Source organism: Flavobacterium panacagri (assembly GCF_030378165.1).
GTDB classification, from domain to species: Bacteria; Bacteroidota; Bacteroidia; order Flavobacteriales; family Flavobacteriaceae; genus Flavobacterium; species Flavobacterium panacagri.
The window spans coordinates 749,728-807,398 of sequence record NZ_CP119766.1; the positions used below are offsets into that span (position 1 = coordinate 749,728).

At 33.9% G+C, this 57,671-nt stretch carries 51 protein-coding genes and 1 pseudogene (2 of these 52 only partly in view); 30 read left to right on the top strand and 22 right to left on the bottom strand.

Going from position 1 to position 57,671, the window contains the following annotated elements; all coding sequences use genetic code 11:
* From ileS to gdhA, 4 genes are all read right to left on the bottom strand, one after another.
* On the bottom strand, nucleotides 1-3,335 hold the 5' portion of the coding sequence (ileS, locus tag P2W65_RS03575) for an isoleucine--tRNA ligase (protein WP_289663591.1). Its footprint begins 67 nt before the window's first position; 3,335 of the gene's 3,402 nt are visible here — the first part of the coding sequence; it begins with the start codon at nucleotides 3,333-3,335; the stop codon falls past the left edge of the window.
* A 130-nt stretch (nucleotides 3,336-3,465) separates the two neighbouring features.
* Complete coding sequence (gene recO, locus P2W65_RS03580) at nucleotides 3,466-4,179, bottom strand: DNA repair protein RecO (protein ID WP_289663592.1); 714 nt, start codon at nucleotides 4,177-4,179, stop codon at nucleotides 3,466-3,468.
* Nucleotides 4,180-4,241: 62 nt separating this feature from the next.
* Nucleotides 4,242-6,524 carry a type IX secretion system anionic LPS delivery protein PorZ gene (gene porZ / locus P2W65_RS03585; protein WP_289663593.1) on the bottom strand — a complete coding sequence of 761 codons (2,283 nt, stop codon included), beginning with the start codon at nucleotides 6,522-6,524 and terminating at the stop codon, nucleotides 4,242-4,244.
* 120 nt (nucleotides 6,525-6,644) lie between these two features.
* Nucleotides 6,645-7,988: an NADP-specific glutamate dehydrogenase gene (gene gdhA, locus P2W65_RS03590; protein WP_289663594.1), complete on the bottom strand. Its 1,344-nt coding sequence runs from the start codon at nucleotides 7,986-7,988 to the stop codon at nucleotides 6,645-6,647.
* A 323-nt stretch (nucleotides 7,989-8,311) separates the two neighbouring features.
* Between gdhA and P2W65_RS03595 the strand changes: the two genes are divergently transcribed.
* Nucleotides 8,312-9,103: a THC0290_0291 family protein gene (locus P2W65_RS03595; RefSeq protein WP_289663595.1), complete on the top strand. Its 792-nt coding sequence runs from the start codon at nucleotides 8,312-8,314 to the stop codon at nucleotides 9,101-9,103.
* Nucleotides 9,104-9,184: 81 nt separating this feature from the next.
* Here P2W65_RS03595 and P2W65_RS03600 read toward each other — a convergent pair.
* Nucleotides 9,185-10,330: pseudogene (locus tag P2W65_RS03600) on the bottom strand (cystathionine gamma-synthase); the annotation flags it as partial.
* Between the two features lie 192 nt (nucleotides 10,331-10,522).
* Between P2W65_RS03600 and P2W65_RS03605 the strand changes: the two are divergent.
* On the top strand, nucleotides 10,523-11,266 hold the full coding sequence (locus tag P2W65_RS03605; RefSeq protein ID WP_289663597.1) for a DUF3298 and DUF4163 domain-containing protein: 744 nt from the start codon (nucleotides 10,523-10,525) through the stop codon (nucleotides 11,264-11,266).
* A 92-nt stretch (nucleotides 11,267-11,358) separates the two neighbouring features.
* Here P2W65_RS03605 and P2W65_RS03610 read toward each other — a convergent pair whose 3' ends face one another.
* The 3 genes from P2W65_RS03610 to P2W65_RS03620 form a co-directional block, all read right to left on the bottom strand.
* Entirely contained in the window at nucleotides 11,359-12,504 is a 1,146-nt protein-coding gene (locus tag P2W65_RS03610; protein WP_289663598.1) for an ATP-binding protein, read from the bottom strand.
* Nucleotides 12,505-12,625: 121 nt separating this feature from the next.
* Nucleotides 12,626-13,381, bottom strand: a complete 756-nt coding sequence (locus P2W65_RS03615) for an SDR family NAD(P)-dependent oxidoreductase (protein ID WP_289663599.1) — start codon at nucleotides 13,379-13,381, stop codon at nucleotides 12,626-12,628.
* Nucleotides 13,382-13,579: 198 nt separating this feature from the next.
* Nucleotides 13,580-14,455 (bottom strand): aldo/keto reductase, encoded by an 876-nt coding sequence (locus P2W65_RS03620; protein WP_289663600.1) that lies wholly within the window; start codon nucleotides 14,453-14,455, stop codon nucleotides 13,580-13,582.
* A gap of 212 nt (nucleotides 14,456-14,667) precedes the next feature.
* On the opposite strand from P2W65_RS03620, the gene P2W65_RS03625 reads away from it, so the two are divergent.
* The 8 genes from P2W65_RS03625 (at nucleotide 14,668) to P2W65_RS03660 (ending at nucleotide 23,946) form a co-directional block, all read left to right on the top strand.
* Nucleotides 14,668-15,672: an AAA family ATPase gene (locus tag P2W65_RS03625; protein ID WP_177211766.1), complete on the top strand. Its 1,005-nt coding sequence runs from the start codon at nucleotides 14,668-14,670 to the stop codon at nucleotides 15,670-15,672.
* A gap of 138 nt (nucleotides 15,673-15,810) precedes the next feature.
* Nucleotides 15,811-16,674 carry a DUF58 domain-containing protein gene (locus tag P2W65_RS03630; RefSeq protein ID WP_289663601.1) on the top strand — a complete coding sequence of 288 codons (864 nt, stop codon included), beginning with the start codon at nucleotides 15,811-15,813 and terminating at the stop codon, nucleotides 16,672-16,674.
* 64 nt (nucleotides 16,675-16,738) lie between these two features.
* On the top strand, nucleotides 16,739-18,373 hold the full coding sequence (locus tag P2W65_RS03635) for a hypothetical protein (RefSeq protein ID WP_289663602.1): 1,635 nt from the start codon (nucleotides 16,739-16,741) through the stop codon (nucleotides 18,371-18,373).
* Nucleotides 18,373-19,374 (top strand): vWA domain-containing protein, encoded by a 1,002-nt coding sequence (locus P2W65_RS03640; protein ID WP_179004213.1) that lies wholly within the window; start codon nucleotides 18,373-18,375, stop codon nucleotides 19,372-19,374. The genes P2W65_RS03635 and P2W65_RS03640 overlap by 1 nt, the downstream gene beginning before the upstream one ends.
* 50 nt (nucleotides 19,375-19,424) lie before the next feature.
* Nucleotides 19,425-20,459, top strand: a complete 1,035-nt coding sequence (locus P2W65_RS03645) for a vWA domain-containing protein (protein ID WP_289663604.1) — start codon at nucleotides 19,425-19,427, stop codon at nucleotides 20,457-20,459.
* Nucleotides 20,460-20,498: 39 nt separating this feature from the next.
* Nucleotides 20,499-21,272 carry a tetratricopeptide repeat protein gene (locus P2W65_RS03650; RefSeq protein ID WP_289663605.1) on the top strand — a complete coding sequence of 258 codons (774 nt, stop codon included), beginning with the start codon at nucleotides 20,499-20,501 and terminating at the stop codon, nucleotides 21,270-21,272.
* Between the two features lie 87 nt (nucleotides 21,273-21,359).
* Nucleotides 21,360-23,105 carry a BatD family protein gene (locus P2W65_RS03655; RefSeq protein ID WP_289663606.1) on the top strand — a complete coding sequence of 582 codons (1,746 nt, stop codon included), beginning with the start codon at nucleotides 21,360-21,362 and terminating at the stop codon, nucleotides 23,103-23,105.
* A gap of 94 nt (nucleotides 23,106-23,199) precedes the next feature.
* On the top strand, nucleotides 23,200-23,946 hold the full coding sequence (locus P2W65_RS03660; protein WP_289663607.1) for a tetratricopeptide repeat protein: 747 nt from the start codon (nucleotides 23,200-23,202) through the stop codon (nucleotides 23,944-23,946).
* Between the two features lie 84 nt (nucleotides 23,947-24,030).
* Here P2W65_RS03660 and P2W65_RS03665 read toward each other — a convergent pair whose 3' ends face one another.
* The 3 genes from P2W65_RS03665 to P2W65_RS03675 form a co-directional block, all read right to left on the bottom strand.
* On the bottom strand, nucleotides 24,031-25,581 hold the full coding sequence (locus tag P2W65_RS03665; protein ID WP_289663608.1) for a vWA domain-containing protein: 1,551 nt from the start codon (nucleotides 25,579-25,581) through the stop codon (nucleotides 24,031-24,033).
* A gap of 496 nt (nucleotides 25,582-26,077) precedes the next feature.
* Nucleotides 26,078-26,647: a 5-formyltetrahydrofolate cyclo-ligase gene (locus P2W65_RS03670; protein WP_289663609.1), complete on the bottom strand. Its 570-nt coding sequence runs from the start codon at nucleotides 26,645-26,647 to the stop codon at nucleotides 26,078-26,080.
* A complete protein-coding gene (locus P2W65_RS03675; protein ID WP_289663610.1) occupies nucleotides 26,634-27,611 on the bottom strand; it encodes a succinylglutamate desuccinylase/aspartoacylase family protein in 978 nt (325 codons plus the stop codon). Before P2W65_RS03675 ends, P2W65_RS03670 begins: the two co-directional genes overlap by 14 nt.
* A gap of 137 nt (nucleotides 27,612-27,748) precedes the next feature.
* Between P2W65_RS03675 and uvrC the strand changes: the two genes are divergently transcribed.
* From uvrC to P2W65_RS03750, 15 genes are all read left to right on the top strand, one after another.
* Complete coding sequence (gene uvrC / locus P2W65_RS03680; protein WP_179004199.1) at nucleotides 27,749-29,548, top strand: excinuclease ABC subunit UvrC; 1,800 nt, start codon at nucleotides 27,749-27,751, stop codon at nucleotides 29,546-29,548.
* Nucleotides 29,549-29,554: 6 nt separating this feature from the next.
* A complete protein-coding gene (locus P2W65_RS03685; protein WP_289663612.1) occupies nucleotides 29,555-30,091 on the top strand; it encodes an XAC2610-related protein in 537 nt (178 codons plus the stop codon).
* A 52-nt stretch (nucleotides 30,092-30,143) separates the two neighbouring features.
* Nucleotides 30,144-32,426, top strand: a complete 2,283-nt coding sequence (locus tag P2W65_RS03690; RefSeq protein WP_289663613.1) for a patatin-like phospholipase family protein — start codon at nucleotides 30,144-30,146, stop codon at nucleotides 32,424-32,426.
* A gap of 320 nt (nucleotides 32,427-32,746) precedes the next feature.
* A complete protein-coding gene (locus tag P2W65_RS03695; RefSeq protein ID WP_289663615.1) occupies nucleotides 32,747-33,904 on the top strand; it encodes a homogentisate 1,2-dioxygenase in 1,158 nt (385 codons plus the stop codon).
* Between the two features lie 216 nt (nucleotides 33,905-34,120).
* Nucleotides 34,121-35,281 (top strand): 4-hydroxyphenylpyruvate dioxygenase, encoded by a 1,161-nt coding sequence (gene hppD / locus P2W65_RS03700; RefSeq protein WP_289663616.1) that lies wholly within the window; start codon nucleotides 34,121-34,123, stop codon nucleotides 35,279-35,281.
* A gap of 298 nt (nucleotides 35,282-35,579) precedes the next feature.
* Entirely contained in the window at nucleotides 35,580-36,353 is a 774-nt protein-coding gene (locus tag P2W65_RS03705; RefSeq protein ID WP_289663618.1) for a DUF3108 domain-containing protein, read from the top strand.
* Nucleotides 36,350-37,291 (top strand): tryptophan 2,3-dioxygenase family protein, encoded by a 942-nt coding sequence (locus tag P2W65_RS03710; RefSeq protein WP_289663620.1) that lies wholly within the window; start codon nucleotides 36,350-36,352, stop codon nucleotides 37,289-37,291. The genes P2W65_RS03705 and P2W65_RS03710 overlap by 4 nt, the downstream gene beginning before the upstream one ends.
* 24 nt (nucleotides 37,292-37,315) lie before the next feature.
* Nucleotides 37,316-38,536, top strand: a complete 1,221-nt coding sequence (locus P2W65_RS03715) for a M23 family metallopeptidase (RefSeq protein WP_289663621.1) — start codon at nucleotides 37,316-37,318, stop codon at nucleotides 38,534-38,536.
* A gap of 39 nt (nucleotides 38,537-38,575) precedes the next feature.
* Complete coding sequence (locus P2W65_RS03720; protein ID WP_289663622.1) at nucleotides 38,576-39,247, top strand: hypothetical protein; 672 nt, start codon at nucleotides 38,576-38,578, stop codon at nucleotides 39,245-39,247.
* 26 nt (nucleotides 39,248-39,273) lie between these two features.
* Complete coding sequence (locus P2W65_RS03725; RefSeq protein WP_289663624.1) at nucleotides 39,274-39,894, top strand: hypothetical protein; 621 nt, start codon at nucleotides 39,274-39,276, stop codon at nucleotides 39,892-39,894.
* A gap of 19 nt (nucleotides 39,895-39,913) precedes the next feature.
* Nucleotides 39,914-40,273 (top strand): hypothetical protein, encoded by a 360-nt coding sequence (locus P2W65_RS03730; RefSeq protein ID WP_289663626.1) that lies wholly within the window; start codon nucleotides 39,914-39,916, stop codon nucleotides 40,271-40,273.
* Between the two features lie 86 nt (nucleotides 40,274-40,359).
* Nucleotides 40,360-42,003 (top strand): glucose-6-phosphate isomerase, encoded by a 1,644-nt coding sequence (gene pgi, locus P2W65_RS03735; RefSeq protein ID WP_289663627.1) that lies wholly within the window; start codon nucleotides 40,360-40,362, stop codon nucleotides 42,001-42,003.
* 319 nt (nucleotides 42,004-42,322) lie between these two features.
* Nucleotides 42,323-45,613: a TonB-dependent receptor gene (locus tag P2W65_RS03740; RefSeq protein ID WP_289663628.1), complete on the top strand. Its 3,291-nt coding sequence runs from the start codon at nucleotides 42,323-42,325 to the stop codon at nucleotides 45,611-45,613.
* Between the two features lie 104 nt (nucleotides 45,614-45,717).
* Nucleotides 45,718-46,140 (top strand): hypothetical protein, encoded by a 423-nt coding sequence (locus P2W65_RS03745; RefSeq protein WP_095953867.1) that lies wholly within the window; start codon nucleotides 45,718-45,720, stop codon nucleotides 46,138-46,140.
* A 91-nt stretch (nucleotides 46,141-46,231) separates the two neighbouring features.
* Complete coding sequence (locus tag P2W65_RS03750) at nucleotides 46,232-46,723, top strand: septal ring lytic transglycosylase RlpA family protein (RefSeq protein WP_289663629.1); 492 nt, start codon at nucleotides 46,232-46,234, stop codon at nucleotides 46,721-46,723.
* A gap of 29 nt (nucleotides 46,724-46,752) precedes the next feature.
* Here P2W65_RS03750 and P2W65_RS03755 read toward each other — a convergent pair whose 3' ends face one another.
* Nucleotides 46,753-47,208 carry a DinB family protein gene (locus tag P2W65_RS03755; protein WP_289663631.1) on the bottom strand — a complete coding sequence of 152 codons (456 nt, stop codon included), beginning with the start codon at nucleotides 47,206-47,208 and terminating at the stop codon, nucleotides 46,753-46,755.
* Between the two features lie 80 nt (nucleotides 47,209-47,288).
* On the opposite strand from P2W65_RS03755, the gene P2W65_RS03760 reads away from it, so the two are divergent.
* The 5 genes from P2W65_RS03760 to nadD all read left to right on the top strand — a co-directional run bounded on the left by P2W65_RS03760 (nucleotide 47,289) and on the right by nadD (nucleotide 50,541).
* The gene (locus P2W65_RS03760; protein ID WP_289663633.1) at nucleotides 47,289-47,636 is read left to right on the top strand and encodes an arsenate reductase family protein; all 348 of its coding nucleotides are present in this window, start codon (nucleotides 47,289-47,291) and stop codon (nucleotides 47,634-47,636) included.
* Nucleotides 47,637-47,909: 273 nt separating this feature from the next.
* Entirely contained in the window at nucleotides 47,910-48,770 is an 861-nt protein-coding gene (locus tag P2W65_RS03765; protein WP_289663634.1) for a YicC/YloC family endoribonuclease, read from the top strand.
* A 54-nt stretch (nucleotides 48,771-48,824) separates the two neighbouring features.
* A complete protein-coding gene (locus tag P2W65_RS03770) occupies nucleotides 48,825-49,208 on the top strand; it encodes a hypothetical protein (protein ID WP_179004165.1) in 384 nt (127 codons plus the stop codon).
* A gap of 69 nt (nucleotides 49,209-49,277) precedes the next feature.
* On the top strand, nucleotides 49,278-49,850 hold the full coding sequence (gene gmk, locus P2W65_RS03775) for a guanylate kinase (RefSeq protein WP_179004163.1): 573 nt from the start codon (nucleotides 49,278-49,280) through the stop codon (nucleotides 49,848-49,850).
* 109 nt (nucleotides 49,851-49,959) lie between these two features.
* Nucleotides 49,960-50,541, top strand: a complete 582-nt coding sequence (nadD, locus tag P2W65_RS03780) for a nicotinate (nicotinamide) nucleotide adenylyltransferase (RefSeq protein ID WP_091494376.1) — start codon at nucleotides 49,960-49,962, stop codon at nucleotides 50,539-50,541.
* A gap of 249 nt (nucleotides 50,542-50,790) precedes the next feature.
* On the opposite strand, the gene P2W65_RS03785 is transcribed toward nadD, so the two are convergent.
* The 10 genes from P2W65_RS03785 to P2W65_RS03830 all read right to left on the bottom strand — a co-directional run.
* The gene (locus P2W65_RS03785; RefSeq protein ID WP_289663635.1) at nucleotides 50,791-52,260 is read right to left on the bottom strand and encodes a nicotinate phosphoribosyltransferase; all 1,470 of its coding nucleotides are present in this window, start codon (nucleotides 52,258-52,260) and stop codon (nucleotides 50,791-50,793) included.
* Nucleotides 52,261-52,273: 13 nt separating this feature from the next.
* A complete protein-coding gene (locus P2W65_RS03790; protein ID WP_289663636.1) occupies nucleotides 52,274-53,209 on the bottom strand; it encodes an ADP-ribosylglycohydrolase family protein in 936 nt (311 codons plus the stop codon).
* Between the two features lie 17 nt (nucleotides 53,210-53,226).
* Entirely contained in the window at nucleotides 53,227-53,679 is a 453-nt protein-coding gene (locus P2W65_RS03795) for a nucleoside 2-deoxyribosyltransferase domain-containing protein (protein WP_289663637.1), read from the bottom strand.
* Nucleotides 53,680-53,681: 2 nt separating this feature from the next.
* Nucleotides 53,682-54,413: a metallophosphoesterase family protein gene (locus P2W65_RS03800; RefSeq protein ID WP_289663638.1), complete on the bottom strand. Its 732-nt coding sequence runs from the start codon at nucleotides 54,411-54,413 to the stop codon at nucleotides 53,682-53,684.
* A gap of 2 nt (nucleotides 54,414-54,415) precedes the next feature.
* Nucleotides 54,416-55,255 carry an ADP-ribosylglycohydrolase family protein gene (locus tag P2W65_RS03805; protein WP_289663639.1) on the bottom strand — a complete coding sequence of 280 codons (840 nt, stop codon included), beginning with the start codon at nucleotides 55,253-55,255 and terminating at the stop codon, nucleotides 54,416-54,418.
* A gap of 15 nt (nucleotides 55,256-55,270) precedes the next feature.
* Nucleotides 55,271-55,813 (bottom strand): RNA 2'-phosphotransferase, encoded by a 543-nt coding sequence (locus tag P2W65_RS03810; protein ID WP_289663640.1) that lies wholly within the window; start codon nucleotides 55,811-55,813, stop codon nucleotides 55,271-55,273.
* Nucleotides 55,814-55,825: 12 nt separating this feature from the next.
* Complete coding sequence (locus P2W65_RS03815; protein ID WP_289663641.1) at nucleotides 55,826-56,296, bottom strand: macro domain-containing protein; 471 nt, start codon at nucleotides 56,294-56,296, stop codon at nucleotides 55,826-55,828.
* 91 nt (nucleotides 56,297-56,387) lie between these two features.
* Nucleotides 56,388-56,894: an O-acetyl-ADP-ribose deacetylase gene (locus tag P2W65_RS03820; protein WP_289663643.1), complete on the bottom strand. Its 507-nt coding sequence runs from the start codon at nucleotides 56,892-56,894 to the stop codon at nucleotides 56,388-56,390.
* Nucleotides 56,895-56,905: 11 nt separating this feature from the next.
* The gene (ybiA, locus tag P2W65_RS03825) at nucleotides 56,906-57,433 is read right to left on the bottom strand and encodes a riboflavin biosynthesis intermediates N-glycosidase (RefSeq protein WP_289663645.1); all 528 of its coding nucleotides are present in this window, start codon (nucleotides 57,431-57,433) and stop codon (nucleotides 56,906-56,908) included.
* 9 nt (nucleotides 57,434-57,442) lie between these two features.
* Nucleotides 57,443-57,671 carry the 3' end of an adenylosuccinate synthetase gene (locus tag P2W65_RS03830; protein ID WP_289663646.1) on the bottom strand. The gene runs 854 nt beyond the window's last position, so the window shows 229 of its 1,083 coding nt (coding positions 855-1,083); its start codon lies beyond the right edge, outside the window; it ends in the stop codon at nucleotides 57,443-57,445.

A 57,671-nucleotide genomic window follows, 5' to 3' on the forward strand; every position in this document is an offset into this window, starting at 1 on the left:
TCAACAAAAACTAAGTCGTCTGTTAATGTTTCAGACTTAATATACTCTTCGTTTTTCAAAATGGCATCTTCCAAAATACCATCTCTTTTTATTTGTACCTTAATTTTATCAGTAACCTCAAATCCTGAATCTTTACGGATATTCTGAATTCTGTTTACTAACTCTCTTGCGATACCTTCATTTTTTAATTCTTCAGATATTGTGATGTCTAACGCAACTGTTATTCCGTTTGAATTTGCAACCAGCCATCCTTCGATATCTTGTGATGTTATCTCGACGTCTTCTAGTGATAAAGTTACATTATTTCCAGAAATAACAATATCCAGCGTTCCCTGCTTATCCAGCTGATTGATTTGTTCTGCAGAAAAACCTTGTATTTCTTTGGAAATCAACCCCATATCTTTTCCAAAACGTGGGCCAAGAGCTTTAAAATTAGGCTTAATCTGCTTTACTAAAATACCTGAAGCATCGTCTAAAAGTTCGATTTCTTTCACGTTTACTTCAGCTTTTACAAGGTCAGAAATAGCTTCGATTTCAGTGCGCTGATTCTCGTCAAGTACTGGAATCATTACCTTTTGCAGAGGTTGACGAACTTTTATCATCTCTTTTTTACGTAGTGACAAAACCAAAGATGAGATTGTTTGCGCCTTCTGCATTTTGCTTTCCAACGTTTTATTAACAAAGTTTTCGACAAATTTCGGGAACTCAGCCAAGTGAACACTAGCAAAATCCTCGGTTCCCGTAGAAGCTGTCAAATCTCTGTATAATTTATCCATAAAAAATGGAGCTACTGGAGCGCTTAATTTACTGATTGTTAGCAAACAAGTATAAAGCGTTTGGTAAGCTGCAATTTTATCTTTTGCATATTCACCCTTCCAGAAACGACGACGGCATAAACGAACGTACCAGTTACTTAAGTTTTCCTGAACGAAATCAGAAATGGCTCTTGTCGCTTTCGTTGGCTCATAATCTTCGTAGCATTCGTCAACAAATTTGATTAACGTGTGCAATTCAGAAATAATCCATTGATCGATTTCTGGTCTTTCATTTAACGGGATTTCTGCTTCAGCATATTTAAATCCATCGATGTTTGCATATAACGAGAAGAATGAATAGGTATTGTAAAGCGTTCCGAAGAATTTACGTTTCACCTCAGCAATTCCTTCAAGATCAAACTTCAAGTTATCCCACGGATTTGCGTTCATGATCATATACCAGCGTGTAGCATCCGGACCGTTTTCTGCAATGGTTTTAAATGGGTCTATGGTATTTCCTTTACTCTTAGACATTTTAATTCCGTTTTTATCCAGAACCAAACCGTTTGAAACTACATTTTTATACGCCACTTTATCAAAAACCAAAGTTCCGATAGCGTGTAAAGTATAAAACCATCCACGTGTCTGATCTACTCCTTCGGCAATGAAATTCGCTGGAAAATCTTTGTTCCCATCAATTTTATCTTTATTCTCAAAAGGATAGTGCCATTGCGCATAAGGCATTGCTCCAGAATCGAACCAAACGTCGATTAAATCACTTTCGCGCTTCATTGGTTTTCCAGAAGCAGAAACTAAAGTGATGGCATCAACAACATTTTTGTGTAAGTCAATTAAATCATAATTTGACTCAGCCATGTTTCCTATTTCAAAACCTTTAAACGGATTCTCTTTCTGAAAACCTGCTTCAATAGATTTTTCGATTGCAGTGTACAATTCTTCAACAGAACCAATAATAACTTCTTCAGTTTTATCTTCTGTTCTCCAAATTGGCAACGGAATTCCCCAATATCTAGAACGAGATAAGTTCCAATCGTTGGCATTTTTAAGCCAATTTCCAAAACGTCCTTCACCAGTAGATTTAGGTTTCCAATTGATAGTTTCGTTCAGGTCGAACATTCTATCTTTTACATCGGTTACTTTGATAAACCATGAATCTAGAGGATAGTATAATAACGGCTCATCTGTTCTCCAACTATGTGGATAACTGTGCACGTATTTTTCAACTTTAAATGCTTTGTTTTCTTCTTTCAAACGAATTGCAATTTCAACATCTACAGATTTCTCCGGAGCTTGTCCTGCATCGTAATATTCGTTTTTAACGTATTTACCCGCTAAATCACCTAAATGCGAAGTAAATTTTCCTTGTAAATCAACTAAAGGAACAGCTGTTCCGTTTTCGTCCAAAACCAACATTGGTGGCACTTCTGGTTTTGCTTCTTTTGCTACTTTAGCATCATCAGCACCAAAAGTCGGCGCTGTATGCACGATTCCAGTTCCATCTTCTGTAGTAACGAAATCTCCGGAAATTACTCTAAATGCATTTTCAGCATTTTGATATGGCAATACATAAGGCAGTAATTGCTCGTAACGGATATCAACTAAATCTGCTCCTTTTGCTTCAGTCAAAATTTTATATGGCAATTTTTTATCGCCATTTTTCACATTATCAAAATCAGCATCATCTTCGCTTAAGAAATATCCTTTTCCGAATTGTTTTCCAACTAAGTTTTTAGCCAAAATTACATTGATTGGCTCAAAAGTATATTGATTGAAAGTTTTAACCAAAACGTAATCGATTTTTGGACCAACTGTCAAAGCGGTGTTTGATGGAAGCGTCCAAGGTGTCGTCGTCCAAGCTAAGATGTGAATATCTCCAAATCCTTGTAAAAAGCTAGGAATTGTTTCTGGCAATGTTTTAAACTGGGCTACAATTGTAGTATCGGTAACATCGCGGTAAGCTCCTGGTTGGTTTACTTCGTGAGAAGACAATCCTGTTCCTGCTTTTGGAGAATACGGCTGAATCGTGTATCCTTTGTACAACAAACCTTTATCATAAATTTGCTTCAAAAGCCACCAAACCGATTCCATGTATTTTGGTTTGTAAGTCACATACGGATCTTCCATATCAACCCAGTAACCCATTTTTTCGGTCAAGTCATTCCATACGTCCGTATAACGCATAACGGTTTTTTTACACGCTTCGTTATATTCTTCGATCGAAATTGTTTTGCCAATATCTTCTTTTGTAATTCCTAATTCTTTTTCAGTACCCAATTCTACAGGCAGACCGTGAGTATCCCATCCGGCTTTTCTTTTAACCTGAAAACCTTTTTGAGTTTTATATCTGCAAAAAATATCTTTAATCGCACGCGCCATCACGTGGTGAATTCCTGGTAATCCGTTTGCTGAAGGCGGCCCTTCAAAAAATACGAAAGGCTCAGCACCTTCGCGAGTGGTCACACTCTTTTCAAATATATTTTCTTTCTTCCAAAAATCAAGAACTTCAGACGCTACAGTTGGTAAGTCAAGTCCTTTGTATTCAGTAAATTTTGTACTCATTTTATCCTTTTCTTAAACGAGGTGCGAAAGTAAGGAATTTTGAGTAAAATAGAGAAAATATGATGTAAAAAAGACCGATTTCAGGAAATTTCAAGTAGATTCCGCAATAAAAAATGGCCTTTTGGCTGATTTAAGAGAAAACTTCTTTTAAAATCTCTAAAGATTTAGGTTTTTTGAATCCTTCAAGATGTAAACTATAATAATCAATTATAATTTTTAGAAGTATTTGTCTTTCTAAAACATGAAAGATTTTCTGGTCGTTGTCAAATTTCAATTCCAATAGTTTTTTAAACAAGCTCGTTTCATGTTCAGAAAGCACATTTCCATTTTGAAAAAGTGTAAACACTCCTTCATTCATTTCAAAAAAAGGAAGATTATTTTCTGATAGATCAGGGTAAAAACCAAGATATTTGGTGGTTTCCAAAAGTAGAATTAAGTGAAAATTAGAAATTTCATCATGATGATCCAGCCAAGTCAGTGCGGTTTCTAAAAACAAAAAAAGCTGTTCATTTTTTTCTTCTTCCTGAATAGAATAATGCAGCATTTCTGAAAGAAACATCACCATCGTACTTTTCACAATATCAGTATGAATGCTCTGAAAAGGCACAGCACTTTTTATTTCTTTAAAATTTTCAAGAGTACCTTTATTCTTATGAACAGCTTCAATTTCTAAAATTGAAAAAGGCTGAAAATAGGCGATTTTCTGACTTGCTTTTCTGCTCGAAAACGCATCGCGAACGAAATAAGATTTTAGCCCGCTTGAAAGCGTAAAACATTTTACTATCAGACTTTTTTCCTGAAATTTTAAAGAGGAGATTACTATGGCTTTTGTTTTGACTTGCACGAAATAATTTTAGATTGAAGATTTTAGATTGATAAAATCTAACTGAAAACTGTGACTGTAAACTATCGAATAATCATCACTTTTTTAACCTTAGTTTCTCCACCGTCTTGTGCTGAAATAAAAACCATATAGACACCAGACGCTACTTTGTATCTACCAAAAGCTGTTGTGTCCCATTCGATTGTTCCGCCCGAAGAGGTTGTTTCAAAAACCAGATTCCCTTCAATATCCGTAATTTTAATATTGGCTTTATCAATTAATCCAGCAACTTTTACCGTTCCGGAATAAGTAGGACGAACTGGATTTGGATAAACATATACATTATTAAGATTCTCATTTGCTCCCGTTGCAATTCCGTTGAACGAAACCATTCCTTTATTGGTGACAATAAAAACTTCACCTGTCTTATTATTTATTTTAATATCATTTATATTATTACTTGGCAAGGGAGAATTGTTTATTGTAAAATGATATTTTGTTTCCTGACCATTTGATGAAACCATAAATACGCCAGAATCTGCCGTTCCGATCCATTTGTTATTTGCTCCATCTACGGCAATTGAAGTAATAAACTGCTCATACAACAACTCTTGAGCTAAATTATCTTCCATGATAATGATTGGATTCGCTTTTAACTGACTATCCGATTGGAAACTTCCAACATTAGACAAAACTCTCAATCCTTTTGTTGTTCCAATCCAAAGCTGATTTTTAGTATCTAAAGCTATTGTCCTAACATCTGCAATAGGGAGATTTCCAGCATCGGTGCCAAAAGTCATTTTTTTGAATGTATTCGTAGTTTCATTAAAACCAACAACACCATCTCTATTAGTTCCAATCCATTTTACATTATTATGATCGACAACTATACCAGAATAACTAACATCTTCAGCAACATCCAAAATTGAGGTCATAGAATAGCTTCCCCATTGCCCATTTGTTTTTAAAACCTTTAATCCATTTTTAATACGGCTATTGGTAATCCAAAGATTTCCGGCTTTATCATAAGCATTAGCATTTATACGAACATCAATATAATCTGCACCGGCATTTGTAATAGATTCCAGACCGCTGTTTTTTTCGTTATATAAAAAATTAGGCTCATCATTTTCGATTTTTAGCAACCCCGAAAAGAAAGAACTCGCGTAAACTTGTTTTTCATTATTCGGATTTATAAGCACCCTTGTAATGGATTTTGCGTCATAAACTTCCGAATAAGGAATAGTAAGCCAACCCGAAACATTGTATCGACTTACTCCATAACTATCTAATGGATAAGGATTATAAAAACCATCATAATCTCCATAAACTGCCCAAATTGTATTTGGACTTACATCTATAGAAAAAATGTTATTCTTAAGAGGGCCGGTCGGTGTATTATTTTCAAAAGCGGCTACATTACCAAGCGTAGAAAAAAACATTCCTTTTTCTTTAGTTCCTATAAAAATTTTATCACCAACTGCTGTTGCACAGCTAAAATTTAGAGTATTATCCAGAACCTGAGAATTAGCAATCTGACGATTTAAAATCATTTGGTTATTGTACACATAAACCGTATTTGCTGTTGTAACAAACAGGTTATGATTTTTTGCTCTCATATCTACAGAAGCTTGTGGCAATTGAAAAAAACTCACAAATACATTGGAATCGTACCTATGAATATTCCCAGAATCATTTATTGCAATAAGTTCTGTGTCCAAAGCTTCTACACTAGACCAATTTCCCACATTCAAAAGTGCCCACTGATTATAATCAATAAGATTGGCATTTGTAATAGCTGCTCTTCTTAAGCCGCTTGATGTTGCAGCAAAAATAAATCCGTTAAACAAAGTTGTCTGCTTGACACTGATTTCGGCACCATTATCACCAATAAAATAAGTATCGCCAAATTGAGAAGTATTCAAATTAAACTGAACAATGCCGAAATCACAAGAGACATAAACCAATCCATTATATTCCATAAAATGATTAATCTTTTTCGTATTTGCTGGAAGCTGTTTGTTAATTATATCCACAATTTTCAGCATGCTTCCGTCACTTTCGTTAATTAAAATCATTAAACCGTTTTCATAACCGACTAAAGTTTTTTTGAATGTCTCACTATAATAAACAGCAGAAATAGTCTGACCCGATAATCCGTCAATTGTAGTAATTGTCTTCAGCACATTGGTTGTGATATTTTTTGAAAACAAAGCATTTTCTGAGGCTGCTAGAACAGTAGTTGAAGATTCTGAAACATCCTTGATTTCATTAAACGAAAAATACCCATGCCAAGAAGATTTACTTTGTGCTTGACAAAACTGAATTAGTACTAAAAATAAAATGCTGAAAAGTATTTTTTTCATTATTAAATGTATTCGGATAGACAAATATACTACAAACGGAACTATTTCATTTTGGCACCCATAAAAAATGCCTTCGGTCTTAATTGTCCGAAGGCATTCTTATTCTATTTCAATTTACTTCTAAACTACACCTTGAGCTAGCATCGCATCGGCAACTTTTACAAATCCTGCAATGTTTGCACCTTTTACATAGTTAACATATCCGTCTTCTTCCGCACCGTATTTTTTACATTGATTATGAATTCCAATCATAATTTCTTTCAATCTCAAATCCACTTCTTCACTTGTCCAGTTCAAACGAATTGAGTTTTGAGTCATTTCTAATCCAGAAGCCGCTACACCACCCGCATTTGCTGCTTTTCCAGGAGCAAATAATACTTTGTTATCTAAGAAAAGCTTAATAGCATCTAACGTAGAAGGCATGTTGGCTGCTTCAGTTACACATAGAACACCGTTATCAATTAACTTTTGAGCGTCTTCTCCATTCAATTCGTTTTGAGTAGCACAAGGAATTGCGATATCTACTTTTACTTCCCAAGGACTTTTTCCTTTATGGAAAACGGCATTTGGATATTTTTCTAAATATCTTTCAGCTCTGTTATCACCAGTTGCTCTCATTTCAAGCATATGATCAATTTTTTCTCCAGATATACCTTCTTCATCATAAATATATCCGTCAGGTCCAGAGATTGTAACTACTTTTCCTCCAAGTTCATTTACTTTTAAAGCTACTCCCCAAGCCACATTTCCAAATCCAGAAATTGCAACTCTCTTACCTTTAATTTCATGCCCGATTGTACGAAGCATTTGATCTGTAAAGTAGACTACTCCATATCCTGTAGCTTCTGGTCTAATTAATGAACCTCCATAAGCCAATCCTTTTCCAGTTAAAACTCCTGTAAATTCATTTCTGATCCTCTTATACTGTCCAAATAAATATCCAATTTCTCTTGCACCAACACCAATATCTCCAGCAGGAACATCAAGGTCTGGCCCAATATGACGGCATAATTCTGTCATAAACGATTGACAGAAACGCATAATTTCCGCATCCGATTTTCCTTCTGGATCAAAATCAGAACCACCTTTTCCTCCACCCATTGGAAGTGTAGTCAGGCTGTTTTTAAATACTTGCTCGAAAGCTAAAAACTTCAAAACAGATAAATTTACAGAATGATGGAATCTAATTCCTCCTTTATAAGGTCCAATTGCAGAATTCATCTGAATTCTAAAACCTCTGTTTACAATAATTTCTCCTTTATCATCTACCCAAGGAACTCTGAAAATAATTGATCTCTCGGGTTCAGCGATTCTTAAGAGTATATTCTTACCATCATATTTTTTGCGTTCAGATATAAAAGGAATAACTGTTTCTGCAAATTCTCTAACCGCTTGAAGAAATTCTGGTTCGTTTGGATTTTTTGACTCAATAAGAGCCATAAATTCATTTATTTTTTGTTCCATATTTGAAATAAATTTTCAGATAATTTGATTTAATTTTTTATTATTTAAACCCGAAAACGAGTTCAAGAAAACGTTTTCGTTTTAACACACAAAGATATATCAAATAATGATTCCATGTTATATTTTTCACTTTTTTGAAACGATTTGTGTTTTTTTCAAACATTCCAAAAAAAACACATTTTTCATGTAGGTCTTTACATGCAAATCATCAATTAAAAGTTAGTAAATTAAGTATTTTGATAGTTATTATTCAATAGAATGATTTAATATTTTGAATCGAATATGTTTTTTATATATTTGCCGAGATTTGTAAGCCCTGAAAAATGCCTAAACACCTATTTATCACATTACTTGCCGTTTTTAGTTTATCGACATCGGCATCAGCACAAGGACTAGCTCAAGAGATTGGAATTTATGCTGGACCAGTTACTTTACAGTCTGATTTTGGTGAAAGACACAACTTCGAAACTAATGCTGGAAACTCCGGTTTTGGTATCGGAGTCATGCACTTTATCAACTTTTCTGCCAATAACAACAGAGAAAGTTACTTTACGGAGCACTTCAAAGTTCGATCTGATTTAAATTTTAGCAGAACTACTTTAAAACACTTCGGTCAATGGGTTGAAAGAAAACCTGATGGTATATTTGCTCAACAATTGAAAAACATGCACGCAAGTTCTACGATTGTTGGACTGGGTGCTCAAATAGAATTTACACCTTTCATGAAAATTCATGACTTTGAAAACACAATTGGTAGCTTCAGTCCGTATGGAAGTTTAGGTTTTCAAGTAAGTTATTATTCAGCAAAAATAGGCTCTCATTTAGGAGATATTACACTTCCAACTGTAACTCCAGGGAAATATTTAACTCCTTCTGATGGGCGTGCACATGGATTTTCTTCAGAAAGCGGTGTTGTTTTGTCAGCAACTGCTGGAGTGGGCGTTCATTACAAATTAACAACAATGAGTGATTTAATGTTTGAAACTCGTTTTCAAATGTACAACTCAGACTGGATAGACGGTTTAAACCCTAATAAAGATATTTACAAAGAAAACAAATCTAACGACTGGCAGGTTTGGTTTAACTTTGGATACATTTACTATTTAGAATTCTAAAAACATTCTAAATTTCAAAACATAAAAAATCCCAAATTCCAATTTTACTTTGGAATTTGGGATTTTTTTATTGGATTTTTTTTAAGCTAAAGCTTGTTCTAAATCTGCTATTAAATCTTCTGCATCTTCAATACCAACGCTTAAACGAACTAAATCGTCAGTAATACCAACTTCTGCTCTTTTATCTGCTGGAATTGATGCGTGTGTCATTAAAGCTGGATGATTTGCCAATGATTCTACTCCTCCTAAAGATTCTGCCAAAGTAAATACTTTCAGCTTTTCTAAAAACGAGATTGAATCTTCTTTCTTTCCTGATTTAAAATCAAACGAAACCATTCCACCAAAAGCTTTCATTTGTTTTTTAGCAATTTCGTGAAATGGATGATTTTTTAAACCTGGATAATAAACGGTTTTAATTTTAGGATGATTACTTAAATATTCCACTACTTTTTCTCCATTTTCACAATGTCTCTGTACTCTTAAAGCTAAAGTTTTGATTCCTCTTAAAACCAAAAAACTATCCATTGGCCCAAGTGTTGCACCTGTAGCAAATTGTTGAAAATGTAATTGATCTCCTAATGCTGCGTCTTTTACAATTAAAGCTCCTGCAATAACATCTGAATGTCCTCCTAAATATTTTGTTGCAGAATGCATTACGATATCTGCTCCTAAATCAAGAGGTTTTTGTAAATAAGGTGTTGCAAAAGTATTATCTACCGCAAGAAGGATTTTTTTCTCCTGAGTAATTTTTGCTATTTCTTGAATATCTGCCAATTTCATTAATGGATTTGTTGGCGTTTCTACCCAAATTAATTTAGTGTTTTCGTTGATTAAACTTTTGAATTTTTCAATATCTGTCATATCAACAAAATGAAACTTAATTCCTGAATCTTTATAAATTCTTGAAAACATTCTATAAGTTCCACCATACAAATCATCCATTGCAATGATTTCATCTCCTGCTTTAAATGATCTTAAAATACAATCTGTCGCTGCAAGACCAGAAGAAAATGCTAATCCGCGTGTACCATTTTCAATACTCGCCAATGCGTCTTCTAAAGCGGTACGAGTAGGGTTTGAAGCTCGGCTGTATTCGTAATCTGCTAAAGGTTTTCCTGGACTTGTCTGTACAAATGTTGATGTTTGATATACGGGAGGCATAACAGCACCTGTACTTGGATCATGATGTTGACCACCATGTATTACTTTTGTATTGAATTTCATATGTAAATGTTTATTGTTTTTTTATTGGTTATATGTAATTAGCACATCTCCATTGGTATTTACGTCCAATTTATGGTCATGCTCATTTCATATAGTTATAAATTTTAAATCCTTAATTCTTTTACAAATTTACCGCTTAATTTATTTTATCGCGTCACAAGTTCTTACCTTTGTAGATAATTAACACTTTTTGATATGAAAAATTACATATTTATAATCTTTTTGTGTTTGATTTTTACAAGTTGCAAAAAAGACCTTTCATTTGAAAATGAAACATTTGAAGAAAAATCTACTAAGCCGTGCAAAAATGATTGCCCGAGTATCACAATAGAAGTTCCAGTTGCCAAAAATAAAAAAGTAATATCAGACAGTATCAATAAGAGAGTTTTTGCTGTCATTAAAGAGATTGTATTTTTTGAAGAAGATTCGATAAAAGTCGACGATTATAAATCATTGGCAAAATCTTTTATTGCTTCTTATGAAGAAATGCATCAGAAATTCCCTCAAGACACTTTTGGCTGGGAAGCCAAAATAATTGGGAACATAGAATTTCAATCGGAACAGATTTTAAACTTAAAAATTGATCATTACACTTTTACAGGAGGTGCTCATGGCTATCAAGGTTACCGCTCTTTGTTATTTAATCCGAAAACAGGAAAAGCTATTTTCAACAATCAATTATTCAAAAACGAAAAAGAGTTTAAGGCTTTCGCCGAAAAGGCATTCCGTTCCAAATATAAAATTCCTGAAACAGCCAACATTAATGCAACAGGTATGATGTTTGAAAATGATAAATTCCAATTGCCACAGAATATCTTTTACACTTCTCAAGGTTTACTTTTGTATTACAATTCATACGAAGCTGCTTCTTATGCAGACGGCCCAAAAGAGCTTATTTTTTCTTATGATGAAATAAAAAAATATTTGAATTTTCAATAGACAACAATCCAATATTTCAATATTCTGTATGCAACAGCACTATGGCTCATCTCTAGAGAAAAACCTTTGTTTCTCTGAACCTTTGCCCCTTTCTACTGCACATCATATTTCATCTTACGCAAAACCCTTAATGCTTCTTTAAACGAAGAGTATACCTGTTTATAAGGTTTCAGAAGTAATTTAGCGTCAATTAATTTTTGTCTCGCATCTTCAAAACCATTCAAATGACAAATCATAAAAGTGGAAGGCAGATTTTCGAGATCTTTCATTTCGCGCTCCGATAATGTAATTTCTTTTTGAAGTTTTGCCAGCAATGCCATATTCGAATTGTAAATATGATATAGCATTTTTCTATTAAACTCCGGTGGCTGAAAAAGCATCTGACGATCTATTTTATAATAACCATTATCAAAGAAATGAATGGTTTGCTCTTCCAGCGGATAATAGCTCGTTTTGTCATTTAAACCTAGAGGCACATATTCTGTAATGGTAAAGGTATCATCGTTATAATCAATAGTAACAACATCTTGTGCCGAATAAAAAAGTTTAATTTGTTCGTTGATTAATTCTATATCAACACGCGACAGAAACGTTTTTTCTCGCATTGTTTTTGGAACTCCAGCCCAGCAAATCACAAATAATTCTTTAAAGACATAGTATTTGGGCGACATATCTTTATGTCTGAAATTCATAAAATCGATAACGCCGTCTAAAGTATATTGAATACTGTTTCGGGAACTATTTTCGATTCCAATAACCGTTTCTGTATTCTGATTGCTTTTTTCGATTTCCTCGTGTTCTTCCAGCGGAATCGAGTTACTGCCACGTCTTATGAAAACACTATTTGCTAAAATCGTATGAATTCCTTTTTTAAAGTATGAGATTTTACTTTTAGGTTTAATGGTAACCAAACCAATTACTTTGTCTTTTGGAAGATTTGGAAAAGGGACATTTTCGTATTGAATTTTAGGAGGATTTTCGAGAAAGGCATTGACCAGATTTTGAATTCGGCTGTCGTCGAAAAAATCATCACCGACAATTTCATTATCCTGATCTTCTACTCCAACTACGATATAAGAATTATTGTTTGGATTTGAGTTTGATAAAGCACAAATGTGTTTCAAAAACTTACCTTTTCCTTCTCGAGAATGAAGATTCAACTGCCTTTTTTTATCATAAAAACTGCTTTCGTCATTATGAGCCAGAAGATTTTTAATTAAAAGGCGTTTATTGATCATAATCTAGTTTTTTGGCTACTAATTTACATTAATTAAAACTCGTAATCATTTAAATTTCATTCCATTTCATAACTCTAAACATAAAAAAGACGCACTCAAGTGCGTCTTTCTACAAATTTCATTAAATACTTTTCTTGACAATCGTCGAAGAAGCCTGTGCGGTACTCATTACGACTAAATCTGCAATATTTACATGATAAGGTCTTGAAATCACAAAATGAATAATATCGGCAATATCTTCTGCCTGCAGCGGATCAAATCCTTTATAGACATTTGAAGCTCTTTCGGCATCGCCTTTAAAACGAACTTCGCTAAACTCGGTCGCAACCATCCCGGGATGAATACCGCCAACCCTAATTCCGAATGGATTTAAATCGATTCGCATTCCAGCTGTAATGGCATCAACTGCATGTTTAGAACCACAATACACATTTCCGTTTGGATAAACTTCTTTAGCGGCTGTTGAACCAATATTGATAATATGTCCAGATTGTCTCTCCACCATCTGCGGAATTATCGCTTTTGAAACATATAAAAGTCCTTTTACATTAATATCAATCATGGCGTCCCAATCATCTAAATCTCCATTTTGAATGGGATCTAAACCGTGGGCATTTCCGGCATTATTAATTAAAACGTCGATTGTTGAAAAATCATTTGGTAAAGAACCAATCTTCTCTAAAACATCTTCTTTATCACGAACATCAAAAGCAAGGGAATAAACTTCTGTAAAAGCCGAAAGTTCTTTTTCAAGTTCTTCTAAACGATCTTTACGTCTTCCGCAAAGAATCACTTTATAATTGTTTTTTGCCAGAATCTGGGCAGTTGCTTTTCCAATTCCGCTTGTGGCACCAGTAATTAAAACTGTTTTTTTCATTTTAAATATTTTGTTTAACACATAGAAACATAGATATACTTTGCTTAAAAAGGCATTTCATTTGCATAAATTCACATAGCTATGTGTAAGTGAAACGCTAAATTCATCTTTTTAAAAATATAAAAAATCTATGTTTCTATGTGTTTATTTTTTTGCACTCTAACTGAATACTAAAAACTGTAAACTGAACACTAAAAATTAAGGCACATCGTCGCCCATACTTTCTGTCCAGATCGCAAACCAGTCTTCGGTATCCATATCCAATTCAATTGCTTTTGACAAAGATTGAATTCTGGCAATATTTACAGTTCCAGCTATCGGAATTACCTTTGCCGGATGTTTTAAAATCCATGACAATAAAAGCGTATCTGCACCTAAATGATATTTCTCTAATAAAGTGGAGAACAGTTTTTTCAAACGGCGAGTTTGTTTTGTGTCTTCTCTAAAAACAGTTCCAAGCGGATTCCATGATAAAGGACGAATTCCGTTAGTCTGCATATAATCTAAACTTCCGTCAGTCATAGCTTCGTAGTGTGTTGCTGAAAACTGTACTTGATTATAGCTTACTTCTGTTTTTTGGCGAATTAATTCAGTTTGTGAACTTGTAAAATTTGAAAGTCCGAAATCAATAATTTTACCTTCTCCTTTTAATTTCTCAACTGCTTCAGCGATTTCATCAGCCTGCATTAACGGACTTGGTCTGTGCAGTAAAAAAACATCTACATAATCAGTCTTTAAATTTTTCAAAGATCCTTCAACCGACTTAATAATATAGTCTTTAGAATAATCGTAATGTTTGATTTTGTTTTCAGGGCGTTTATCGGCAATCATCTGAATACCGCACTTTGTAATTAATTGTAATTTTTCACGATCTATCTTACTAGCGTGAAAGGCTTTTCCAAAATCGGCTTCGGTCGTATACGAACCGTAAATATCCGCGTGATCAAAAGTCGTAATTTTGTTTTCGATACTCACTTGTATCATGTTTTCCATTTCTTTGGTTGTAAGGTTTTTATCCCAAACTCCCCAATTCATAGTGCCTGAAATTATAGGCGATAAGACTGTTTTGCTCATAATAGTTATGCGTTATTTTTGGTAATAATTATGCTTTAATAAAACATAATCATCAAAGTTCTTAAAAATATAAAAATAGATTCACAATTAGTCCTTAAAATTAGGTGTTTGGTCGAAGTTTTAACCATTCTTTAACATCTTACTTATTAAAAAATATTCAATTTGCACTCTCAAAAATTAGGCGTTAAAATCAAGGTTTTAAAAATATTTATATGGAAGAAAATACAACGACTTTAGACATTAGAGCGATAAATGAAAAAATTGAAAGAGAAAGTGCTTTTATAGACCTTCTTACAATGGAAATGAACAAAGTTATTGTGGGTCAGAAACATATGGTCGAGCGTTTATTAATCGGATTGCTTGGACAAGGACATATTTTATTGGAAGGAGTTCCAGGTCTGGCAAAAACTTTGGCGATTAATACGCTTTCACAAGCGGTTCAAGGTTCTTTCAGCCGTATCCAGTTTACGCCGGATTTATTACCTGCCGATGTTATCGGAACCATGATTTACAACATTAAAGCAAACGAATTCTCTATTAAAAAGGGACCAATTTTCGCCAATTTCGTACTTGCCGATGAGATTAACCGTGCTCCTGCTAAGGTTCAGTCAGCACTTTTAGAGGCGATGCAGGAAAAACAAGTTACAATTGGCGACACTACTTTTAAATTAGATCGTCCATTTTTAGTATTGGCAACTCAAAACCCAGTTGAACAAGAAGGTACTTATGCACTTCCTGAAGCACAGGTTGACCGTTTCATGCTAAAAACTGTAATTGATTATCCAAAAATTGACGAAGAGCGTTTTGTAATTCGCCAAAACTTAAAAGGATCTTACGAAAAAGTAAATCCGGTAGTTTCTGTAGATCAAATTTTACGTGCGCAAGAAGCCGTTCGTGAAGTTTACATGGACGAAAAAATTGAAAAATACATCCTAGATATTATTTTCGCTACGCGTTACCCAGAAAAATACAAATTAGCCGATTTAAAACCGCTTATCAGTTTTGGAGCTTCTCCTCGTGGAAGTATTAACTTGGCTAATGCTGCAAAATGTTATGCTTTCATCAAACGTCGTGGTTATGTAATTCCAGAAGACGTTCGTGCCGTTGTTCACGATGTGTTACGTCACAGAGTTGGAATCACTTACGAAGCAGAAGCAGAAAACATTACTTCTGTAGACATTATCAACAAAATCGTTAACGAGATTGAGGTACCTTAAAAAAAGTGCTCAGTGTTCAGGTTTTTAGTATTCAGTACAGACTGTTAACTAAATCTCTGAACACTAATAAAGACAGAAAGACTTTTAGAATTTGAACTTACTGAACACTTTCTAACTGATCACTGAACACTAAAAAAAATGGATACAAAAGAGCTTTTAAAAAAAGTACGGAAAATAGAAATCAAAACGAAAAGACTGAGTAATCATATCTTTTCGGGAGAATACCACTCTTCATTTAAAGGACGAGGAATGACGTTTAGCGAGGTGCGTCAATACCAATACGGAGATGATATTCGTAACATCGATTGGAATGTAACCGCACGCTACAACGAAGCTCACGTTAAAGTATTTGAAGAAGAACGCGAATTAACCATGGTTTTAATGGTTGATATTTCGGGTTCGGAATCTTTTGGTTCTAAAAATCAATTTAAAAAAGACATCGTAACCGAAATTGCGGCAACGATGGCTTTTTCGGCTACACAAAACAATGACAAAATTGGTTTAATCTTATTTTCTGATACTGTAGAATTATATATTCCGCCCAAAAAAGGACGTTCGCATGTACTTAGAATTATTCGTGAATTGATCGAATTTGAACCAAAGAGTCATAAAACCGACATTGCTCAGGCTTTGAAATTTTTATCCGGAACACAGAAAAAGAAAGCGATCATTTTTATGATTTCCGATTTTATGTCTGATTCTTACGAGCATACTTTAAAAATAGCTTCTAAAAAACACGACATCACAGGTGTTCGAGTATACGATATCCGCGAAGAAAAAATTCCGAATTTAGGAATGGTAACGATGCTGGATGCGGAGACTGGAAAATTACAATTGGTTGATACAGGTTCAAAAGCAGTTCGTATGAATTATGAGAAACATTATCAGGAAAAATTGAATTATTTTAAAGATACCTTCCGTAAATCTGGAGCAGGAATTGTCAACACCAGAGTTGACGAAAATTACGTAACTAAACTATTAGGCTATTTCAAATCACGATAAAAATCTGGCAATTTTGATTAACAAATCAAAAATCGTTAATCTAAAATCAACAATCGTTACTCAAATGAAATTTAAACTTTATATATATTTATTGTTCTTTTCTACTATGATTTTTGCGCAGCAAAAACCAGTAGAAACCAGCATTGATACTACAAAAAACAAAATTGGTGCAGAGTTTAAACTGACACTTAAAACTGTCGTAAGCTCAAAATCAAAAGTTGAATTTCCGAAACTTAAAAATATTGGGCCACTAGAAGTTATTCAATCTTATCCTGTTGATACGGTTAAGAAAGATGACACTTATGAGCTAGTTAAAAAATATGGTTTAACACAGTTTGATTCTGGTCGTTACACGATTCCAAGTGTTAAGATTTTAATTGATAAAAAACCTTTTTATTCTGATTCTCTTAAAGTTGAAGTGGCTAATGTAAAAGTGGACACTTTACAGCAAAAAATGTATGATATCAAAGATATTTCTTCTGTAGATGAAGGAATGGGAACTTGGTGGATTTACGTTTTAATTGTTTTAGTTATTATCGGAATTGGGGCTTTTGTTTATTGGTATGTTAAAAAACGTCAGCTGAAAAAGATTGAAGAAGAAGTTTATAAAACTCCTATTGAAAAAGCGACAAGTTTATTAAACAACCTTGAGAAAAAAGAATTAGTTCAAAAAGGAGAAATCAAAGAATATTATAGTGAATTAACCGATATCGCCAGAAATTATATCGAAGAAGCAATCCATATTCCAGCAATGGAAAGCACTACTTCTGAATTGATTCAAGCAATCAGAACGGCATCGACTCAAAAGAAAATGACTTTGACGCCTGAAACGGTTGAGAATTTAGAACGCGTTTTACGTCAGGCCGATTTGGTAAAATTTGCTAAATCTAAACCTCTTGATTTTGAAATTACTGATGATAGAAATAAAATTCAAAAAGTAATTTTAACGTTGGATAATGCTATCCCAACAGAAGTCCCTGAAGATATTGAAGATCAATTATTAAACGAAGCGCAAAGACAAAAACAAATTCAGGCACAGCTTCGCAAAAAAAGAAATGCACGAATTGGTTATTCGGTTGCAGCTGTAATCTTATTGTTGTTTGTAACTACAACTTATTTTATCGTTACTAAAGGCTTCAATTATGTAAAAGACAATTTAATTGGTCATCCTTCTAAAGAATTATTAGAAGGAGAATGGGTAAAAAGCGCCTATGGAAGTCCAGCTGTTCTGATTGAAACTCCGAAAGTTTTAAAAAGAATGGATACTGAAAAAGTACTTCCAAAAGAAACGATGGCGTTAATTAAAGAAATGCAGCTATTTGTTTATGGAAGCATGATTGACAATTTCTATGTAACCGTTTCTACTGCCAAATTTAAACAGCCAACTGATATCGATTTGGCAAAAGCCCTTGAAGGATCTTTAAAAGTAATGGAAGCTCAGGGTGCTCAAAATATTATTGTAAAACAAGAAGATTTCCAAACAAACGAAGGCATTCAGGGAGTTAAAGGTTATGGAACAATGTCTATTCTAAATCCGGCAACTAAAACAAGTACTAAAGCATATTATGAATTGTTACTTTTCAAACAAGATCAAGGTTTACAGCAAATCCTGATTTTACATGAAGAAGGCGATACTTATGCAAACGAGATTACCACTCGAATCTTAAATTCTGTTGAACTTCAAAGAGCAAACAACTAATGGGCAATTTCAGTTTTTTAAATCCAGAGTTTCTTTGGTTGTTTATATTAATTCCGATTGCGATAATCTGGTTTTTATTGAAACGCAACCAGCAGTCGGCTACCTTAAAAATGAGTTCGACGGCAGGATTCCAAAACAGCGAATCTTTATTGGTTAAATTAAGACCATGCTTGTATGTTTTCAGAATTTTAGCTTTAAGTTCGCTGATTATTGCATTGGCAAGACCAAGAACTGTAGACATCAGCAATCAGACTAAAACAACAAAGGGAATTGATATTGTTATGGCAATTGACGTTTCCGGATCTATGCTGGCAAAAGATTTAAAGCCAAACCGTATGGAAGCTTTAAAAAGAGTGGCAGCCGATTTCGTTGAAGAAAGACCAAACGACAGAATTGGATTGGTTTTATACGCTTCTGAAGCTTACACCAAAACTCCGGTTACCAGTGATAAAGCAATCATTCTAGAAGCTATAAAAGGCATTAAATACGACACCACTCTTCAAGACGGAACTGGAATTGGAATGGGATTGGCAACTGCTGTAAATCGTTTAAAAGACAGTAAAGCAAAAAGCCGCGTTATTATCTTACTGACTGATGGTGTCAACAACGCAGGGTTTATCGAACCAGAAACTGCAGCCGATATTGCAAAACAATATGGAATAAAAGTATACACAATTGGTCTTGGAACTAACGGAATGGCAGAATCGCCATACGCTTATGCACCAAACGGAGGTTTCTTATTCAAAATGCAGAAAGTAGAAATCGACGAAAAACTGATGAAAAATATTGCTCGTAAAACAGATGGAACCTATTTTAGAGCAACCAGCAACGATAAATTAGCAGAAATATACAACGCAATCAACAAATTAGAAACCACTGAAATTCAGGAATTGAAGTTCTATGATTATGATGAAAAATACAGAGCTTTTGTTTTATTTGCAGGCTTTTTATTATTGCTTGAAGTGGGTTTAAGAAATACAGTTTACAGAAGCTTCATTTAATTTTAGATTAAAAAAATCTAAAATCTAAATTCAGAAATCTAAAATTTAAAATGGAATTAGACGAAAAAAAATATTTATATCTCTTACTACTTATCCCAATTGTGGTGTGTATTTTCTTTTTCAACATGTATTGGAAAAGAAGAAAACAGCTGGAGTTTGGAGACTTGGAAATGGTAAAAAGATTGAGTCCTGAGAAATCAGTTTTTAAACCTGTTTTAAAAATTGTTGTAATTCTTTTGGCACTTACCTGCTTGATTATTGGTTTAGTAAATCCGAAAATTGGAACTAAAATGGAAACCGTAAAACGAGAAGGTATCGATATTGTTTTTGCGGTCGACGTTTCTAAAAGTATGCTTGCCGAAGATGTTGTCCCAAGTCGTTTAGAAAAGAGTAAACAATTGGTTTCTCAGATTATAAACAATCTAGGAAGCGACCGAATCGGAATTGTGGCCTACGCAGGAAGTGCTTTCCCTGTTTTACCGATAACATCCGATTACAGTGTTGCCAAAATGTTTTTGCAAAGTATGAGTCCGGATATGGTTTCGTCACAAGGAACTTCTTTGGATGAAGCCATTCGATTATCAGCTACTTATTTTGATGAAAAAAGCAAAACCAGCAAACTATTAATCCTAATTTCTGATGGAGAAGATCATTCTGAAGGTGCAACTGCTGCGGCAGAAGAAGCCAATAAAATAGGAATGAAGATTATTACAATTGGTGTTGGAACAGAAAAAGGAGGAACGATTCCGTTAAAAGAAAATGGTGTTGTAAGAGGATATCAAAAAGATCAAAACGGACAAACTGTAACTACCAAATTAAATCAGGAAGGTTTAAAAACAATTGCCAAAGCAACTAAAGGGGGTTATGTTTATGGCGGAAGCACTAAAGAAGTTTTAGAATATGTAAAAAACGCTTTGAACAACATTCAGAAAACTGAATTTGAAGCTACGCAAATGGCAGAATTTCAATCCCAGTTTCAATGGTTTATCGGATTTGCATTTTTACTGCTTTTCCTTGATATTTTCTTATTGGAAAGAAAAACAAACTGGATCAAAGAGTTGGATTTATTTAATGAAAAGAAATAAATGTTCAGAGTGAAATTCAGAACAGAAAACAAAATTAGAATGAAAAATTTACTTCTTTATATTTTACTAACGGTTTCTTTTGCGGTTTCTGCACAAGAGAAAGACAAATCATTGCCTGCAGCCAATGAAGAATATAAACAGAATAAATTTGTTGATGCTGAGGCAAACTATAGAATTTCGGAATCCAAATTTCCTAAAAGAGCAACAGCGCCATATAATTTAGGAAACACCATTTACAGACAAAATCAGATTTCGGAGGCGAAATACGCTTACGCGAAAGCAATAAAAAATGCCAAAACAAGACCTGAAAAACATAAAGCTTTTCACAACCTTGGAAATACTTTCATGAAAGAGAAAGATTACACACAGGCAGTTGAAGCTTACAAACAAGCCTTACGTAATGATCCAACAGATGAGGAAACACGTTACAATTATGCTTACGCCAAACAAAAACTAAAAGAAAATCCGCCGAAAAACGACAACAAAGACAAAGACAAAAATAAGGATAAGGACAAAGACAAGGATAAAAACAAAGATAAAGACAAGGACAAAAATAAAGATCAGAACAAAGACAAGGATAAAAAAGACGACAAAGGCGATAAGGACAAAGACAAAAAAGATGGTAAAAATGACCCTAAGAAAGACGACAAGTCTGACAACCAGGGACAGCCAAAACCACAGCCAGGCGGAATATCTAAAGAGCGAGTTCAGAATTTATTAGATGCGGTAAACAACGAAGAAAAGAAAATTCAGGATAAAGTTAACGCTCAAAAAGTAAAAGGAAACCCTAAGAAAACAGAAAAAGACTGGTAAAATAAGTTGAATCGTTTAATCGTTTTATGTGTATTACAAAACGGTTAAACGATTAAACAGTTAAACAAACAACGACTAAAACAAGTAATGAAAAGATATTTAATTCTATTCCTACTCACTTTTCAAGGACTTATGGCTCAGGTGCAATTTGAAGCCAGAGTCAGCAAAAACACGCTTGGAGTAAACGAAAGACTTCGTATAGACTTCATCATGAATGTTGACGGAGACAACTTTGAACAGCCTGCTTTTGAAGGTTTCAGACTTGTTGCAGGGCCAAGTCAGCAAATAAGTCAATCTTGGATAAACGGACGAAGTTCTTTTCAAAAAATATACTCTTATATTTTACAGCCGGAACGAAAAGGAGCGCTTCTTATCAAACAAGCTGCTATAGAATATAACGGACAAGTTTATAAAACTTCACCAATAAAAGTTACCGTTACTAATGCCGTTGCTCAGGAAAGAGATCCAAACGACAGACCACCAGGATCTGGAAACGAGTTATTGAATTTGGTTGCCGAAATTTCAAAAACAAACCCGTATTTAAATGAACCGATTACAGTCGTTTACAAACTGTATTTCAATAACATTGGCGTTACTGGTTTTAAAGAATTGGCTAAACCAAAATACAATGATTTTTGGAACCAAAATATAGACATTAAACAATTGGCCATTGAAGAAGGAAATTTTCAGGGACAGAGATGTTATTATGTCATCTTAAAGAAAACTATTCTATATCCTCAAAAATCAGGAAAACTCACAATTGAACCTCTTTCACTAGACATAGGTGTGCAATTACCAACTAATCGCCGCGATATGTTTGGCCAGATGATTATTACTGAAGACAATAAAGTAGTTTCAGCCGGAGCTAAAACCATAAATGTAAGACCGCTTCCTGAAAGCACAAAACCAGAAGGTTTTACAGGTGCAGTTGGTAAGCTGAACTTTACGGTTACTCCATCCAAAACAACACTTAAAAATGGCGAAGGTCTTGATTTAATTGTTAGTGCACAGGGAACTGGAAATATGAAGTTATTTACACTTCCTAAACCAGTTGTTCCAAATGCATTGGAAATGTATGATCCTGTTCACGATGAAAATGTAACCACTTCGTTGTCGGGAATGTCTGGAAGAATTTCGGATAAATATACTATTGTTCCTCAATACAGAGGAAAATATGCGATTAAACCGATGCAATTTTCATATTTTGATTTGAGTTCTGGCACATACAAAACGATCACTTCAAAAGAAATTATGGTTGATGTTTTGGACGGGCCAACACCGGCAGAAGCAAATACAGGAACGGCTTCTAAAAATGCAACTGCTCAAACGGATCATTTTAAAAACATCAAATCTAAAACAGTTTTAACAGCTATTGCTAAAAAAGAGTTTTACGGTTCTAATTTATATTTAGGTTTATTATTTGCGCCTTTTATCATCATTCCGCTTATTATTTTAGCTAAGAAGAAAAAAGAGGCTATCGATAGTGATGTTACTGGAAACAGAATTAGAATGAACAATAAACTGGCAAAAAAATATCTGTCTCAGGCTAAAAAACATCTTAACAATAAAGAACCTTTCTATATCGCATTAGAAAAAGCAATGCATAATTTCTTAAAAGCGAAATTACATATAGAAACTTCAGAAATGAGCAAAGACAATATCAGAGAATTATTGTTATCGAGAAATGCAAATGCAGAAACGGTTCAGAATTTTATTGATTTGACTGAAAACTGTGAATTTGCACGTTATGCTCCGGCATCAAGCGCTTCGATTCAACAGGATTATAACAAAGCGGTATTGATTATTTCTGAACTAGAAAAACAGATTGTTTAGTTTTTTTTACCGCAAAGTACGCTAAGAAAATTGATTTAGATTGCGTCGAATTTAAGTTCGCAAAGTTGAAGATCTTATTACAATATTTTAGAAAATGAAAAACATACTATATCTCTTTTTATTCATCTCGCAGGTTTTCTTTGCGCAAGGACGCTTTGAAGCAGGAAATGCGTTATACCAAAAAGGACAATACAAAGAAGCTGTACAGGTTTATGAAAACATAGTAAAGGAAGATAAATTACATTCGGCTGAATTGTATTTTAATCTTGGAAACTGTTATTACAAACTAAATCAAGTGGCACCTTCGATTTATAATTATGAAAAAGCATTGGTTTTAAAACCAAATGATCCGGAAACTTTAAACAACTTAAAGTTCGCAAAAAAGCTGACAATTGACGAAATTAAAGAAGTTCCAAAAGTTGGTTTTGCCAAACTAATTCAGAATTTCACTTCTATTTTTGATTACAATATGTGGGCAAAAATTGCTGTCGCAATAGGTTTTGTCTTTTTACTTAGCTTTATTGGTTATTACTTTTCAAAAGCCACCATTGCAAAAAGAATCTATTTTGTGGGAATGTTTATTTTTTTAGTTGCTTTTGCGTTAAGCATTTCCGCTGCTGTATCTGAAAAACGTCATTTTGATAACGATCGTGTTGCCATTGTTTTTTCTGAAATGAGCCAAGTTCGTGCAAAACCTCAAAAGTCTGCCAATGGCATTATACTATTGCACGAAGGAGCAAAAGTTTATGTTCTGGAAACTACAGCTGACTGGAAAAAAGTAGAATTAACAGATGGAACACAAGGCTGGATTGAATCTTCTACAATTAAAGAAGTTAAATAAAGTTTTATAATATTTAAATAAAGAAATCCCAAATTCCAAAACAACAATCGGAATTTGGGATTTCTTATTTTTTGGAATTTCAAATTAATTTACAGCATCAACCAATCGAACAAATTCTGATCTATAACCATCTTCATCATTTTGCAAACCAGATTTTGCCAGTTTTTTAATCTCTGAACTTGAAGTGTTAGCAATGTATTTTGACTCACGAAGTTTTAATCCGAACCAGGAAACAGCAGTTGTAAATTTGAAATCAGGAGAACTATTTTCTAGATTTGTTTTCTTATCTGCTATTACATTTACTATTTCAATGCTTTTGTCGGCATCAGGTTTTTTATATCTAAATTTCACTGTAGCCAATTCATCACTATGATTTTCAGACACTTTCTGTGTTTTGGTATATTTTAAGTCTGACGGAATGTAATCACTTTCAACTCCAACAGGAATTATTTCATATAACGCTGTAACTGAATGTCCGCTTCCTAATTCACCAGCATCAATTTTATCATTTTTAAAATCTTCAGCATTTAGTTTTCGGTTTTCATAACCAATCAATCGATACGCCTGAACATGATTCGGATTAAACTCAATTTGGATTTTTACATCTTTCGCTATGGCAAACATCGAACCTTTAAATTCTTTTCCAAGAAAACGATTGGCTTCCTGAATATTATCGATATAAGCGTAATTTCCGTTTCCTTTATCGGCAAGAATTTCCATTTTAGAATCTTTGTAATTTCCCATTCCAAAACCTAAAACGGTTAAGAAAACACCCGATTCTCTTTTCTGCTCAATCAATTTCAGCATATCATCATCGCTTGACGCACCAACATTAAAATCACCGTCAGTAGCTATCACTACTCTATTGTTTCCGCCTTTGATAAAATTTTCTTGCGCCAGTTTGTAAGCCAACTCGATCCCTTCTCCGCCGGCTGTGCTTCCACCCGCATGTAAATCATCAAAAGCATCCATAATTTCCTCTTTATCTTCTCCCGAAGTTGGTTCCAAAACTACTCCAGCCGAACCTGCATAAACTACAATCGAAACCCGATCTGTACTACGAAGTTCTTTAACTAAGATTTTCATAGATTCTTTCAACAATGGGAGTTTATTTGGTTCATCCATCGAACCCGAAACATCCACTAAAAAAACCAGATTAGTAGCCGGCAAATTTGCCATTGGAATGTCCTTTCCCTGCAAACCAATTTTCAGTAATCGGCTATTTTTATTCCACGGACAGTCACTGTATTCTGTATGAATTGCAAATGGATGCTGTCCGTTTGGCTGTGGATATTTGTATTTAAAGAAGTTGATCATTTCTTCCACACGAACTGCATCTTTTGGAACTTTCTGTCCTTCATTAATAAAACGGCGAATATTGGTATAAGATGCGTTATCAACATCTATAGAAAATGTAGAAAGAGGTGTTTTAAGCGGAGATTCAAACGGATTTTCTTCTAATCCCGCGTAACTTTCTGTGTTTGGCTCGGAAATATATTCTTCGTCTAAAACGGAATCAGTTGTTGCTACTGCAATTTCACTTGCATCTGCAGTCTCTTCTGGCGCATACGCTTTCTTACAGCTGAAAATAGTAAGTACGAGGAATGCCATCATAAAGAAATTAAGATTTCTCATAAAGTAAATTTTTAAAAAATTAGTAAATAGATTTTGGTTCAAATAAGGACTAGCATTCCGGATGTACTAGAAGTGATTATTTGCAATTTTCGAGTATGCAAAATCGTGCCAAAAATTTTACAAATATTTTTCTGACTTAAAAATAAAATGAGAAACCTTGATTTTAGAGGAAATTATGCTCGATTTTTTTTCCAAAGAGTAAAAGAAAGTGGTTAAACTTTGGCAAAACGTTGCTAAGAAAAAGGGCGAGATGGAATTATTACAAAATTTCAATTTTAGTTTTTCTCAAAATGCTAAAAATATAGCCCGTGGTTTCAACCACGGGAAACGTTACAAATAATCTTAATCATACATTGTGTTCCCGTGGTTGAAACCACGGGCTATAATTTGAATATTAGGATAGGATTTTTATTAGACTTTGAAGAGAATTAGATAGAATTAAAATGGATTAATCTTCTGAAATCCTTTAATATGTGGCAACTATATTTTGTAAAATTTAAAAATGGTAAATTTTCTCTGGCGTAACACAAAAATCCAATTTAATATCCGATTCAAAAACATCATCAATTTGGTTTACGGCTTCAAAAAATGAAAGTCCTATTTTGATGGTTTCGGGTTTGCATTCAGCGAGAAATTTATCGTAGAAACCTTTTCCGTAACCAATGCGGTTTCCAAAAATATCAAAAGCCAAAAGCGGTACAAAAACTACTTCCACTTTAGAAGAAGGCACTTCGATTCCGTCAACGGGTTCCGGAATATTGTATTCGTTCTTTTTGATTTTGGTATTATCGGTTAAAAGAAAATGAGTCATTTTTCTCGTTTCGAAATCGCTTTTAGAAATCAGGATTTCTTTGTCTTTTCCAGAAAGTAAATGCAGGACAAATTCTGTATTGACTTCTTTATGTTCTTCGATTGGGAGAAAAACATGATAATAAATTTTGTCCCAAATGGGCATATGGATTAATTGATTGGCAATGGCCAGACTTCTTTCTTCTATTTCATCAAAAGAAAGTGCTTTACGGAGATTTTTATATTGTATTCGGAGTTCTTTTTTACTCGTCGGCATTGTCTGGAGTTTTAGATAAATGGTAAATGGCATCGCCTTCATAAACAATTGGCGAATGATTGGCATTGATCACATAACCATCGTGAGGTGCTTTGATTTTCTGCTCAAATTTCCCAAACGGATCTGTAATAATCGCTAAGATAGTGCCTTTGGTTACAAATTTTCCAATCAAATTAAAATCATGCAGTAAACCAGAACATTTCGCACGTAGCCAAACCGATTGTTTAATATAAATCGAAGGTGTTAAAGCGGGCTCCGCAATTTGCTTCGAATCCAACATCTGTAAATAATGAAGCAAACGTTTGGTTCCTAAAACACCTTGATTCGCAATTTCGTTATTGATATCCAACGATTTTCCGCCTTCAAAAAGAAGCATTTTTACATTGGCATTTTCAGAAGTTTTTCTAAAAGACCCATTAATATTTTTAGAATACAAAGTAAAAGGCGCATTAAAAACGTCGGCCAAAACTTTTAACTCGGGATTATTTTCAGTAATTCTAATTTGAGGCGCATTGAAACGGCTTGCTCCTCCCGCATGAAAATCGATCGCATAATCTAAAATCGGTAAAATTTCTTCGACAATATGATAAGCAAATCGGCTGGCAAGAGAACCTTTTTTACTTCCCGGGAAAACTCGATTTAAGTCACGACCGTCTGGAAACTCTCTTGATTTATTGACAAAACCATACATATTTATTACCGGAATGCAGATAATGGTACCTCGAGTTGGTCTATTTATTTTTTTACTGATAAGCTGGCGCACAATTTCAACACCATTTATTTCGTCGCCATGAATTCCTGCCGAAAATAAAACAGTCGGCCCTTCATGTTTGGAACGACGGACAATAACAGGAATATTTAGTTTTGTTGTAGTATGAAGCCGAGCAATTTCGACGTTTATCGTTCTGTGTTCTCCCGGCAAAATCGATTCGCCAAAAATAACCAATGGAGTACTATTTTTCATTTGGAATTATAAAATCTAAATATAGAAATTATTCTTTTGATTTCGTAAATTTGAAACTAATTCAATGTTAAGCTTCATTTTCAAATCGGAATGGTTTTTGAAAAAAGCTTTTCAAATATCTTCAGAAATAAAATAGAATGCAAAAACCAGCCTTAGATCTTCAAATTTTAACTTTGCCAGACAATCCGGGCGTTTATCAATATTATGATAAGGACGGGAAAATCTTATATGTCGGCAAAGCCAAAAATTTAAAAAAAAGGGTTTCTTCCTATTTCAATAAAATTCACGATACAGCGAAAACCAACGTATTGGTCAAAAAAATTGTAACTATAAAACACATCGTAGTTCCAACCGAAACTGATGCGCTTTTATTGGAAAACAATTTAATAAAAACACTTCAGCCAAGATATAATGTACTGCTTCGTGATGACAAAAGTTATCCGTGGATTTGTATCAAAAAAGAACCTTTTTCGAGAATATTTTTGACAAGAAGAATGGTCAAAGACGGCTCAGAATATTTTGGCCCGTACACGAATTTCAAAATGGTTTATACGATTCTGGATTTGATTAAAGAATTGTATCCGCTTCGAACTTGTAATTATGATCTGAGCGAATCCAATATTAATTCCGGTAAATTCAAAGTTTGTCTGGAATATCATATTGGTAATTGCAAAGGCCCGTGCGAAGGTTTGGAACCTTTGGAAGAATACCAAAGACAAGTCAATGCGATTCGCGAAATCCTAAAAGGAAACTTCAAAGAAAGTTTAAAAGATTTCAAGAAATTGATGAACACTTATGCGCAGAATCTTCAGTTTGAAGAAGCACAGAAAATCAAAGAAAAGATCGAGGTTTTAGAAAATTATCAATCCAGATCGACCATCATCAATCCGAAGATTACCAATATTGATGTTTTCTCAATTGTCTCTGACGAAAGTGCCGCTTATGTCAATTTCCTTCAGATTTCTCACGGTTCGATTATTCGTTCTCATACTTTAGACATCAAGAAAAAATTGGATGAAAGCGATGAAGAATTATTAGAATTAGCGATTGTAGAATTGCGTGAACGCTTTCAGTTATTATCCAAAGAAATCATTGTTCCTTTCGAATTGGATTTAGGCGAAAACATAAAAGTAACCGTTCCACAGCTTGGAGACAAAAAACAGATTCTGGATTTATCGATTCGAAATGCCAAATTCTATCGCATCGAGCAATTGAAACAATTGCAAATTGTAGATCCGGATCGTCACGTAAATAGAATTATGGCACAAATGCAGAAAGATTTACGTCTTCCTGTTGAGCCCCGACATATTGAATGTTTTGATAACTCGAATATTCAGGGAACAAATCCAGTTGCAGCTTGTGTAGTTTTTAAAGACGGAAAACCAAGTAAAAAAGATTATCGCCATTTTAACGTCAAAACCGTTGAAGGCCCAGACGATTTTGCTTCGATGACCGAAATTGTATACCGCCGTTACAAAAGATTATTAGACGAAAACGAACCACTTCCGCAGTTAATCATTATTGACGGTGGAAAAGGGCAGCTTTCTTCGGCTTTAAAAAGTATTGATGAATTAGGATTACGAGGTAAAATTGCCATAATCGGAATTGCAAAACGTTTAGAAGAACTTTTTTATCCGGGCGATTCTATTCCGTTATATCTCGACAAAAAATCAGAAACTTTGAAAGTAATCCAACAGTTGCGAAACGAAGCGCATAGATTCGGAATCACTTTTCACAGAGACAAACGAAGCAAAGCCGCATTGAATTCTTCTGTAGAAAGCATTCCGGGAATTGGAGAAAAAACCATGACAACCTTAATTCAGCATTTTAAAAGTGTTAAAAGATTAAAACTGGCTACAGAACAAGAAATTGCAACCGTTATAGGTGTTTCTAAAGCCAAAAAAATTGTCGATTTTTATCATCCAAAAGAAAACTAATTCACTTTGAAAAAAAACTTTTTACATATCATCCTGTGTTTGTTTTTTTCTCTTTCGTATAGTCAAAACGATATTTCATTTGTACAAAAAGACAAAAGTAAAATCGAAATAAGCCTTCAAAATAAAATTGGCACTAGTGACGAAGAATATGAGCAAGCAGTAGAAATAAAAAATGTTCAAACTGGGAAAACTCAAATTATCAATAACATTGAAGTTTCGATCACAGGAAAACCATCGCATTTAGAAATAAACGATTATAATTTTGATGGTTTTACCGATTTCGCTTCTTATCATACTGATGACGGAATGGGAGTTTATACCATTTATCAGATTTTTGTCTTTAATCCGATAACAAAACAATTCGACAGTTTACAATTTCCGTCGAACTTTAGTCCAAAATGTGATATGTTTTGCGATGTGAAAGTTGATAAAATCAAAAAGACATTAACCTCGAGTTGCAGAGGCGGTGCAAGAACTCATTCTGATGTCTGGAAGTACGATAAAAACAAAAAGTTAATACTTTCAAAAACAGAATCATTTTAAGAATAAACCAAAAAAAATTGCCGACTTTTACAAAACTAACTTGCAAATTTTTATGCGCCAAAATCAGCTGTCCGTTTTAAATATCACATCAAAAGAACTTCCTCCAAATACCATTTGGAAAGCGGTTTCTATGCTGTTTGCGTTGTTAGTACTTTTTTCACAAAACTCCTTTTCGCAGGAAGTAAAAAAAGACAGTGTAAAAAGACCTAAAATTGGATTGGTTTTAAGTGGCGGCGGCGCCAAAGGTTTTGCTCATATCGGAGTTCTTAAAGTTTTGGAAGAAGCTGGAATAAAAATCGATTACATCGGCGGAACAAGTATGGGATCTGTAATTGGCGGATTATATGCTTCTGGCTACAATGCCTCACAAATTGATTCTATTTTCAAAAAAACGAATTTCGACGAGTTGATAAACGATTATATTCCGCGTTCATCAAAAAATTTCTACGGTAAAAAGAATGACGAATTATATGCGATTGTTTTACCATTCAGCAATTTCAGGGTCGGTATTCCGGAAGCACTTTCTAAGGGAATGTACAATTACAATTTATTGAGCAGTCTAACTCGAAATGTTCGTCATGTTCGTGATTTCAATCAATTGCCAACTCCTTTTTTATGTATTGGAACAAACATCGAAACGGGCGAAGAAGTTTTATTGAATAAAGGAAATCTAGTTCAGGCTATGATGGCGAGTGCGGCTTTTCCTTCCCTGTTTACTCCCGTAGAAATTGATGGAAATTTATTAGTCGACGGTGGTGTTGTAAACAATTATCCAATTAATGAAGTTCGCAAAATGGGTGCCGATATTATTATTGGTGTCGATGTTCAAGACGATTTAATGAAGAGGAAAAACCTAAAAAACGCCACTCGTATTTTAGTTCAGATTACCAATCTGCAGTCTATTGACAAAATGAAAAACAAAATAAAAGACACCGATGTTTACATTAAACCAGACATTCGTGATTATGGCGTAATTTCATTTGATAAAGGAGAAGAAATTATTCGAAAAGGAGAAGAAGCCGCTTTTGCAGTTTATGAAAAGATCAAATCATTGTCGAATGAAACTACTTTTTATAAAAAGCCAAAACTAAAAGTGGCGACAGATACGATTCAAATCCAAAAAATCAATACAGATCAATTAGACAATTATACTAAAGAATACATTCGCGGTAAACTTCGTTTTAAACCAGGAAGTACCATTACGTACGACAATCTTAAAACAGGAATTAACAACTTAAATGCAACGCAGAACTTTAGTACAATTTCTTATTGTCTTCAGCCAGACGGCGAAAAAGACGATTTGGATTTGGTTCTAAAAGAAAATCCAACACAGACGTATTTAAAATTGGGACTTCATTATGACGGACTTTATAAAAGCGGTATATTGTTAAACCTTACCCATAAAAAAACATTCTTAAAAAATGATGTTACTTCGCTTGATATTATTTTAGGAGATAATTTCAGATATGATCTAAATTATTATGTTGAAAATGGTTTTAATATTAGTTTTGGTTTCCGTTCAAAACTGAATCAATTTAATCGAAATGTAACCACTAGTTTGAGTAATCTTGTTTCTCAAAATCCAAATGTTAATTTAATTAATGTCGATTTTATGGATTTAAGTAATCAGGCTTATTTTCAAACTATTTTTGTACAGAAGTTCTTGATGGGCGGTGGTTTAGAATATAAATACCTAAAAATAAATTCTCCAACTCTTTCCAATGTAGAAAACATAATAGATAAGAGTAGTTACTTTAGTGCCTTTGCCTATTTAAAATACGATTCATTTGACGATAAATATTATCCAAGTTCAGGATTGTATTTTTCTACAGATTTGCAAACCTATCTGGCATCTTCAGATTATACCAATACTTTTAAGCCATTTTCAATGGCAAAAGCGGAAATCGCTTTTGTAGACAAATTATTTAACAGAGCAACTTTTAGAATTGATGCCGATGCTGGTTTTACTTTCGGAAACACAAGCGTCCCTTTCTTTAATTATATTTTAGGAGGTTACGGCTACAGCAAAATCAACAACTTCAATTATTTTTATGGATATGATTTCCTAAGTATTGCCGGAAACAGTTTTATCAAAACCGGGATTACGTTGGACTACGAAATCATCAGAAAAAATCACATTAACCTTTCTGCCAATTTTGCCAATTTAGGAAATGATATTTTCAGCGGTGTCGATTGGATTTCGATGCCAAAATACACCGGTTATGCTGTAGGCTACGGATTAGAAACGATTATCGGTCCAATTGAGATCAAACAATCCTGGTCTCCGGAAATGTCGAGAAGCTTTACCTGGTTCAGCATCGGATTTTTGTTTTAGGATTTTATTGAGGAATAGTTCAATAAAATCGTGCTATTTTTTTACTATGTAAAAATTATATCAAAAAAAATTACAATATCTTATAGTTATAAATAATATAATTTCTATTTTTACTCGCGAAAATTTACGACATTTGTTATAATGAAAACAAAATGGACAGGTTTATTAGAGTATCTTCAATTCCTCATCAAGAGAAATCCTGAATGAAGCTATCGAATTGAGATAATTAGTCAATACTAAAATTGACTAAATTATCTGTTCACACAATTCAAATTTTTCGAATTATCTAATTAATTTAAAAATTATCTAATTGAAAAGCCATGCCATTATATCATAAACTTGGAGATTTTCCTCAAAAGAGACACACCCAATTTGAAAAACCAAACGGAGGTTTTTACTACGAACAATTGTTTGGGACCGAAGGTTTTCACGGACATTCGTCATTATCTTATCATGTTCACAGACCTACACAGGTTAAAGAAATTTTAAACTCTTATTCGGTTGAACCAAAAATTGCAATCGGAAAAAATATAAAATCGTTACTTTTTAAAGGTTTTGAATTAAAACCAGAAAATGATTTTTTAGACAGCCGAAAAGCCATGTTAGTCAATAAAGACTGCATTATAGGTTTAGCTGCACCGAAAGAATCGCTTCGAAATTATTTCTACAAAAATGCCGATGCCGATGAAATGCTTTTCATCCATAAAGGAAAAGGAAAATTAAGAACCATGTTAGGAAATATTCCGTTTGAATATGGTGATTATTTAATTATTCCACGCGGTATCATTTACCAAATAGATTTCGAAACAGAAGACAACCGACTATTTTATGTAGAATCGTATGCTCCATTTTATACTCCAAAACGATACAAAAACCAATCAGGTCAGCATTTAGAACATTCTCCATTTTGCGAGCGTGATTTTATTTTACCAAGTGAATTGGAAACACACGACGAAAAAGGCGATTTTTTAATTAAAATCAAAAAAGAAGGCATGATGCATGAAGTGGTTTATGCAACACATCCTTTTGACGTTGTGGGTTGGGATGGATACAATTTCCCATACGGATTTTCAATTCACAACTTCGAACCTATAACGGGGCGCGTACATCAACCGCCACCGGTACATCAAACTTTTGAAACGGCCACTTTTGTCGTTTGTTCATTCTGCCCAAGACTTTACGATTATCATCCAAAAGCCATTCCGGCGCCATACAATCATAGTAATATAGATTCTGACGAAGTACTCTATTATGTAGATGGCGATTTTATGAGCCGTAATAATATTGAACAGGGTCATATCACTTTACACCCAAAAGGAATTCCGCACGGACCAGCGCCAGGCGCAATGGAACGCAGTATTGGACACAAAGAAACTCATGAATTAGCCGTTATGGTGGATACATTCCGTCCATTAATGGTTACTGAAGAGGCTATGGGTCTCGATGATGGTCAGTATTACAAATCTTGGACTGAATAATTTCAGTTTGTAACGCAAAGTTCACAAAGGATTTTCGCAAAGTTCACAAAGAATGTAATGACGTTTTACTCAAACGAGTTCACAAAGCTTTGCGTTCTTAGCGATTTTATAAAATCCAACTTAAAAAATCTTTGCGCTCTTTGCGGTAAAAAAAAACTTAAACACAACATTTTGGAAAATCAATTAAAAGATTAACCGATTAAACAAATAAACATCATGTCAAAAGAAGTAAAATCAGTAGAATACGGATTAGAGAAAATATTTGAAGGAGCACAAGATTTCCTTCCATTATTGGGAACAGATTATGTAGAGTTTTATGTAGGAAATGCAAAACAATCTGCACATTATTATAAAACAGCTTTCGGATATCAGTCATTGGCTTATGCCGGATTGGAAACTGGAGTAAAAGACAAAGCTTCTTATGTTTTGAAGCAAGATAAAATTAGAATTGTTTTGACAACGCCATTAACAGCTGACTCTCCAATCAATGAACATTTGAAAAAACACGGCGACGGAGTAAAAGTAGCAGCACTTTGGGTCGAAGATGCTACAAAATCTTACGAAGAAACCATGAAACGTGGCGCACGTTCTTTCATGGAACCAACTGTTGAGGAAGATGAATTTGGTCAAGTAGTTCGTTCTGGAATTTACACTTACGGAGAAACCGTTCACATTTTCGTAGAAAGAAAAAACTATAATGGTGTTTTCTTGCCAGGTTATAAAGAATGGAGATCAGATTACAATCCGGAACCAACGGGATTAAAATACATTGATCACATGGTTGGAAATGTGGGTTGGAATGAGATGAATACTTGGGTAAAATTCTACGAAGATGTTATGGGATTCGTGAACTTTTTATCTTTTGATGACAAACAAATCACTACAGAATACTCTGCATTGATGAGTAAAGTAATGTCAAACGGAAACGGAAGAATCAAATTCCCAATCAACGAACCGGCAGAAGGAAAGAAAAAATCACAAATTGAAGAATATTTAGATTTTTATGGTGGCCCTGGAATTCAGCACATCGCCATTGCTACAGATGATATTATCAAAACGGTATCTCAGTTAAGAGCACGCGGCGTTGAATTTTTATCAGCTCCTCCTCATACTTATTATGAAGCAATCCCAGAAAGATTAGGTGTTCATATGGATATGATGAAAGAAGATATTAACGAAATTGAAAAGCTTGCCATTATGGTTGATGCCGATGAAGACGGTTACCTTTTACAAATATTTACAAAACCTGTTCAGGACAGACCAACGCTTTTCTTCGAAATTATTCAAAGAATGGGTGCAAAAGGGTTTGGCGCAGGTAACTTTAAAGCGCTGTTTGAGTCAATTGAAAGAGAACAGGAATTAAGAGGAACTTTGTAAAAACGCATTTTTTTTGCATTTAAACGCGGATTTCTCTAAAAAACGATGCTTTTTTTGCAAATGTTATGTTAAACTTGACTTTGGCTATTTGAAATCTGAACTTTCTATCTATCTTTGCACTCGCAAATAAGGAAGGGGTGGTTTCCTTCCGAATTGATATAAATTTCATAATTTATAGTTTTTTGGTTAGTTAATAGCATAAAAACTCAGTCATCCTTGACTGAGTTTTTTTGTTTTGGTACATTTGGAATAGAATTTGCATTTATTTATCTTTATAATAGAATGTAAAAAATGTACTATGAAAAAACTCATATTCACTATATTAGCCCTCACTTGTTTAGCTTTCGATTCCCAAAAAGAGGATTCATTTGACACCGGAGAATTCTTCAAATTTCGAATTCATTACGGAATTGTAAATGCTGGATATGCAACTTTAGAATTAAAAGATGCAACCATCAGCAATAAAAAAGTATATCATGCTGTTGGCAAAGGCTTTACAACCGGAATGTCTAAATTCTTTTTTAAAGTGGAAGATTTATACGAAAGTTATTTTGACAAAGAATCTGGAAATCCCTATCGATATGTTCGTAAAATTGATGAAGGCGGTTATACTAAAAACCAAGAAGGATTTTTCAACCAAAACGAAAATAAGGTTTTAGTAAAAGACTATAAAAGAAAATCAGAAAAAACGATTGTAATTACTGATAATGTGCAGGATATTGTTTCTTCTTTTTATTTTTTAAGAAACCATCCAAACATTGATAAATTAAAATCAGGCGAAGCCATTACAATAGACATGTTCTTTGATGAGGAAATCACAAAATTTAAGTTAAAATTTGTAGGCCGTCAAGATATTACGACTAAATTTGGCACTGTTTCTACGATGGTGTTTAAACCATTAGTACAGACCGGAAGAGTCTTTAAAGAAAAAGAAAGTCTAACGCTTTGGATTACAGACGATGACAATAAAATTCCAATTAGAATTAAAGCAGATCTGGCTGTTGGTTCGCTAAAAGCAGATCTCGATGAATATAAAGGATTGAAAAGTCCGCTTAAAGTAAAAAAGAAATGAATTTAACTGATAATTCAGAAGCAATTTTAAAAGAAATTGATCTTAAATTTCAAGCCATAAATCAAAAAACTGATGTACAATTGGAAGGATTGCTTTGGGCTAAACCAATCACGTATTGGGATTACATTCAAACCGACGCTCTTTTAAATTTACAAATTCAACGTACCACACTTCCTGACGAAATGGTTTTTATTATGTACCATCAGGTAAACGAATTAATCTTTAAAATGATTTTGTGGGAAATTGACCAGATCGCCGAAAAAGAAAATATTCAGGTTGATTTTTTCAGCGAAAGACTTTCAAGAATTACCCGTTATTTTGACATGCTTACCAATTCGTTCAGCATTATGGAAAACGGAATGGAAGTAGATCAATATATGAAGTTCAGAAATACGCTTACACCAGCAAGTGGTTTTCAAAGTGCACAATATAGAATGATTGAATTTGCTTCTACAGATGTGATCAATTTAACAGACCGCAGATACAAAGCTAACTTTGACGAAAATACTGATCTTGAAACCAGTTTTGAACATTTATACTGGCAAGCCGCAGGAAAAGATTATCACTCTGGCGAGAAATCTTATTTACTTCAAGAATTCGAAAACAAATACAAAATTCAATTCTTGAGACAAATGTCAACTTTTAAGACAAAAAATATCTGGCAAAAATTTTCTCAACTTCCAGAAACAGACCAGCAAAATCCTGAATTAATTGCGGCCATGCGCCACTATGATAAAACCGTGAATATCACTTGGGTTATGCAGCATCTTAATACTGCAAGAAAGTATATTTTAGAAAGCGGAAAAGGGAATGGAGAAGCCACAGGAGGAAGTGACTGGCAAAAATATATGCATCCAAAATACCAAAGACGCATCTTTTTTCCTAAATTGTGGACCGAAGAAGAATTGTCCAATTGGGGAAATGAAACTGAGGTTTAATTTCGCCGCAAAAATCCCAAAAGTTTGAAAAAAGCAGTCGTAATTTTAATTGTCTTGTTTTCTATTTTTTCATGTAAAAAAGCTGAAGAAAAAGTAGAAATCAAAATTACTAAACCAGCAACCAAAAAAATAGAATTCGGTTTTAATTACGCAGATTTTAATGTTGTTAATGACACTATCTCAAAAGGAGATTCTTTCGGATCTATTTTGCAAAGTCAAAATATTGGAAACAAAAAAGTACATGACATTGTAGAACAAGTTAAAGATTCTTTTAATGTAAGATCCATTCGTTACAACAAACCTTTTACCTTACTTCGTTCCAAAAACAAAACCAACAATCTTCAGGTTTTTATTTATCAGCCCGACGCTTTAAGTTATTATGTAATTGATTTGCGTGACAGCATTGCCAAAGCTTATAAAAAAATAAAACCTGTTACTTTAAAAAGAAAAATGATTGGCGGTGTTTTAAAAAGTTCTTTATCTGAAACTTTAGGAAACGAAAGTGTTGAAACCGCTTTGGCCAGCAGAATTACAAAAGTATTTTCTTGGTCCATTGACTTCTTCAAACTTAAAAAAGGAGATCGTTATGGATTAATTTTCACAGAACGTTTTATAAACGGAAAAACGTATGACGGTGTTGAAGATCTAGAAGCCGCATTTTTTGAATATAAAGGTAAAATCGTTTATGCTTTTCCATTCGAAAAAGATACTACTTCTGGAAAAATTGAATATTATGATGATGAAGGAAAAACGCTTAAAAACTTCTTCTTAAAAACACCAATTAAGTTCAGCCGAATCACGTCAAGATTCACGATGAATAGATTTCACCCAGTTCAACATACTTGGAAAGCCCACAAAGGAACTGATTATGCAGCTCCAACTGGAACACCAATTTCCACTACAGCATCTGGAGTTGTTGAAACTACAGGATACACAGCAGGGAATGGAAACTTTGTAAAAGTAAAACACAACGGAACCTACTCTACTCAATATTTACACATGTCTAAAATCTTGGTTCGCCGCGGACAGCGTGTAACACAAGGACAAACTATTGGTTTAGTCGGAAGTACAGGATTAGCTTCTGGCCCTCACGTTTGCTACCGATTCTGGAAAAATGGCGTTCAGGTAGATGCACTTCGTTTGAATCTTCCAACGGGAGAATCTTTAACAGGAAGTGACAGAACTCGTTTCATGCAAAAAATTGAACCTTTGAAAAGAGAATTAGACAGCATTGGAAATTTGTAAGATTAAATTTCTATTTTAGCAAAAAATCCCAACATCTTTATGATTGAAAATTTTATTGCTTTCCGTAGTTTTCCAACTTTAACTCAAGCCAAAGAACTTGAAACATTATTGAAAGAAAACAATATAGGAACTATTCTAGCCGACAATCTTCCTCCAGTTGACATTACATTTTCAGGAAATACTTTACAGAATCAATATGAAGTAAAAATAGATGCTTCAGATTTTGAAAAAGCTGAATTAATTTTAGAAAAAGAAACTGAAAATCTTCTTGAAACTGTCGATCCAGATTATTATTTATTGAGTTTTACTAATGAAGAGTTATACGAAATTCTCTTAAATTCTGATGAATGGAATGTTTTCGATTATAAGCTCGCTCAAAAACTTTTAACAGAACGAGGTAAAACTATAGACGGTGACATGCTGGCTTCTTTGAAAAAAGAACGCTTAAAAATTTTAGCAAAACCAGAAGAAAACCAAAAACCTTGGATTATCGCAGGATATATTTTTTCACTTTTAGGCGGTGGCATTGGAATTGTTATTGGATATTCGCTTTGGAAATCAAAGAAAACGCTTCCAAATGGCGAAAGGGTTTATTCCTATTCTGAAGAAGACAGAAAACATGGAAAAACGATATTTTATATTAGTCTTATCGTTTTTCCTCTTTCATTTATCTTTAGTATTTTCTCAAATCCAGGAAATCTAAATTTCTAAGTTTTTAATTCAAAAACAGAATCAAAATGAAGAGTACACGCCTTAGAACTATTTATCATGAAACTTTTTCTGGATTAAAATTGTTTTACAGAGATACCACCCTATCTGAAAATCTAATTTTAAATTATAAAGTCGGACAAATTATTCAGGAAAAAGGTTTTACTGATATGAGTTCGATTGGCGGAGGACTTTCTGGAAATTTGAGATATTTAATCGCGAGTTCCCATCCAAAAGATTTGTCAAAATTTAATCCTGATTCGGCAAAAATTGGACATTTTCTTTTAGATTCAATTGCTTATTTCAAAGTATTGGACATTCAGAAAATTGGTGACAAAACTCAGGTTTTTCTTTTGAATATTCCTGATATTTCTATTTCACTTTTCAAAAATTCTTCTTCCAACTTAGAAGAAGAAATTATAGAAAAAGCACAAAAACGCTTTCGCGAAAAAATCGATTTGCCTTTAATTTCAGAATTACAAACCGAAAACTGGAAAGAAAGAACTAGACTTCCTCTTGGAATGGACGAAAATGGATTATTATTTTTTGATGATTCTAAAATTAAAACTGAATCTCCAAAAAGAATTGATGTTGATATTACTAAGAAAGTTATAGAAATTAATAAAAAACCTTGGTGGAAGTTTTGGTAAAGGCAAAATTCAAAAAATCATGCAAAAATTTTTTCTGATATTTTTATCATTATTAACTGTAGGCTGTTCCAATCCAAAGGTTTTTGTTTTAAATGGAAAAGAAGAAAGCAAATATTTTGTTCAGAAACTAGTTAGCACTGCCTTCAAAAAAGATTTAATTGGAGAATCGCCTTTGATTGTAATCAACGGAATTCCATTTCAATACAATAAAAAACAAGACACCATTTTACTACCGCTTAAAAAATCTGACATTATTTCTTTAAACTTTTTAAATAAAAACAGCAGTCGCATAATTTACAATGAAAAGGAAAATGATGGAGCAATCATTATAACTTCAAAAATTCTAAAGCAAAAATTCATAAAACGTTTTCGTAACTAATTGTTATATAATCTTCAACCGTTACCCTTTTAAAAGTTATTTCAGTATTTTTGTGTTTCATAGAACAAACTCAATTATAGATAAAAATGGCTTTAAACACAACAAACCCAACTGGGACTGAAGCGTGGAAAAATCTGCAAAACCACTATAACGCAATTCACGAAACCACCATACAGGAATTGTTTCAACAAGATAGTGCACGTGCTGAAAAATTTAACTTGCAATGGAATGATTTTTTAGTAGATTATTCTAAAAATAATATCAGTCAGGAAACGGTCTCTCTTTTATTAGAATTGGCAAATTCAATCGAATTAAAAGATGCAATCTCTCAATATTTTGGAGGAGAATTAATCAACCAAACTGAAAATCGTGCAGTTCTTCATACCGCTTTACGCGCTCCAGAATCTGCAGTTATTACTGTTGACGGAGAAAATGTAATTCCGGAAGTTTATGAAGTAAAAAACAAAATCAAACAATTTACTGAAGAAGTTATTTCTGGACAAAGAAAAGGATTTACAGGAAAAACTTTTACAGATATTGTAAATATTGGAATTGGAGGTTCTGACTTAGGACCAGTTATGGCAGTGGAAGCTTTACAGTTTTACAAAAACCATTTAAACCTTCACTTCGTTTCCAACGTTGACGGTGATCACGTAAACGAAATCATTAAAAAATTAAATCCTGAAACTACTTTATTTGTAATTGTTTCTAAAACTTTTACAACTCAAGAAACACTCTCGAATTCAGAAACTATTAAAGAATGGTTTTTAAAATCGGCTACTCAGGAAGATATTGCAAAACACTTTGCCGCAGTTTCAACAAATATTCAAAAAGTAACAGAATTCGGAATTAATCCAGACAATGTTTTCCCAATGTGGGATTGGGTTGGAGGAAGATTTTCTTTATGGAGCGCCGTTGGTCTAAGCATTGCGTTGGCAGTTGGTTTTGAGAATTATAACCAATTATTAGAAGGTGCTCACGAAATGGACAACCATTTCAAATCAGCAGAATTTGACAAAAACATTCCAGTGACATTAGCTTTATTAAGTGTTTGGTACAATAATTTTTATGGTGCTGAAAGTGAAGCTTTGATTCCTTACACACAATATTTATCAAAATTAGCTCCTTACTTACAGCAAGCTACAATGGAAAGTAACGGAAAAAGTGTTGGCCGTGACGGAAAACCTGTTAATTACCAAACTGGAACAATTATTTGGGGAGAACCTGGAACAAATTCACAACACGCTTTCTTTCAATTAATTCATCAAGGAACTAAAAGAATCCCGACAGATTTTATCGGATTCGTAAAACCTCTTTATGGGAACGAAGATCATCACGATAAATTGATGTCAAACTTCTTCGCTCAGACGGAAGCTTTAATGAACGGAAAAACAGAAACGCAAGTACAAGCAGAATTCGACAAACAAGGACTTTCTGCTGATAAAGCATCGTACCTATTACCATTTAAAGTTTTCACTGGAAACAAACCAACCAATACAATTTTGATCCAAAAACTAACACCAAAAAGTTTAGGTTCTTTAATTGCATTATATGAACATAAGATTTTTGTACAGGGAGTTATTTGGAACATTTTTAGTTTTGACCAATGGGGAGTTGAATTAGGTAAGCAATTAGCGAATTCTATATTAGACGAGATCAATTCTAAGACTGTTAAAACTCATGATAGTTCAACTTCATTTTTGCTAAATCATTTCTTAAAAAATAAGTAAAAAGCAAAATTTAAAAATTTCATAACACTTTGGAACGCCTTAATTTAACCTTAATTAAGGCGTTTTTTCGCATAAAATACCGACAAAAAGAGTGAAAAAGCCGTCAATTTGCGCGTTATAGATTACAACACAATTAGAATAATTGCACTTTTAACAAAAAAGCCATATTAAAATTCAACAAATCGATATTTTTTTTATCAAAAAGAGAAAAATTCATTTTAATGCGCAACACAAAAGACAAAAGTTATTTTTCTTAACATTTCGATAACATTATCTGAGTTAATTGTTATAATTTTGCCAAAAACAAATAACAAAACAGATGAAAAAATTGTCAAAGTTTCTCTTACTGCTTTTAGCGTTTATTTATGCAGGAGATATTTATGCACAAGGTAACACAACTTCTTCTATCAATGGAGTTGTTTACGATTCGCAAAACAAGTCCCTGCCAGGAGCAACGATTCTTGCAGTTCATGAGGCTTCAGGTAGCCGTTACTCAACCACAACGGATTTTGATGGTCACTTTAGAATCTCTAACATGCGTGTTGGTGGTCCTTACAAAATTGAGGTGACTTTCATTGGTTTCACAACCTACACAGAATCAGGAGTATATTTACAACTTGGTGATTCTAAAAGTTTAAAAGCTGTCTTAAAAGACGAAACAAACCAACTTAGTGAAGTTGTAGTTGTTGGTAAAAAAGACCCAACTTTTAACTCAAAAAAGACTGGAGCTCAAACAGTTATCGACCACGATAAAATTACTGAATTACCATCTTTATCAAGAAACATTGCTGACTTTGCAAGACTTACACCTCAAGCGCAAATGCGTGGAGATGATGTAATCTCAATTGGCGGACAAAATAACAGATTCAACGCGATTTATATTGATGGAGCTGTAAATAACGACGTTTTCGGATTAGCTGCAAACGGAACAAACGGTGGACAAACAGGAGTTTCTCCAATTTCATTAGATGCGATTGAACAATTCCAAGTGAGTGTTTCTCCTTACGATGTTAAATTATCAGGATTCGCTGGAGGAGCAATTAGTGCTATTACACGTTCTGGAACAAACAACTTCGACGGTTCTGCTTATTTCTTATACAGAGATCAATCTTTAGCTGGAAAAACTCCACAAAAAGCAAGTGCTACTGCTGCAAGAAAAAGATTATCTGACTTTACTGCACAAACTTATGGTGTAAGAGCTGGAGGAGCAATCTTAAAAGATAAATTATTCTACTTCATCAACTACGAAAGACAAGATAACGAAACACCAGCTCCATTTGACATTAACAATTATACTGGTGCTATCGGAATTAGCGGTTCAAATCCTTACAGTGGGGCTTTAGCTCAACAAAGAATTGACGCTTTAACGAATCGTTTACAAACACTTTACGGTTACAATCCTGGTGTTTACAACAACAACACTCAAACTTTAGTATCTGATAAATTAATTGCTAAAGTAGACTGGAATATTAATGACAATAACAAACTTTCTGTAAAGAACAGTTATGTTAAAGCAACAAACTTCTCACCATACCGTTCAACAGCTTCTTCTTTGAACTTTGTTAATGGTGCTCAAGATTTCGAATCTATTACAAACTCTGCATCGTTAGAGTTAAATACTAGATTCAACAACAAATTCTCAAACAACCTTGTTGTTGGTTTTACAACTGTAAACGATGATAGAAATGCATCAGGAAACCCATTCCCTACAGTTGAGATTAGAGATGGCGCAGGAACAATTTATTTTGGTGCTGAAGCTAGCTCAACAGCAAACTTGTTAAAACAAAGAACTTTAACAATTACTGATAACTTTGAAATTAACGTTGGTAAACACAATATTTTAATTGGTACACACAACGAATTAACTTACGCTAAGAACTTATTCATCAGCAGTAACTTTGGTAGATACCAATTTGCAAGTTATGATAGCTTCATGAACAATGCAGCACCATCTAGATACCGTTTAGGATACTCTTTAATCGGAGGTTCAGGTGATGATTCTCTAGGAGCAGCTGAATTCAACATGAATCAATTTGGATTATACCTTCAAGATAACATTAGAGTTTCTGATAACTTCAGAGTTTCTGTAGGTGTACGTGCTGATATGCCAGTATGGGAAAGCGGAGTTACAAATACTGACTTCAACGAAAGAACTATCCCGTTATTAGAAGCTGCAGGAAAAGATCTTAAAGGTGCAAAAGTTGGACAACCAATCAAAAGCACTGTTCATTTCTCTCCTAGAGTTGGATTCAACTATGACGTAAACGGAGACAAAGAAACTCAGGTACGTGGAGGTATTGGTGTATTTACATCAAGAGTACCTTTAGTATGGCCAGGTGGAGCTTATAACAACTACGGTATGGGACAATATTTCTACGACACAAGTATTGTTACAACAGGCCCTAGACCTCTTTTCAATCCTAACACAGATATCCCAAGCCAGATGTATTCTAATGGTACTCCTGTAGGACCAGTTCCTGGAACAGGTGCAGTAGGAGGAAATGTTGACTTATTTGCAAAAGATTTCAAATTACCGCAAGTATTAAAAACAAGTATTGGATTTGACCGTAAACTTCCAGGTGGATTAGTTTTATCTGCTGAAGCGATCTTCAACGAAAACTTGAACTCAATCCAGTACCAAAACTTAAACCTTGTTGGACCACAAACTTACACTACAGGTGGAGATGTTAGACCAATTTACAATAACGTTCTTGTTGACAAAACATATTCAGGAATCTACTTAGGTTCAAACAAAAAAGCAGGTAGCGCTTGGAATACTAGTTTCACATTGACTAAGTACTTCACATCTGACTTTATCGATGCAAACATCTCTGCAACATACTCTTATGGAGAATCTAATGTTTGGATGGATGCTACAAGTTCTCAAAACAGCTCTCAATGGCAATACATCGAAACTGTTAACGGTTCAAACGCAATTTCTGGAGTATCTAGATCAGATTTTGATCAAGGATCAAGAGTTTTAGCAAACTCATCTATCAAATTCAAATGGAACAATAATATGAAAACTACTATTGGTCTATTCTACGAAGGTGCTCAAGGAACACCAATCAGCTACATCTACAATGATAGTAATGGTAGAATCATGAGAGATACAAACCAAAACTCTGCTTTGGCTTATATCCCAACTAACAAAAGCGAAGTAGTTTTAGTTGCTACTACTGCTAACCCAATGACACCAGATCAACAATGGGAAGCTTATGATGCATATATTTCAAGCAACAAATACTTGAACAGCAGAAGAGGTAAATATGCAGAACGTAACGGTGATCGTTTAGACTGGAGTCATGTTATTGACTTAAAATTAGCTCAAGAATTCAAAGTTAATGTTGGTAACAAAAGCCACAAGTTAGAGTTTACAGCTGACGTTTTCAACTTCACAAACTTGTTAAACAAAAACTGGGGAAGAAGATACTTCGCTACAAACGATCAAGTATTATTACTTCAACAAGTTGGTTTCTTAGCAAACGGAACTACTCCAACATTCAACTTCAACCCGAATGTTGCTAACACAGTTAACCAAATTGATGACGTAGGTTTACAATCATCAAGATGGCAGATGCAAGTTGGAGCTAGATATTCTTTCAACTAATAAAGAACCATCCTAAATAATAAAAACGGCATTGACTTTTAAGTTTAATGCCGTTTTTTTTTAGTCATTTTTGTTATATTTGTTTCAAACAAAAAACAAGGTTTATGTATAATTTTCTACAAAAATTTCACTCTGGCTGGGCATACTTAGCATTGCTTCTTTTGCTTGTTGCAGTGGTAAATGCCATCATCGGAGTTACTTCAAAAAAAGAGTTTACAGCTAAAGATCGTAAAATTGCTTTATTTGCTTTAATTGGAACTCATACTCAATTATTAATCGGTTTGATATTATATTTTGTGTCTCCGCTTGGAAAAGCAGCTTTTGGACAAATGTCTAATGCAGAACTTAGATTAACATCATTAGAACACCCACTAATTAATCTTATTGCTATCGTCCTAATTACAATTGGATGGTCTAAACATAAAAAGCTAATCAATAGCGAAGCTAAATTTAAAACCTTTGCTATTTTTTACGGATTAGGGTTATTGCTTATTTTAAGTAGAATTCCTTGGAACCTTTGGTTCTAGAAAATACCAATTAAAAGCCCTTTATCAGGGCTTTTTTTATCTCGGCATATTATTTGTACAAACTCCCCCCAAGTCTGAAAAAAAATAACCCATGAGAAATAAAAAAAATATTTTATTCGCCACAATCGCTCTGACTTTAATTAGCGGCTTTACGTATGTTATTAGTCAAACCAAACCTACAACAGAACCCAAAATCATTCAAGACACGGTTAAAAATGCAAGACCAAACATTATTGCATTACCTGTAGATTCTGTCTTTATAGACAAAGGCTTAAAACTTAAACCATACAAAAAAAACGCTCATGCCTCCTACTACGCAGATCGTTTTAATGGAAAAAGAACCGCAAGCGGAGCCCGATTCAATAACAACCAATACACAGCTGCTCATAAAAAAATTCCTTTTGGGACAAGAGTAAAAGTAACAAACGAAGCCAACGGAAAATTTGTTATTGTAAAAATTACAGATCGTGGTCCTTTTGTAAAAACTCGCGAAATAGATCTATCTAAAAGAGCCTTTATGGACATCACTAAACACAAAGGTGCCGGTGCAATGAAAGTTACCATTGAGACTATAGTAGAATAAAAAAATCCCGCTCAGGCGGGATTTTTTATTTAAACCAATTTTCTTAAAGTCATGGCTATTCCGGTGTGAATTCCTTCGTGGTAATTATTAAAATCTAACGCATCTTGGACATTACTCAATGTAAATCCCATACTTGTAGTATATTCATGATAATCTACAAAAAGACCACTGGCGAAATCATTTTTTGTTTTTTCTAATGTTGATATAAGAAATGCTTTTACCTCATCAACTTCGGCTTGTGAAACATCGCCTTCTGGTTTTGTGCCTTTTCGATATTTATTAATAAATTCCTCTGAAACCATTGTTGGTAAACCCGACAATTTATAAACTAATGTCTGTTGTGCAGCAACACAATGCGCTACGTTCCAAATAATATTATTATTAAATCCCTGTGGAATCTTATTTAATTGTTCCAACGAATGGTTTTCTAAAATTTTTAAAAGAATTTCTCTTATCGTTTTTTGTGTTTCAAAAACTGAGCTCATATAATTATTTTTTTTCTAAAATTAGGCATTTTTAAGTTTCAAATGAATTTTCTTTGTAGTCTAATAAAATTCAAAAAATCATGAACAAAATATATTATTTAGCCTCTTGCGACACTTGCAGAAAAATCATTAAAAGTTTACCCGAAAACGATTTGGTTTTTCAGGATATCAGACAAGATCCGATTACTGAAGAACAACTGGAAGCAATGCATAAGCTTTCTGGAAGTTACGAAGCTTTATTTAGTAGAAAAGCGCAATTATACAAATCAATGGGATTAAAAGATAAATCTTTGACGGAAGCTGATTTTAAAAAATATATCTTAGAACATTACACTTTTCTAAGCCGTCCGGTTTTTATTATTGACGGAAAAATTTACATTGGCAACAGCCAAAAAAATGTTGCTGAAGTAATAAAGGCTTTGAGTTAGATAAATCCTCTTTTAAGTACGATTGACCGCGTGAGGGATAGAAGGAAGCTACCGAAGTAGCCCGGATAGCCCGACCTTGTTGCAATAAAAGGGCGAATACACACAAAGTAAGTTTGCCCTTTTATTGCAACAAGGTCACGCCCAAATTACCTTTGACAATCGCTAAAATTTTAGAAAAAAGACATTAAACGGCTTTTCTCTTTTACAGAATAGTATTTTACGTCATAAACAGAGCAAACTTTTAATTATCTTTGCGCCTTTATACTCAATTATATGATACAATCTATGACAGGGTTTGGCAAAGCTTCTTTGCAATTGCCTACAAAAAAAATTACGGTTGAAGTAAAATCTTTAAATAGTAAAGGGTTAGATTTAAATGTAAGAATGCCATCGCTTTATCGTGAAATGGAATTGGGCTTACGAACTCAGATTTCAACTAAACTGGAAAGAGGAAAAATCGATTTTGCTATTTATGTAGAAAGTACTGCCGAACAGACTTCGACTAAAGTAAATGTTCCTGTTGTAAAGAATTATATTGCGCAATTGAGAGAGGTTTATCAAGATGCCGATGAAACAGAACTAATGAAAATGGCAGTTCGTATGCCAGATACCTTAAAAACTGAACGCGAAGAAATTGATGAAAATGACTGGGAGCAGATTCAGATAATTATTAATGAAGCACTCCAAAACATCTTAAATTTCCGTAAAGACGAAGGCGAATCTTTGGAAAAAGAATTCAATCTTCGAATTGGAAATATCCGTCAATATATGAATGATGCTTTGGCGCTTGATCCAGAGCGTGTTCAGGCCATCAAAGATCGTTTACAAACTGCAATCTCAGAATTACAAGTTAATGTTGATGAAAATCGTTTTGAACAGGAATTAATTTATTATTTAGAGAAATTAGATATTACGGAAGAAAAAGTTCGCTTAACCAATCATTTAGACTACTTTTTAGAAACCTTAAACGGTTCTGAAGCCAATGGTAGAAAATTAGGTTTTATTACTCAAGAAATGGGTCGTGAAATCAATACTATGGGTTCCAAATCGAATCATGCACAAATGCAGAAATTGGTTGTCATGATGAAGGATGAATTGGAGAAGATTAAAGAACAAGTGTTGAACGTTCTTTAAATTAAAAAAATCCCTTATTGCTCTTTCTTAGGCATGAAAACTATTTTTAAAATCATGGAGAAAGTTTTCCTGCTAATCTGCATAACGATTCTAGCAGATCGGTGTAATATTCCTCCTAAAGAATTTACTCTTATAGGAAAATGGAAAGCAATAGAATCAAGCGGACTTGATGTATCCAAAATGTTTTATATTGATATTGAAGATGGGGAAGAAATAACTTTTGAGAAAGGAAACATTGCAATTGATCATCTAAAAAATAAGGGTACATATGAAGTTTTTGAAAATAATCTTCATATTGTCTTTCCAAAAGACGAATACTATTACATTATCAGTCGTCATGAAACTGACCCTGATAAAATGTATTTAACACCAACAGATGAATATTATAGCATTCTTTGTGATGAAGGTTGCGCTTTTTTATACAAAAAAATACAATAAACAATTTCAATATAAATAAAATATTGAATTAAGGCTTAAGCTCAAAAGCCTAAAATAAAAGCACATATAATGAACAAAGGAAAATTAATTGTTTTTTCGGCACCATCAGGATCAGGAAAAACAACTATCGTAAAACATTTACTAGGGAAAGAAGATTTAAACTTAGAATTTTCAATCTCGGCAGCATCTCGTGATCCACGCGGAGAGGAAGAACACGGAAAAGATTATTATTTTATTTCGTTGGAACAATTCAAAAAACACATTAAAGCCGAAGAATTCTTAGAATGGGAAGAAGTGTACCGTGATAATTTCTACGGAACCTTAAAAGCCGAAATCGAAAGAATCTGGGCAATGGGAAAAAATGTAATTTTTGATATTGATGTTGCAGGTGGATTACGTATCAAACATAAATTTCCTGAACAAACTTTAGCTGTTTTCGTAAAACCGCCAAGCGTTGACGAACTAAAACGCAGATTAAAACAACGTTCTACAGAAAGTGAAGATAAAATCAATATGCGTATTGCAAAAGCTTCTGTGGAATTGGCCACTGCTCCTCAATTTGATACTATTATAAAAAACTACGATTTAGATACAGCTAAAGAAGAAGCTTATCAACTTGTAAAGGATTTCGTAAATAAATAATTTTATTCCGCAGAGATACACAAAGAAAAAACACAGAGATTCGCAAAGCTATTTTAAAACTTTGCGAATCTTTGTGCTATCTTAGCGAATTTCTGTGAAACTACAAAAAATGAAAATAGGCCTTTATTTCGGAACATATAACCCTATTCATGTTGGTCATTTGATTATTGCCAATCATATGGCTGAGTTTGCCGATTTAGATCAGATTTGGATGGTCGTTACACCACATAATCCGTTGAAGAAAAAGGCGACTTTATTAGACGACCAACAACGCCTTCAAATGGTTTTTCTGGCAACAGAAGATTACCCAAAGATAAAACCATCGGATATTGAGTTTAAATTACCTCAGCCGAGTTATACCGTAATTACTCTGGAACATTTAAAGGAAAAATACCCCAATCATGAGTTTTCTTTGATTATGGGAGAAGATAATCTAAAAACGCTTCATAAATGGAGAAACTATGAAGTAATTCTAGAAAACCATGATATTTATGTGTATCCGAGAATTTCTGACGAACCCGAAAATGTGGAATTAAAATCGCATCCAAAAATTCATGTTATCGATGCACCGATTGTAGAGATTTCTTCGACTTTTATTCGAAACAGTATTAAAGAGGGGAAAAATATTCAGCCTTTACTTCCTCCAAAAGTTTGGGAATATATTGATCATAATAATTTTTATAAGAAATAAAATTATCAAATTTTAAATTGCCTCCAGTTTTAACTGGAGGTTTTTTGTTTTAAAAAACAAATGGCTTTAGCCAAAATGCGGTGTTTGGCTAAAGCCATTCAAATCATTCTTATTTTACCTCCAGTTAAAACTGGAGGCAATTCATAAAAAAACCTTTTTGAAAGCTTTAAACTTTGATAAAGGTCGCATAACGTTTGCAAAATCTAATAAAAAAAGCCTGAATTCTAAATTCAGGCTTTCGTTTTATAATTAAGCTTCGATACTCACGTCGCTTTTTACTCTAGTTCGAATCTCACTCAGCGATTGATCCACTAAAAGTTTTCCATCTCTGAAAACCTCTTTCAATTCGCCTTGTTTTTCTTCTTCCCAAGACACATTATCACTTAAATGATACTTGCCATCGATTAAATCAATTTTCATCAACCCTTTGGCTGATTTTTTAGTTCCGTCATCTGTGATTGGATCTTTGAAGATCGCTCTTCCTTCTCCGTTTACTTCTCCGTAAGTTGCTTTCATTGCGAATCCGAAAGTATCTCTGGTATTGTATTGATATGTAAAAGATCCAATTCCTAAAACCACATTGGTAGAAGCAAAACCTTTTTCTTTTAATCTTTCACATATCTGAGTTGCTCTTGCTACGGTAATACTGTCTCCATAAATAGCGCCAATCTGCGGCACTAGTTCTTTGAATCCTTTAGTATTTGTTGTACCGCCAAAAACATCCCAAAGCAATTCGATTACCCCTTTTCTTTCTTGTTCTGTTTTCCCATCAGGATTTCCGCAGATAATTAGAATTGGGTCACCGCTGTCAGGACGAATTACGACTTTACCTTCTCTTGAAACGATATCTTCTCTCAACCTTGGAAGATAATCCGTTAAAACTTTCCATAAATCCCAAGTATCAGAAACGATAGAAACAATTCCTTTTGGATATACTTCTGTAATTAATCTTTTGAACGTTTCATATTCTCCTTCTGTAGTTCCCATACACATTACAGAATGTTCTGTTGCGGCAACTGAACCTGCAACTAATTCCTGATCTGAATTGGCTTTGTAATATTCTTCTAAGAAATCAATAGCCGGAATGGTATCTGATCCTGTAAAGCTTAATAAATGTCCTGCCGCAGAGGTTAAAGAAGCTTCGATACCGCCCATTCCTCTCATAGAAAAATCATGTGCCTGCCAATCTACAAATTCAGGTACAGATGAAGTTTCTGAAGCATATTTGTCCAATACCTTTCTATATTCTTTTGCAATTGTTGCTGAGTTACAAGGCAACCAGATTACGGCTGAAAGCAAAGTTTCAAAATAATTGGTCAGCCAGAAAAATTCCGGAATGGTATTGTACATCGTAAACATTGGCACTCGCAACGGAACGCTTGCTCCTTCTGGCAAAGCTTTAAAGACCATCGGAATATATCCTAAATCGTGTAAATCTTCGATATGTTTTGTACCGACTTGGTTTTCGCCCAAATAATTATTGATTCTACGAGAATATTTTTTAATTACTTCTTCTTTTGGCTGTTTGAAGAAATACTCTTCAAAATCATGAATAATGTATTTTTTAATGAAATACTGCAATCCGAAAAAGATTACCTCATCAACTTCTTCAAGTCTTGATTTTCTTGGTGTCCAGTTAGAATATACTAAACTTGTTCCATCTGGGTATTGTCTTCTGTGGTCAACTTTGTAACCATCGGTTAATAATAGTGGGTTCATATATTTTTTCTATTTATATTTTTTGTGATAATCGGTATGCTAAATCTTCAATATCATTGGATCTTGCCAAATTGTCAATCCACTTTTCTGGAATATTTTCAATTCCGTAATAAATTCCTGCCAATCCTCCAGCAATTGCACCCGTTGTATCGGTATCTTCTCCTAAGTTAACTGCTTTTAAAACTGTTTTTTCATACGAATCAGAATTTAAAAAACACCAAAAACTGGCTTCTAAACTATGCAGTACATACCCAGATGCCCGAATTTCATTTTCAGGAAATGTCCAGATATCATTTTTCAATAGCTTTTCAAATAGTTGAATTTCGACAGGATTATATTTTTTATCTTCTAAAAACTTCGAAAGAACGTTTTGCATTTCTTTATAAGCTTCGAATTTATCTTTATCTTTTAAAATCTCCAAACAATATACAACATAAATAAAACAGGCAAACCCTGAACGAAAATGAGCGTGTGTAATTGATGAAACTTCTTTTACCTTTTTATAGATAACTTCAATATCATTCTCTTTCTGAAGATAAAAAACTAATGGCAAAATACGCATTAAAGAACCATTGCCATTATCTTCTTCAAAAAAATTACCCGAATTTCTAGCTGATTCTCCTTTTACAACTCTTGCCAAAGAATGTTTTGTAGTGCCGCCAATATCAAATACTTTGTTATGCGCTCCCCAATATCCTTCCTGCATCCATTTTACAAAAGTCAGAGCCATATCTTCTATATCGTAACCTTTGCACAGACTTTCGGCAGTACAAAAAGCTAATGAACTATCGTCGCTAAATGTTCCAGGCGGCTGATTCCAGGACATAAACCCCATCATATCGACAACTGGATCCTGTTTTAATTTTTCTCTTGATTTAAATTCAACCGGAACGCCTAAAGCGTCGCCAATTGCCAAACCAAATAAACCTGATTCTATTTTATTTTTCATGATTTTTTCCCTTCCTATTAGTCAAGCAGATTTTGAATTAATTCGTCTAAAGTTTTAAACTGCTCCACTCCATATCTTTCGCAAACAATATCAATGTTTCCTTTACGCCAAAAATCTTCTTCCACAACCACTTTCATCTTTTTGGATTGCGCATAAAGTCCAAACTCCAGTAAAGAAATAGGCGACATGGTATTGGCTGCAAAATACATGATAATGATATCGGCTTTTTCTAATGCATTAAGTTCCCAATTGACCTGCTCTTTAAAATTAGGATTTTCTATCGTTTGTGACCCACTGCTGTCCCATTCCTTTCTTCTGGGATTAAAAATAATGTATTTGTCTTGCAACTGTTCTTCGCAATGTAATTGCCAGTTAATCGCTTTATCCATTTCTATAGAACCAGCTAAAAAGATGGTTTTGACATCATTCAGCAATGGTATTTCTTCGGGTGCTCTAAAAATTCTTTTCATGATTATTTATTTCTTCCTTTTTCATTTGGATAAAACATTTGCACAGCATCACTTTGCCAAAATTCCTTCGTTTCGACATCTATACAACTCAACTTTCCATAGAAACCTGCTCCCGTATCTATATTCCATACATTACATCCCTGCATCGGAATTTCGACATTATAATGTAATGTTGGCGTATGACCAATATAAACTTCATTAAAAAGCAGTAATCTTTTTGGGTATGAAAGTGAATCTTTTTGGATTCTTTTATCCATTGTCAGAGCCATTTCCCACAAAGTTCTATCCCATGAATAATTGGTTTTGTAATGTTCCTTTTCTGGCCCATGCATAGATGAAAATCCAGCATGAATAAACAAATTGTTGTTTTCGTCTACAAAATAATCTTTCATTGAACTGAAGAAATCACGATGTTTTTGTTTTTCTGAAAGTTCAATAGTATCATAACTTTCTATCGTTGATTTTCCTCCGTGCAGAAACCAAATATCGTTTATGACATTTTCTTCAAGCCATTCCTGACACCAGGCATCATGATTTCCTTTGATAAAAATGCATTCTTGTTTTTGAGATAATTCAATAAGGAAATCAATCAGTTGTTTGGATTCGCTCCAGCCGTCGACATAATCTCCCAGAAAAACAAACCGGTCATTTTCTGAATAATCGATTCTTTCCAGTAACTGAATTAATGCTTTTAATCCGCCGTGAATATCTCCAAAAACTAAAGTTCTTTTCATGACTAACTAAACTTGTTGCTTAATGCAGTATCCAATTGAATTAGAAAATCTTTTCCGAATTTATCATTCTCCAATTCTTCATATAAAAACAACGGCAATGTCTTTTCACAATTTTGCTTCTGACTTAAAATCGCCATGGACAACGCAGCAACGGTATCGGTATCTCCGCCATAACCTATTCCGATTTTCAGACAATCTTTCATAGAAGTGGCTTCTGAAACCATTTTAATAACCGCTTGTGTCGTTGGATATCCATGCATATCAATTGGAGAGGTGATTCTATAATTTTCATTCTCTTTTAAAGTTTCATTCAAAAAAGAAATCAGAGTTGATCCATCGCCCAAATTATACTTAAAATAATGAACCGCTAGCGCAATACGTTTTGCACAGCTTATTCCTTCAACAGTATGATGTGAGGTTTTTGCCTGAATCTCGCAGAACTCCAATATCTGCTTAATATCTTTTAAATATCCAATTGAATACGCTCGCATCGCAGAACCGTTCCCACTGCTACCATTATCAATTATTTTGATAAAATCTGAACCATTTTTACTTGCATCCAAAGCATTATAAACTCTGTCTGAATAACCGCGTCTTTTATCTCTGTGAAAAACCTCTACAAACTTATCTGCAACCTTAATTTCGTTCCAATTATCATCTTCCAGTAGCAATTCTGAAATCGCAATTGCCATCTGAGTATCATCAGTATATCTTTTATAAATCTCAGTATACATTCCGTGTTTATAATACTGCGTCAGATTATTGTTTGGAGTAATGAAATCAAGGTCTCTAAACTCAAAACCTGCACCATATGCATCACCTATTGCCGCTTCTAAAATCATAATCTTCTAATTTATTTAAAACTCAATATATTTTGCGGGAACTTCATCTGTAAGCCAGACATTGTTTTCGGACAAATAAAATTTGAATCCGTCTCTAAACATGGCACCGCTTCTAATAGTTAAAATTTGTGGAATTCCTCTTCTGCTTCCTACTTTTGTTGCGGTCTCTTTGTCTTTGGAAAGATGTACATGCTGACGGCTCATTTTTTTCAAACCTTCATTTCTGATATTTTCCATAAATTTTCCGACTGTTCCGTGGTACAAATATTCTGAAGGTTCTGTTTCTGCTAAGTCTAATTCAACCGAAATAGAATGTCCCTGACTTGCACGAATTTTGGTTTTATCTTCGTTATAAGCAAAACGCTTTTTGTCGTTATTTTCTACAACGTAATCCAAAAGTGCTGCATCGAGACGATTCCCTTTTTTACTACATTTTTCTATTAATTCATTGACATCTGCCCAGCCATTTTCGTCTAATTTTAATCCGATTTTTTCTGGCGAATGTCTGAGCACCAGACTCAAAAACTTGCTGACGCTCTTTGCTATATTTTCATTCATTTTAATATTTTTTTAGAAGTCATACACAATGACCTCAACATTGTTATCCGAAAGCGTTTTAAGAATGATTGGTTCAATCATTTCCCATTTTCCGCCTGCTAAGCCGCATCCAATTCTAGGCATATGAATAGATGCATTATTTGTTTTTGCAAATTCAGAAACCGTTTTTAATCCCTCTTCAATAGCATTATATCGAATTGGAGCTCCGCCGTTTTCGTCTTTATTTATTTTATGCTGTCCAATTAAATTCGCTACCCATAAATCTTCTTCAACTTGGACAAACTGCACTTTACCTAATTCAAAATCATTTTTCGTTTTAAACCATTCGCGATATTGTTTTTCAGGCTCTTTCCATCTTTTTGAAATGGCCATCACAAATCCTTTTCCCCATCCACCAATGTCATTGCAAACGTGAACGATTATTTTGTTTCCTGATGTTTGAGGCGATGTTGCATCTCCTTTTGTATATTGAATCTCTTTCATTTTTTAATCATTTTTATTCGAACGTTCCTATGGAACGCAAATACAATCTGGTAACATTTTTTTCTACCGATGAAATGTTCCGACGGAACATCTACAAAAGGTTTTTGTAAATCTTGTAATTTTCATCATCGAAGCATACAAATATTACCTTTTCTATTTCCTCTGATTTATCGAAATCTTTTATCGTTTTTACTGCAATTTGTGCCGCTTTATCTTTTGGAAAATGATAAATTCCAGTACTAATATTCGGAAAAGCAATAGATTTTATTCCATTTTGAATAGCTATATTCAAACTATTTTTGTAACAGTCCGCTAACAATTTAGATTTTTCCTCTTTATCGCCATTCCAGACTGGGCCAACTGTATGAATAACATATTGTGATGGTAAATTTCCTGCCGTTGTGATAACCGCATCACCTGTTTTACAACCGCCCTGTTTATTTCGAATTTGGATACATTCCTCTAAAATTGCTTTTCCTCCCTTTCTGTGAATCGCTCCATCAACACCTCCGCCGCCTAATAAAGATGTGTTTGCCGCGTTGACAATGGCGTCAACCTCTATTTCTGTTATATCCGCTTTTAGAAGTTCAATTTTCATATTTTACACAATTATCTCAATTCATCCCTAACTTCCATCAAAGCAAAACCCAACAAATTCAAACCTTTCCATTTTTCAGGATTTAGCGCCTCACTATGATCACTTGCCATTCCAATTCCCCAGATTGGATCAACTGGACTTGCTTCTACAATAACTCTTTCGTTAGTGTTTAACAGAAACGTTTTCAAATCAGGGTTTTGACTGAACTTATGAAAATTTCCTTCTTTTACAATTTCAAATCGGTTTTCCAACCAGATTTTGTCATCGTAATTTCTCACTTTGCGACCTAATTTTTTGGCTTCGGCCGGAGAATTGCAGTTTATGATTTTTTCTAAGATTTCCTGATCCTTGAATAATTCGGCCTTTTTCGCCATCATCCAGTGTTCTGCAGTTTTATAAGTCATACCATTAACTTCGAATGAACTTATCCACCATTGGCTGAAGCAGGTTTTTGTAATCGTTCCATCTTTACTTGCCTGATGTCCCCAGAAAAATAAAAATTTACTTTCTGGAGCTATATTTTCTATATTGTATTTCATTTTTTCTATTTATTGAAACAAAGAAGTTATCACTTTAAAATCTTTAGAGTCTGGCGAAAATGATCCGTAAATCGTATTGAAATCTGTTGTCAACTTTTCAAATTCATATTCTTTTTCTAACTGATCCATACAGGTTACCACCAAATTTCTTTTCGCATTCGGACTGTAAGCTGCATCTAATTGTAATGCGTAATTCAACAAATCGTAATCCAAATCCCCAAATCTGAGCTGTTTTTGA

What these genes read in the sequence shown, in the direction of transcription:
- P2W65_RS03750 (WP_289663629.1), top strand. Translation starts at nt 46,232, where the DNA reads ATGAGAAATAAAAAAAATATTTTATTCGCCACAATCGCTCTGACTTTA.
- P2W65_RS03810 (WP_289663640.1), bottom strand. Translation starts at nt 55,813, where the DNA reads ATGAATGAAAATATAGCAAAGAGCGTCAGCAAGTTTTTGAGTCTGGTG.
- P2W65_RS03730 (WP_289663626.1), top strand. Translation starts at nt 39,914, where the DNA reads ATGCAAAAATTTTTTCTGATATTTTTATCATTATTAACTGTAGGCTGT.
- P2W65_RS03705 (WP_289663618.1), top strand. Translation starts at nt 35,580, where the DNA reads ATGAAAAAACTCATATTCACTATATTAGCCCTCACTTGTTTAGCTTTC.
- P2W65_RS03790 (WP_289663636.1), bottom strand. Translation starts at nt 53,209, where the DNA reads ATGAAAAATAAAATAGAATCAGGTTTATTTGGTTTGGCAATTGGCGAC.
- P2W65_RS03720 (WP_289663622.1), top strand. Translation starts at nt 38,576, where the DNA reads ATGATTGAAAATTTTATTGCTTTCCGTAGTTTTCCAACTTTAACTCAA.
- P2W65_RS03805 (WP_289663639.1), bottom strand. Translation starts at nt 55,255, where the DNA reads ATGATTTTAGAAGCGGCAATAGGTGATGCATATGGTGCAGGTTTTGAG.
- P2W65_RS03630 (WP_289663601.1), top strand. Translation starts at nt 15,811, where the DNA reads ATGGATACAAAAGAGCTTTTAAAAAAAGTACGGAAAATAGAAATCAAA.
- P2W65_RS03745 (WP_095953867.1), top strand. Translation starts at nt 45,718, where the DNA reads ATGTATAATTTTCTACAAAAATTTCACTCTGGCTGGGCATACTTAGCA.
- P2W65_RS03765 (WP_289663634.1), top strand. Translation starts at nt 47,910, where the DNA reads ATGATACAATCTATGACAGGGTTTGGCAAAGCTTCTTTGCAATTGCCT.
- P2W65_RS03655 (WP_289663606.1), top strand. Translation starts at nt 21,360, where the DNA reads ATGAAAAGATATTTAATTCTATTCCTACTCACTTTTCAAGGACTTATG.
- P2W65_RS03740 (WP_289663628.1), top strand. Translation starts at nt 42,323, where the DNA reads ATGAAAAAATTGTCAAAGTTTCTCTTACTGCTTTTAGCGTTTATTTAT.
- P2W65_RS03610 (WP_289663598.1), bottom strand. Translation starts at nt 12,504, where the DNA reads ATGATCAATAAACGCCTTTTAATTAAAAATCTTCTGGCTCATAATGAC.
- ybiA (WP_289663645.1), bottom strand. Translation starts at nt 57,433, where the DNA reads ATGAAATACAATATAGAAAATATAGCTCCAGAAAGTAAATTTTTATTT.
- P2W65_RS03820 (WP_289663643.1), bottom strand. Translation starts at nt 56,894, where the DNA reads ATGAAAATTGAACTTCTAAAAGCGGATATAACAGAAATAGAGGTTGAC.
- P2W65_RS03635 (WP_289663602.1), top strand. Translation starts at nt 16,739, where the DNA reads ATGAAATTTAAACTTTATATATATTTATTGTTCTTTTCTACTATGATT.
- hppD (WP_289663616.1), top strand. Translation starts at nt 34,121, where the DNA reads ATGTCAAAAGAAGTAAAATCAGTAGAATACGGATTAGAGAAAATATTT.
- P2W65_RS03785 (WP_289663635.1), bottom strand. Translation starts at nt 52,260, where the DNA reads ATGAACCCACTATTATTAACCGATGGTTACAAAGTTGACCACAGAAGA.
- P2W65_RS03645 (WP_289663604.1), top strand. Translation starts at nt 19,425, where the DNA reads ATGGAATTAGACGAAAAAAAATATTTATATCTCTTACTACTTATCCCA.
- P2W65_RS03595 (WP_289663595.1), top strand. Translation starts at nt 8,312, where the DNA reads ATGCCTAAACACCTATTTATCACATTACTTGCCGTTTTTAGTTTATCG.
- P2W65_RS03795 (WP_289663637.1), bottom strand. Translation starts at nt 53,679, where the DNA reads ATGAAAAGAATTTTTAGAGCACCCGAAGAAATACCATTGCTGAATGAT.
- nadD (WP_091494376.1), top strand. Translation starts at nt 49,960, where the DNA reads ATGAAAATAGGCCTTTATTTCGGAACATATAACCCTATTCATGTTGGT.
- pgi (WP_289663627.1), top strand. Translation starts at nt 40,360, where the DNA reads ATGGCTTTAAACACAACAAACCCAACTGGGACTGAAGCGTGGAAAAAT.
- P2W65_RS03725 (WP_289663624.1), top strand. Translation starts at nt 39,274, where the DNA reads ATGAAGAGTACACGCCTTAGAACTATTTATCATGAAACTTTTTCTGGA.
- P2W65_RS03620 (WP_289663600.1), bottom strand. Translation starts at nt 14,455, where the DNA reads ATGAGCAAAACAGTCTTATCGCCTATAATTTCAGGCACTATGAATTGG.
- P2W65_RS03710 (WP_289663620.1), top strand. Translation starts at nt 36,350, where the DNA reads ATGAATTTAACTGATAATTCAGAAGCAATTTTAAAAGAAATTGATCTT.
- P2W65_RS03660 (WP_289663607.1), top strand. Translation starts at nt 23,200, where the DNA reads ATGAAAAACATACTATATCTCTTTTTATTCATCTCGCAGGTTTTCTTT.
- uvrC (WP_179004199.1), top strand. Translation starts at nt 27,749, where the DNA reads ATGCAAAAACCAGCCTTAGATCTTCAAATTTTAACTTTGCCAGACAAT.
- P2W65_RS03615 (WP_289663599.1), bottom strand. Translation starts at nt 13,381, where the DNA reads ATGAAAAAAACAGTTTTAATTACTGGTGCCACAAGCGGAATTGGAAAA.
- P2W65_RS03670 (WP_289663609.1), bottom strand. Translation starts at nt 26,647, where the DNA reads ATGCCGACGAGTAAAAAAGAACTCCGAATACAATATAAAAATCTCCGT.
- P2W65_RS03625 (WP_177211766.1), top strand. Translation starts at nt 14,668, where the DNA reads ATGGAAGAAAATACAACGACTTTAGACATTAGAGCGATAAATGAAAAA.
- P2W65_RS03650 (WP_289663605.1), top strand. Translation starts at nt 20,499, where the DNA reads ATGAAAAATTTACTTCTTTATATTTTACTAACGGTTTCTTTTGCGGTT.
- P2W65_RS03800 (WP_289663638.1), bottom strand. Translation starts at nt 54,413, where the DNA reads ATGAAAAGAACTTTAGTTTTTGGAGATATTCACGGCGGATTAAAAGCA.
- P2W65_RS03755 (WP_289663631.1), bottom strand. Translation starts at nt 47,208, where the DNA reads ATGAGCTCAGTTTTTGAAACACAAAAAACGATAAGAGAAATTCTTTTA.
- P2W65_RS03760 (WP_289663633.1), top strand. Translation starts at nt 47,289, where the DNA reads ATGAACAAAATATATTATTTAGCCTCTTGCGACACTTGCAGAAAAATC.
- P2W65_RS03605 (WP_289663597.1), top strand. Translation starts at nt 10,523, where the DNA reads ATGAAAAATTACATATTTATAATCTTTTTGTGTTTGATTTTTACAAGT.
- P2W65_RS03690 (WP_289663613.1), top strand. Translation starts at nt 30,144, where the DNA reads ATGCGCCAAAATCAGCTGTCCGTTTTAAATATCACATCAAAAGAACTT.
- porZ (WP_289663593.1), bottom strand. Translation starts at nt 6,524, where the DNA reads ATGAAAAAAATACTTTTCAGCATTTTATTTTTAGTACTAATTCAGTTT.
- gdhA (WP_289663594.1), bottom strand. Translation starts at nt 7,988, where the DNA reads ATGGAACAAAAAATAAATGAATTTATGGCTCTTATTGAGTCAAAAAAT.
- P2W65_RS03665 (WP_289663608.1), bottom strand. Translation starts at nt 25,581, where the DNA reads ATGAGAAATCTTAATTTCTTTATGATGGCATTCCTCGTACTTACTATT.
- P2W65_RS03770 (WP_179004165.1), top strand. Translation starts at nt 48,825, where the DNA reads ATGGAGAAAGTTTTCCTGCTAATCTGCATAACGATTCTAGCAGATCGG.
- P2W65_RS03675 (WP_289663610.1), bottom strand. Translation starts at nt 27,611, where the DNA reads ATGAAAAATAGTACTCCATTGGTTATTTTTGGCGAATCGATTTTGCCG.
- P2W65_RS03815 (WP_289663641.1), bottom strand. Translation starts at nt 56,296, where the DNA reads ATGAAAGAGATTCAATATACAAAAGGAGATGCAACATCGCCTCAAACA.
- P2W65_RS03695 (WP_289663615.1), top strand. Translation starts at nt 32,747, where the DNA reads ATGCCATTATATCATAAACTTGGAGATTTTCCTCAAAAGAGACACACC.
- gmk (WP_179004163.1), top strand. Translation starts at nt 49,278, where the DNA reads ATGAACAAAGGAAAATTAATTGTTTTTTCGGCACCATCAGGATCAGGA.
- P2W65_RS03640 (WP_179004213.1), top strand. Translation starts at nt 18,373, where the DNA reads ATGGGCAATTTCAGTTTTTTAAATCCAGAGTTTCTTTGGTTGTTTATA.